The sequence below is a fragment of the Pseudoalteromonas sp. PAR1 genome (assembly GCF_947311895.1).
Taxonomy (GTDB): Bacteria; Pseudomonadota; Gammaproteobacteria; order Enterobacterales; family Alteromonadaceae; genus Pseudoalteromonas; species Pseudoalteromonas lipolytica_C.
The window spans coordinates 173,015-214,562 of the sequence record NZ_CAMZMY010000006.1 but is presented as its reverse complement, the minus strand read 5'-3'; the positions used below and the strand labels follow the sequence as shown (position 1 = coordinate 214,562).

Sequence of the window (41,548 nt, the reverse complement as noted above, 5' to 3'; positions counted from 1 at the left end):
GAGCGATAAAGCCTAAGCCATCAAAGTACCCACATAAAAAAAGAAATGCCAGTCAGCTTAACTGACTGGCATTGGCCAACAGGCTCCTTTTTGTTTAATTTTATCGCAGAGACTTGCACCCCCTTCCCAGTGTAAGCATAATCTTGAAAACATTTTTAAACTGGAACATACATGAATTGGTTAGCAGAATTAGCAACTAAAAGAACACCTTGGCTATTATTAGCCGTGATATCCTTAGCATTTGAAATCACCGCATTGTTTTTTCAATACAATATGGGTCTTGAGCCATGCATCATGTGTATTTATCAACGTACAGCAGTATTAGGCTTACTTGCTGCAGGTGTTATAGGTGCGATTAACCCGCAGGTGATGGTATGTAGAGTAGTAGCATTTGTCAGTTGGGGTATATCAGCAATTTGGGGTTATTTTATCGCCAAAGAACACATTGCAATGCAAAACAACACTGATCCTTTTGCATTCAGCTGTGCTTTTGAACCAAACTTTCCGAGCTTTATGCCTCTTCATGAGTGGATCCCAAGTTTCTTTGCTGCTACTGGTGATTGCGGCAATATAGATTGGCAGTTTGCATCACTGAGTATGCCAGCTTGGATGGAAGTGATCTTCGCTGCGTTCTCCGTCGTATTTTTAGTGGTTATAATTAGCCGCCTTGTATGCAAAAAGTCACTGTAATGATATATTTTTTTACCAGTCAAATACCTGAATTAAAGGCCTTTAAAGTGAGGCAGCGCCAGCAAATCATTGCCCTTGCACTTAGCCATTTGAGCCCCATGAACAAAATCACTTTATCTGTCTGTAAACTTGCTTTTTTGGCACCACTATTTTTAGGGCTCGCGTATTTTGAAGGATGGATGCTTCTGCCCTGGTTACTGTTAGCGGGGGTAAGCTATCCGCTTCTAACCACACCACTCGAAAATATATTTGCATTGCCACATCTGCAAACCGCTATTAAAGAATACAAACAGGGCTGTTAGGCCCTGTTTGACAGAGTGGCTTTCTAAAGCGTAATTTGTCCCTTTAATTTTTGGTAGAGTTTCTCACCAATCCCCTTAACCTCTTTTAGCTGTTCGACAGTTTTAAAGTTACCTTGGCTCTTACGATATTCAATAATTGCTTTGGCCTTTGCTTCACCAATACCTGGTAATTGAGTAAGCTGCTCTAACGTGGCTTTATTCAAACTTACTTTTTGTAGCTTAACATCTGCAACATCAACAGGTTTCGCTGCAAGTGCAGCTGTGGCGGGCAAAAGCGCAAGGCTTGAAGCTAACAATAGACTTGATAATAATTTCATATTTTCCTCCATGATGTCCTTACTTGGACAACTAATTTCCTTTGTTACCAAACACTCGCTCCATCGCTTGTGTTCTTAAAATTATAGGCCTAGCAGTTTTCCGATGCTTGGATAGATTTTAGGTAACAATTTAAATTAAGCTAATTTCGCTTTCTTTGTCAAATGATAGAAAGAAAAATGTAAGTTGCTACTTGCAAATAATGCCACAACACATTACTGTATATAAAAACAGTAATCAAGATGGCGATTTTACGCTACAAATGCCACGCTTAAATGCAGGAGAGATCATGGCTGTTGTTGTTAAATATGTTGTAGAAAGAAACGGAGTCGAGCGCATGACGTTTACTACTAAAAAAGAAGCTGATGCGTATGACAAAATGCTCGACATTGCTGAGTCATTGGAACTAATGCTTGAAAAAGTTGATGTACCATTAAGCGAGCAACAAATTGAGTCACTGGCGCTTGAAATGGCAAAAGAAAAAGACCAATTTATGGCTGTACTCAAAGGTGCAAAAGAAGCACCTGCGAAGCCTAAAAAGGCAAAGTCAGACGATAACGTTGCAGATATAAAAGAGAAAGCTGCAAGCTAACCATTCGCTATAAAATTAAAAAAGGGCAACATCTGTTGCCCTTTTTTGTGTTTAATCAAAAACTACAGTGATGATTCAACTTCATCAAATAAGTCTGTAATTTCCTTTTTCGGCTCGGCTGTCATAAGGCTTACAACAACAATCGCTATCGTTGATAAAATAAAGCCAGGGACAATCTCATAGATGATTGCACTTAGAGCTTGGCCGTCAATAGTGATTGGCGCGTAAATCCAAAACAACACTGTTGCTGCACCAACAACCATGCCACTGATTGCTCCTTGTAAGTTCATGCGCTTCCAGTACAAACTAATTAGCACAAGCGGACCAAATGCAGCACCAAAACCAGCCCATGCATTACTTACTAAATCAAGGATTGAGCTGTCACGGTCATACGCAAGATAAATAGCAAATAAAGCAACCAAAATAACACTGATACGACCCACTAACACTAGCTCTTTTTGTGAAGCGCTACGATTTAAGTAAATCTTATAGAAATCTTCTGTTAGTGAACTTGAACATACTAATAGTTGCGACGAGATAGTACTCATGATCGCCGCTAAAATAGCAGCCAATAAGAAACCCGCAATAAGTGGATGGAAAATAAGCTCAGATAACACCAAGAAAATCGTTTCTTTATCATCGATTGGCATTTGATTTTCGAGCATGTACGCTGCGCCAAATAAGCCTGTAAATACGGCACCAATAGCTGAAAGCGTCATCCACGACATACCTACACGACGCATCGTTGGCATATCTTTAACAGAGCGAACTGACATGAAACGAACAATAATATGTGGCTGACCAAAATAGCCTAAGCCCCATGCCATTGCAGAAATAATGGCAATTGTTGAACCACCAGCGAACCAGTCCATCATGTTAAGTGCATGTATTTCTGTTTCTTTAGGAGAACTTAATAATAAGTCATAGCGTGCATTTGCAAGCGTATCCATAAATGGTTGATCAAGCATAGTGTAGGTTGCAATAGGCACCGCTAACAGCGAGATAAACATGATACAGCCTTGCACGAAGTCAGTTAAGCTCACTGCTAAAAAGCCACCAAATAAGGTGTAAAGCACAACAACACCCGTAGTAATGTACAAGCCCATTTCATAACTCATATTAAATGAGTTTTCGAACAGCTTGCCGCCCGCTACAACTCCTGATGAGGTATATAGAGTAAAGAATACAATGATAACGACTGCAGAAATAACACGTAAGATATTTTTATTATCTTCGAAACGGTTTGCAAAGTAATCAGGGATAGTTATCGAATCATTGGCTTTTTCGGTGTAAACACGTAGCCGAGGTGCCACTAAAAAGTAGTTAGCCCATGCACCAAGCACTAAACCGATTGCAATCCAAACTTTGCTTAGGCCAAATAAGTACATTGCACCTGGTAAGCCCATTAATAACCAACCACTCATGTCTGATGCACCCGCTGAAAGCGCCGCAACACTTGGAGATAAGTTACGTCCACCTAGCATATAACCTGACACATCATCTGTTGATTGCTTATAGGCATATAGCCCTATTCCCAACATTACGATGAAGTATAATGCTAACGAAATTATCATTCCTGTTTCCAAATTAGCCTCCAAAAAATAGTTAATGTTGGCTTTTAATCCGAATAATGACTCGCAAGTTATTTAATTATAAGACATTATTGGGGTAAAAACCGATATCACTCATGACTATACCACGCTTCGACACTATAACTCCAATAGTGCCGATAACCAACTAAGTTTACATTTACAACGATACGCTAACAAAATTGTGATATTTAATCATAACTTATAGAATTTCATTACGATTTATCCTAGTCTTAACGTTAAGATAAAATCATAATTTATCCCCATATCTTGTCATTTTATTAATGCTATTTTAGATACAATGGCATATATTGCGAGGGGATAATGAAATAACTGATGTGGACAAGCTTGGACTATGTATTTTTACGCTGCGCGCCAACCGATTTTAGATAAGGAAAAGAAACTAGTCGGCTACGAACTCCTCTTTAGGGATGGAGTAGATAATGTGTTTCCAGATATTGGTGGCGATGAAGCAACGTCACGGCTCATTGAAGGCAGCCAATTTAACTTTGGTTTGGAAGACTTAACAGACAACAAACCTGCTTATATAAACTTTACGTTAGAAACATTACAAAAGGGTTACCCGCTATTATTAGGTAAAGACAATGTTGTAGTTGAAATTCTTGAAACTATTCAACCTGGTAAACGATTACTGGCTCTCGTCAAAGATTTGAAAGAAAGAGGCTATACGCTAGCACTTGATGATTATATTCACCAACCAGTTTGGCGTCATTTTTACCCGTATATTGATCTTATAAAAATCGATTTTCTAACCTGTACACCTGAATCTCTGCAGACGGTGATTGAAGCTATAAAGCCTCACCCACACATTAAGTTGTTGGCAGAAAAAGTTGAGACCCATGAGAAGTACCAACTGGCCATCGATATGGGTTTTAGCTACTTTCAAGGCTTCTTCTTTTCGAAACCTGAGATGGTGCAAAGCAAAACTTTACCACCGTCTGAGATGGCATTAGCTGAGCTTTTGTATGAAACATCGAGTATTGACTTAAATCTTAAAAAAATCACCGATGTATTTGAAAGAGATGTTAACTTATCTTACAAGTTACTACGTTATTCAAACTCTGCAGCATTTAAACGTCGTGCTGAAATCAGCACCATCAAACAGGCACTTATCGTTTTAGGTAGCGAAGAAATTAAACGTTTCTTATCGCTGTTATTCGCCGCACAAGTGGCTGCAGATAAGCCTGCTGAACTCATCCGCTTATCACTCACGCGAGCTCGCTTTGCTGAGCTGTTAGCTATCAGTCATGGGCAATTACGCGATACTGGAATGGCATTTTTGACCGGTATGATGTCGCTTATGGATGCAATCTTAGATGAAGATATGCCAAGCGTAATGGGCAAATTACCGCTAACAAATGAAATTAAAGGTGCCCTTCTTCATGACGAAGGTTTATTAGCAACGTATTTACGCCTTGTGAAGTTTTACGAGCAAGCTGACTGGGAAAGTGCCAAAGAGATCCAACAACAACTCGGCCTCAAACCCGAAGAGGTGCCCGATGCATATCACGATGCATTGAACTGGTCGAATGAACAAATGTCTGTATTCGGCGACTAATGTTCGAAATGTGAATACAAAAATGCCAGCAATATAGCTGGCATTTTTTCGTTGTGGTCAACGCTATTAAAGGTTTTCTAAGAAGTCTTCATCAAAATCGTCTGGCTCTTTTTCCATTGGTGGATTGCCATCATGAAGCTCATATAATTGACGCTGGAAATAGATATCTTTAACAAATATGTACGGGTCAAGTGACTCATTTAATAGACTTTCTTGAGGTATCAAAGAAGCACGCGCTTCAACCGCTTTCAGTGCAAACACTAAAATGGTTTGAGGTGTTGTTAACGCTATTTCAGGTAATACTATGTTATCAACTACATCACCCGTTAAATTTCGTACTGTACTTGGCCCCATGCCAGGTATCATCAAGTAGGCACCATCTCCTACTCCCCACACACCTAGCGTTTGGCCAAAATCTTCATCAACGATCTCTAGCCCTAATGAAGAGGCCACATCGAAAAAGCCAAATAAGCCAACCGTCGAGTTCACTAAGAAACGCGCAAGGCTGATCCCCATATTCCCTGGTTTGCCCTGCAAACCAGCGTTAACCATATCAGTTGGTGCAGTAATATTATCAGTAAAGTTAACAATACTGCGCCTAACAGGCATAGGTGTCACTGTAACATAGCCCACCGCAGCAGGGCGCAGAATATAAGCATCAAGCACATCCATATTAAAGTCATACATAGGACGATTGAATGACTGCAATGGATCTCGCTCATCCGCTTTTTCTTCGGGTACTTGTGCGCATCCTGCAAGTACAGCAAAAAAAATTAAAAATATACTATGCCTAAACATTGGCTATCCTTAAGGTATTAACTCATTAATTAGCAACGAATATTCTTTAACGTTAGTACGCTCCAAGACATCCGACTTGCCTTCCAACTCGCCGCTAGAAGTTACCACAGTTGCATCTTTCGATAAACGCGCGGTTAAAATAATTTGCTCAACACTCGATAAATTCAGGCCATCAACCATTGCGTTAGCATCACTTAACGTCACTGTTAGTGGAAAGCTATATTCTGTCATTTTTACCACAGCTAATGGCATTTGCGGACCACTGGCTGCTTTTGCAAAAACAAATAACGTGCCGTTTTGTGGCTGTGAGTCAGCAAGTGCTGGGTCCAAATCAACTGTGATGCTAATTTCACTGTTTGAAGCATCAACTACTTCTGTATTTGTGACTTGCTCATTATTTAAATGGGCATCAATTTCAGCAATACGCTCTGCAATCATGCTATAACGAGGGTCATTTTGCTCCATGCTCGCTAGCAGTACTTCAAACGCAGTTTTAGCTTGCAGCCAATCTTTACGCTCGTAGGCAATTAGGGCCAACAATGAGATTGCATCAATATTGGTTGGCTCTGCTTTTAACACTTTTGAAAGCATAGTCGCAGCCTGAGACATGTTCGCGTCATTGCCTTCCATCAGCAGAACTTGCGAGTAGCTGATCAGCACTTGCTTGTTATCCGGATTCATTTTCAATACTTTATCAAATGACTGCTTTGCCATATCAAATTCATTTAACGACATCGCAACACGTCCAAGTAGCATCCAAGCTACTTCGTCATCACCACTTTGATCAAGTTTAGTACGCAGCGCTAATGCAAATGCTTGAAGTTCATTTGCAGTCAACGGCTCACCATTTTGCATCACAGCTCGCTCACCGTATGACTTTAGATTTGCCATTGCATCATGCCAGCCTTTTATTTGCTGCTGACTGCCAGTGTAGGCATAGAAAATAGCTGTTAAAACGATTAAAAAGCCTGCTCCTGTTAAAGCAAATATACGATTGTTACCTTTGCTGTTTAAGGCTTTTTCTGGTGATAACTCATTAAGTAAACGACGCTTTTGCTCAACAACTGCCTCGTCATGCATTTGTGCATCGATACGTTGATTTTCAAGATCGTCTTTAAGCTCATCTAAACGTTGGTAATAAATTCGGATCAATTCCGAGTTTGCATTGTGATCAAGGCGTTGAATACGTTCGCGTTTAAAAAACGGCACGACAACAAACAGCAATGCAATCAGTGTGAGTAAAACAAAAGAAGCCCACATTAATGCCATTTAGCTTTGCTCCTGACGTTGATTTTGTTCAATTAGTTTTGCAAGTAATTTCTCGTCTTGCTCAGTCCATGTTTGCTTTACTGATGCTTTACGCTGACGCAATACAATAAAGCCAAAGCCAAGCACCACAATGAGCACTGGTAAAACCCAAAGCACAAGTGTTGCTGGAGTGACAGGCGGATCGTAATGAACGAAGTAACCGTAGCGGTCAATCATATAGTCAATCACTTCGTCTTTTGTTTTGCCTTCTTTTACTAAGGCTAATACTTTATCGCGCAAGTCTTTGGCAACAACGGCGTCTGAGTCGGCAATATTCTGATTTTGACATTTAGGGCAGCGTAACTCTTTAGTTAATTCACTAAAACGCGTAGCTTGCTCTTTATCATCGAACTGGTACTTGTCTTGCTCTGCAATTGCACTAAAGGCGATCAGCAAGCTTGCTAGAAGAATAACGAATCTCATTGCTGTAATTCCTGCATTAACGGTGCAAATTTAGCACGCCAAACACGTGGATTAATATCACCGGTGTGATGAAGCAAAATTGTGCCCTGCTTATCAACTAAAAATGTTTCAGGCGCACCAGATACCCCTAAATCAAGGGCTAATGTACGCTTTAAATCCAAAATATTGAACTGATAAGGGTCGCCAGCGCGATTTAGCATGCTGGTTACATCTTCACGTAACGCATTAATATCAAACTGGCCATCAAAGTCAGGGTCATAACCTTGCTCGTAATATAAGCCAATAATCTTAACGCCCTGCTCTCTAAGCTCTGTTAAATAACCTAACTCAGCTAAACAGGTCGGGCACCATGTGCCCCACACATTCAGCAGGTATACTTCGCCTTTCAGATCGGCATCTGTCCAACGCTTTGACTCATCCATCAAATCAGGTAGGTTAAATGTTGGCATAGTCTGACCAATACGTCCTGTTTGCAGCTCACGCGGGTTTGCAAACAAGCCTTGATATAAAAACACACACAACAAAACGAAAACCAATAATGGCGCTAGCGCTAACAATTTGCGGTTCATGCTGAAGCCTCCTGCTTAGTCGATTTCTGGCGATAGCGTTTATCACCAAGCACTAAAAAGCCTGCCAGTGAAATCAAGATGCCACCGAGCCACATCCAACGAACATACGGTTTATGGTAAATACGTAACGACCACGCACCTTGGCTTAATTGCTCACCTAGCGCTAGATACAAGTCACGGGTGAAGCCTGCATCAACAGCTGCTTCTGTCATAAATTGCATGCCAATGTCATAACGGCGTTTTTCAGCATGTAAAACCGTCACTTGTTTATCGTTTTTCATCACGGTGACAACCCCAGCATGGCCACTGTAGTTAGCCCCGCGAATAGACTTAACACCGTCAAAGCGATACTGGTATTCATTTAAAGCCACTGTGTCACCCGGTTTCATTGATACATCACGCTCAACCGAGTAAGCAGAGGTTAACGTGACACCTGCAATTACAAACGCTAAACCAATGTGACCTAAAACCATTGCCCAATAGCTTAGACCTAATCGCTTAAAGCCTTCACCTATGGTTTTATGAAGAGTTACTTTTGCAGCTAAATCTATCAGTGTAGTAACAAAAATCCATACTGCTAATGCGGTTGCAATAAAGGTAATTGGCGCAATTACGTCGTAGCTAGAATATAACCATGCACCGGTAACAACCACACTGACCACAGCCGATAATAACAGCTTGTTCTGTAGCATTGACCACTTGTTTTGCTTCCAGCGTAACAGCGGACCTATCCCCATTAAGATAGCAAATGGCACGAGTAAAATAGCAAACATCTTATTGAAGAATGGTTCACCTATCGAGATACTGCCTAAGCCAAGTTCTTTGTGGATCATTGGCAATAATGTACCCAACAATACAATCAGCGTTGCCACAACTAAGAAAATATTATTTAGCCAAAGCGCAACTTCACGCGAAGCAAACTTATAACGGCCTTCACTTTTCACCTGTGATACACGCAGTGCATATAGCGATAAACCACCGCCAACAACAATGGCCAAGAAAGCTAAAATAAACATGCCGCGATTAGGGTCTGACGCAAAAGCATGCACAGATACAATAATGCCCGAACGAACAATAAAGGTACCCAGTAAGCTTAACGAGAATGCTGCTATAGCTAGTAATACGGTCCAAGACTTAAATACACCACGTTTTTCTGTGGTTGATAATGAGTGCAACAACGCGGTTGCCACAAGCCAAGGCATTAGTGATGCGTTTTCAACGGGATCCCAGAACCACCAGCCACCCCAGCCGAGTTCTGAGTATGCCCACCAACTACCAATGGTAATACCGAGTGTTAAAAAGCCCCATGCAGTCATTGTCCAAGGACGAGACCACTTTGCCCAAGTATTATCAAGTTTGCCTGTAAGTAACGCCGCAATGGCGAATGAGAACGACACAGATAACCCAACATAGCCCATATAGAGCAATGGCGGGTGAATGATCATACCTGGGTCTTGCAGTAATGGGTTTAAATCGCGACCTTCAACAGGGAAATACGGTAATAAGCGCTCAAATGGGCTCGACATTAATAAGGTGTACAGCATAAAGCCAACACCTAAAAAGCCTAGCACGCCCAGTACACGAGCACGTAATACCCAAGGTAATGATTGTGAGCGCATAGCAACAACCGCTGTCCAACCTGCTTGCATCACTAACCAAAGTAAAATTGCTCCTTCATGGCCACCCCATGTTGAGGTTATTTTGTAGTACCAAGGTAAGGTGCTACTTGAGTGATAAGCAACATACGAAACGGTAAAGTCGTCGGTTAAACTGGCATAAATAAGTGCTGCAAAAGATAATAGTACGAATACGAACTGACCAATTGCCAGTGATGGGGCTGCACGCATTAACCTTAAATTGCCGGTATGCGCCCCCCACAAAGGAAAAATACACAGTAGAACACTGAGCACCATGGCCAGTGTTAAAGAAAAATAACCGAGTTCTGGGATCATATTAATTGCCGTTATCTAAGTTATAGGTCGGTTTTTCGTGTTTGATACCCTTCACAGCTTCTGCGACTTCTGCTGGCATGTATTCTTCATCATGCTTTGCAAGTACCTCAAAGGCATCAATTTCATTCGCTTTCACTAACACGCCCTGCGCCACAATCCCTTGGCCTTCACGGAATAAGTCCGGCAAAATTCCTTGATAATTAATTGTCACCATAGGGCCCGTATCGATTAACTTAAAGCTTACCTTTAAGCTTGATTCGTCACGGACAACTGAGCCAGGCACAACCATGCCGCCGATACGTAGTTTTTGTCCAATATGCGGTTTTTCTTTATTAGGCCCTTTTCCATCAACCAATTCACTTGGTGTATAGAATAAATTAATGTTTTCTTGCAGTGCATACAGCACTAAACCAATCGTTGCACCCACACCAAAAATAATGGCTACAACCGCTAATAAACGCTTTTTACGTCTTGGATTCATTGCCCTGCCTCTTGCTTCGCTTTCTTAATGCGCTCTTCACGTTGTGCTTGCTGCTTTACTGAAGAGAAAATACGTTTTGTGTCGTTTAACGAACTAAATAAAATACCAAGTAAAATTAATGCACAGCTGCCAAACGACAGCCAAACATAAAAGCCATAGCCACCCATGGCAATAAAATCTGCAAAAGAATCAAACTGCATGATTAACCTCGCTCAAGCATATCACGCACCCAAGGGCGGTGCTTTTCACGTTGTAAAATTTCGTTCTTAAGACGTATTAACGTCACCGTACCGACGAACGCTGCGAATGCCACAATATTCACCATCAGTGGCCAAAACATGCTTGGATCAATGGCTTTAGTATCAAACTTTGTAATGGTTGCACCTTGATGCAAGGTATTCCACCACTCAACCGAGAAGTGAATAATCGGTAAATTGATCACCCCGACAATCGCTAAAATACAGGCTGCCCGACCCGCCGCTTTTTTATCTTCAAAAGCATGATAAAGCGATAACACACCAAGGTATAAAAATAACAGAATGAGCTCAGAGGTTAGGCGTGCATCCCACACCCACCAAGCGCCCCACATAGGTTTACCCCATGCAGCACCGGTAATTAATGCTATCGCTGTCACACATGCCCCAACAGGTGCAATTGCAATCACTGCGAGTTCTGCATTACGTAATTGCCATACTAGTGCGATCACTGCAGCAATCGCCATAGAAGAGTAAGCGCCCATAGATAAAATAGCTGAAGGCACATGGATAAAAATAATTCGGTAGCTGTCTTTTTGTTGGTAATCGGCTGGGGCATAAGCAAGCCCCCAGACCCATCCAACAATCATACAGACCACCGTAACGACGGCGAAATAAGGCAGTAAGGTGTTACACAATTGGTAAGCACGATCTGCTTTTGCGTAGGGATGTAACCACTTCCACATATTAACTTACACTCACTTTCAATGCTGACGATATGGCAATTGGCGCCGCTATAATCGCTACGATTAGCATGGCACCAAGAATTGCAAGCTGTCCGCTATAGGCAAGCTCCATAGAGCTGGTATCGATAGCCGAGGTTGCAAAAATTAGTACAGGGATATACAAAGGCAAAACAAGTAAACTCATTAAAATGCCACCCTTTTGTAATCCCACAGTCAGTCCAGCACCAATTGCGCCAATGAAACTCAGCAATGGCGTCCCTAACAATAACGTCAGAACGGTTGCTAACAGCGCTGAACTTTCTAAATTCAATAATAAAGCAAATACCGGAGTCATAAGCACAAGAGGCAGCCCCGTAATCACCCAATGAGCCGCAACTTTAGCAAGAACGGTCAGTGGTAATGGGTATGCCGAAGCGATTAACTGCTCTAATGTTCCGTCGTGATAATCATCACGAAATAACTTATCTAAACCTAACATTGTCGACAGTAACGCTGCGACCCAAATAATGCCTGGTGCCATACGAGCAAGTAGACCGGGCTCAGGGCCAATTGCTAACGGAAAAAGTGTAATTACAATGAGAAAAAACAAGATAGGGTTAACGATTTCAGCACGCTGACGAAACGCTAATTTAAGATCTTTTGAAAAAACCGCAGAGAATAGTTGCCAATACGAGTGCTGCTTTACCATCAGTGGCGATACTCCAAAGTCACTGTTTTAAGGTCACTAAAATGTGCCGTTAAATCTTGGTGGGTGGTTAATAAAATAGCTCCACCCGCATTAAGATGCTCAACAAATCGCTCTTGCAAAAACGCCACCCCACTTTTATCAAGCGCAGTAAAAGGCTCATCTAATATCCACAGTTTGGCGTTATTTAACCAAAGACGAACCAATGCAACACGACGCTGTTGTCCTGCTGATAACATGCGCACAGGTACGTCTTCAAGACCCACTAGACCTATCTTAGCTAAGACCGGATATAAGTCTTGCTTGCTATCATAGCCGTTTATTTTCAGCCAAAAAGCAAGGTTCTCAAGTGCCGTAAGTTGACTATTTACACCTGTCTTATGACCGATAAATAATAGCTCATCAGCAAATTCATCATAGTATTTTGCGATAGAACGTTGTTGCCATAATACCTCACCTTCATCAGGCATAGCGAAACCTGCGATAATACGCAATAATGATGTTTTACCAGCCCCATTTGGACCAGCTAACTGCATAATTTGCCCAGATTTTAAGCTGAAATTAAGATCCGCAAACAAACAACGATCTTGCTTGATGCAGGTGACGGCCTTAATGTGTAACAAGATGACGATTCTCTATACCCAAAATTAGGCGTTAGTCTACCATAATGATAGGGTAATACGAATATTGCTTTAAAACGATTAACTTATATTTGATCTAAAATAATGAATAAACAAAGCCAGTTGACTCTCAGCACCCAGCTTAATATTGACCCTAAAAGTATTAGCAGTGCTTCACAACATTCATCAAGCGAGGCATTAAAAATGCTCGCTGATCAGAGTCTAACTGCCCGTAATATCGTGATTAGCAAACACAGTGTGCAGATGGATGTATTAATCAACAATGCATGGCAAACATTGCGTTTATCTACTGAGCAAGAAAATCCCAAAACTGAACGATTCTTATCGGCAAACATCCAATTAAGTAATGATGGCAAAGGGCTCACTATTACGCCTCTGCCTATCACAATTACACTGGGCAAAAGTCAGCAGTTGCAAGCACTTCTTAACTTGTTCACACAGGGGAATGCAAATACAAACATGCCCTACCCGGCAACTATTGCCAGCAATCAGCCAATATTGCAACTGCCATCACTAAAAACAGAGTTTGCCCTTAACAACACCTTGGCAACACTGTTAAAAACTGAAGCGCCACTAAAAGCAATCTTGTTGCCAGCTACAAATCAGCAAAATAGTTTTAACTTAAACATCATTAATCGCTTTGGGGATTCACTGCATCAACAAAGTGTTAGCCAACAAAAAGTCGCTGATTTAGTCGCTAAACTAGTCCCAGAAATAGACTTAAAACTCACCGGCCAACTGCTACAATTGAGTTTAGCAACCAAACAAAATAGCGAGTTAACGCTGCCACTTGCAGCAATCCCCCCAAAACAAGCAAAACAAATTCAAGCGCATTGGCAATTTAATCCTCATACGCTAAAACTACTATCACAGCGCGTAAAAGAGACCATTGAACTTGTCAACAAAGCGCCAATACAACATTTGTTATTAAAAAACTCACTCTCAGATACATTTACACATGCTCTTAAAAGCCAACCACTTGACAGTAAGACAACGCCTTTGGCTCCATCAAGTAGTAATGATTCACCAATACGCTCTTGGTTAAAAGACAGTTTTGCCGATTTGAAAACCCGTATTAGTGATGCAGTGCGTTACTTTGAGCGTTTACCAGCAACAACAAAATCAACAGCTAACTTATCTGTTAGTCAAACGCCGGACGCAAGCAACAGTGTAAGCCAGCTAGGGTATAATGCTAAACAAATCAATATAATTAAGCTCGCGTCTTTAGACCTAAACTGGTCGAGGTTAATGTCCCCTAACTCGCCTTTAAAACAACAGCCGGGCACACTTTTGCCTACCATCAATAACAATGTGCAGTTGGCGGCCACAAAGTCTGCTGGCGAACAACCTATGTTGCCTGTCAGCTTTAATAAGTCGGCGCCGCTAATTCAATTGTTTCAGCAACTTAAAGTAAGTCTTGAACCATTAATAAATACGCCCGCAATCAACGACAAAGCAGCACTCATTAGTAGCGCTCAAATAGCCGAAAAGCCTCCTACAACTTCAGCGGCAAATGCTATAAATAAGGTGAACTCTATACCCGCTCAAGCTTCAAACATCGCCACTAATATTGATAACGCAGTATCGAAAGACAATCCAGCGCTTGCAACTAAGGCGATTAAACAAACTGTGAGTGGTGATCAGTTGCAATCCTTAGCGAGAACAAAGGGTGCAATTACAGAGCAAACGGCAAATCATTTAAAAGTTAAAGCGGAACTGCCTGCATCAATAACAAGTCAGGTCTCTTCTCTCGCTCCTTTTTTAGCAGCAAAAGAGCCTAATTTACGCCAACCCCTACTCGCTATTAGGCCTATTGAAGCTGCACTAATAGCCAAGTTAGTGCCAATGCCACAGAGTCAAAAGCCCACAAGCACGCCACTACCTGTGCAGTTAAGTGAAAAGTTAGTCGCTCTTAGTGAGCAAAGTACGTCTTCTTCTGTTGATCTAAATAGGTTAGTTAATCAAGCATTTAGCCGCATTATTTCAAGTCAAAACATACACCCAGCAACGATCGAGCGTGAACTACTAAGTATACTTAGACCAGCATCTTTAACACCACAAAACCAACAAGCAAGTTTTAATCAAGGTCTAGAGCAACTAGCAGTAACCGCTTTGGCTGCACCTATTATTAATCAGGCTCCCACTAATTTAAACTTTAACAACCAAACAGGTCTGGATGCTTTATTGCAAGTGCTAGTACCCAATTTTAAAGCCGTTAATGGCAGTAAGTTACTTGAGCAATTACAACAACCCAATTTGCAAGCCTTAGCGGGTGAGTTAAGCCAAGTAAAGAATACTCTCACGCAAGTACAAACGACGCCGATAAACCAACAGCAAGATAGTAACCCGCTTGCACAATTTTTCTTACCGATGAAACTTCCAGCAGAGGCAGGGCAAACAGAAATCAGCTTAGGTCAATACAAAAAGCCGAGCAAAAACAAGCTTGAAAGTAAAAATGTATGGTTTGTTAGGCTAAACTTTGACTATGCGCAGCTTGGTAAATTACAAGTTACCGCAGAGGTTATGGACACAGCGGTAGATTGCCAATTATTAGCCTCTTCACAAGAGGTCACGGCTCTTGCACATCCGCATTTAGAAACGCTGCGTCATAAACTAGCAAGCCATGGTCTAAATGTTGGCGAGCTTAATTTGCAACAAGGTACGCCAAGTCATCAAGCCTTTTACAAGTCACATGCGATTATTAACATCAAGGTCTAAACTTTATGAGCGAACAATATCAACATAAATCTGCTATTGGCCTACTCTACGAAGCGGGCAGTTCGCCTCGAGTAACCAGTAAAGGCTTTGGTGAACTTGCTGACGAAATTGTTAAACTTGCCGAACAAAAAGGCATTTTAATACATCAAGACGCTGACTTAGCACAAACCTTATCGCACCTTGAGTTAGGTGAAGAAATACCAAAAGAGCTTTACTATGTCATTGCTGAATTAATTGCATTTTCGTATGTATTGCGTGGTAAATTTCCACCGGGTTGGCAAGATTTTCAAGGTAAGCTCAACATTCAAGCTTAGGGCTCAGAAGTGCTCCAATAAAAAAGCGCCTCATTGGGCGCCTTTTTGTTTATGAAGAGACATAAGAAGTTCAGCTTCGGCTCTGGGTAACTCGCATTCACGAATTATTTCTTCTAAATCAGCACCTAGCTCAACCATTTTAACCGCTCGCGAATAGATTTTCGCATTCGGATCATCATATTTTTGTGCGTCTTGTAGTTGCTCAAGTTCTCTACTTTTTTCTTCAACAGCTACAACACGTTTGCCAATACTGAGCATTCCTGCACGCATTTCTGCAACTTCACTGCGTAATATACTCAATTGTTGTTGAGCATCTTGCAGCTGTTTTTGCTTAGCCTGAATTGCGGCAGCTTGTTTATTGTTATTGACAAAAATAAGCCCCAAACACACTAAAACTAGTAAGATTGAGGCACCAAACAAAGAGTATAACAGCATATAGTTTCCAAGCGTTTATAGTGCGCTCAGCTCGTCCCACTCATCGTCATTTAAAAGCTTGTTAAGGTCTACCAAGATCAATAACTCACCATCACGGTTTGATACACCTTGAATAAACTTAGCACTTTCTTCTGTGCCAATATTTGGCGCACTGTCAATTTCTGAGCTACGTAAATAAACCACTTCAGCGACACTATCAACTAAAATACCAATAACTTGTTTTTCAGCTTCAATGATGACAATACGTGAGTTGTCGGTAACTGCTGCGCCCATCAAACCAAAACGTGCACGGGTGTCGATCACTGTTACAACATTACCGCGAAGGTTAATAATACCCAACACATACGAAGGTGCGCCTGGAACAGGAGCAATCTCGGTATAGCGAAGCACCTCTTGTACTTGCATTACGTTAATGCCGTACGTTTCTTCTTCAAGCTTAAAGGTTACCCACTGTAACACTTCATCGTTGCTATCAGCATTTTTATTAGCTGACAGTAGTCTTTCTTCACTCATGCTATTACTCCGTAAAAATAGTTACTGCTCACGGCTGTCTAAGCCCTGCTCTAGCAATTGATATAAATTTTCAACGTCAATCAAGGCGCACATTTTCTCTTTGATAACACCGGCTAACCATGGCCGCTTACCTGATTTTGCTCGCCATTTTACATCTTCTTTTTGAAGCGTAATATTATTTACGAGCTTTTCTGCCAATAATCCCCATTGACTATCACCTAAGGTGATTAAATACTGATAATTTAATGCTTGTTCTAATCTTTCATCATATTTTTCTGGCATAACCCAACGTGCAGTATCAACAACATTGAGCTTTTCATCTCGGTTAAGCATTACGCCTTTAAACCATTTTGGTTTACCAAACAATTGGTTAACCTCTGTCAGTTGATGAATTCCCCCTAATGCTTTTAGTGGTACTGCTAAGGTTAAACCTGCAACTTCAAAAAACAGTGCCTGAAACTCGCCATCAAAGTAATCTTCTTGGCGCTCAGACGATGTCTTAGCAATAATATCTGCATTAGATTCTGCAACTATATCTTTGATATTAGCTTGGTTCTCGGTTTTCTCAAGCTCTTTAGTTGACTCAACACTCGGTAAAGACGGTTCAGTAGCAATTACTGTGGGAGTAATCTTTTCTTCTTGCTTTTGTTCAGGCTCATTAACCTGCTCGAGTAATTTAGCTACGGGTTCAAGATTCTGCTCGCTAGGTTCATCTTCACACAGCAAAGCACCCAAATATTGGGTCATCACTTTTTCATTAGCAAATAAATGCTTACTCATCATTAACCTTGTGCAACTAAATAATCAAGCAAGGCGCGATAGGCAAATACACCTCGAGAACGAGGGCAAAATTGAATCGGCACTTGTTGTGCTAAACTAGCATCTCTAAATTTTGTATCGACAGGAACAACACCCGACCATACTTTGTCTTTGTAATTATCCTGCAGAGTTTTATACGCTTCAAGTGATGCTTTAGTCCGTTTGTCGTACATTGTAGGAATAATAGTATATTGATACTGCTTAGACTGCGATGTTTGCATTAATTCCATCGTCCGCATCATTCGGTCAAGACCTTTAAGAGCCAAAAACTCAGTCTGTACTGGCACCAAAATACGCTCGCTGGCTGCCAAGGCGTTAACCATCAACACCCCTAGTACTGGTGGGCAGTCAATAATTGCATAGTCATAATGGTCACTAATTTTTGCCAGCGCTTTCTTAAGAATTAAGCCCATACCATTTTTATTACCCATGCTTCTATCAAGTGTCGCAATTGCCATAGTGGCAGGTAAAATATCAAGGTTTTCTAATGTTGAAGGGCATAACGCTTGCAAAATTTCTTCACTTGCCATGCTGTTGCCGCGCGCAAAAATATCATACACGCTAACCTCAAGCTCTTCAGAATCAATACCAAAATAATAAGTTAAAGATGCATGTGGATCGGTATCAATAAGTAAAACACGCTTACCTTGTAATGCAAGAATACCCGCAAGGCTGACAGCTGTTGTTGTTTTCCCTACGCCACCTTTTTGATTTGCTACTGTCCAAACTTTCACATCACACCTTATTATTGTTCATTGCGCGTGGTTATTCGAATGCCACCATGAGGTAATTGAATCACTTTAATGGTGTTATCATTGCTTGGCAACTCAATTTCAGGAGCTTGTTGCTGCGGCTTTTCAGTGTCTTCATCACTAGGGGTTGTCGGCTCTGGTGGTAAACCATATTTAGAAAGCGCAACCACCACTTTACGGTTTTCAGCTCGGCCTTGTTCTGTATCGTTACTCGCAAACGGTGAATATTGTCCGTAGCCTTCAATCGCCATACGTGCTGGGTTGATACCTAAGTTTTCAAGTTCAACTAACACAGAAGTGGCACGTGCAACCGACAATTCCCAGTTAGAACGAAACATTTCATTGCGAATACCTTCGTTATCGGTATAACCACGCACACGAATATAGTTATCTACAGGGGCAATTATATCTTTGACTAAGCTTACAACTTGCTTGGCTCGTTGCTGAGCCACCGCACTTCCAGAAGAGAACAGCATACCCGAACTCAATTCTATAATTAGCCAATCTTGATGTAACTCAAGACTTGCCTCACCATCGCGAATTTCATCTATCAGTGCAGACTGTAACTTGGTAAGAAGGCTATCGAGTGGTTTACCTAGGTGCTTCTTATCAATATTACTGGTCTCACTTTGCCCATCAAGTAGCTCTGGGCCTTGTTCATCTTTACGGATGCTTTCTCCGTATAAAATATCATTTTCGGGACTGACTCGGTCAGTCAAAATACCCGTACCGTTGACACCTGTTCCAACTTGCTGCTGCTGACGGGCTGATTTTTCAAAAACTTGTTCAAGAGAATCGGAGAGGATTTGGAAATCTTCATTTTTACTAATTGCGATCGCGTACATCACCACAAAAAACGCAAACATAATAGTCATATAATCTGCGTATGAAACCAACCAACGTTCAGTATGCTGACTTTTTTGAGTGTTTTGACGCAAGCGACGGCGCAACATGATATTACTCGTCAACTAAACTTGGACGATCAACACGGTACGCCTCAAGTTTAAGTTCAATGTTTAGTGGGCTTTCGCCTTGAGAGATTGCAATAATACCTTCAGCAAGTAACTCATGATAAAGCATTTTTTGTTCAATTTGTTGCTTCAGCTTGTTCGCCATAGGTAAAAACAACAGGTTTGCTAAGCCAACACCATAAATGGTAGCGATAAAGGCGGTTGCTACACCCGCACCTAGTTTTTCAGGATCAGTAATAAATTGCATTGCTTGTATTAGGCCTAATACGGCACCTAAAATACCGATTGTCGGGCTGTAACCCCCCATCGCTTCATACACTCTGCTAACTTCAAGCAAGCGCTCACGTTCAAGCATTAAGTCGATCTCTAGCGTATCTCTAAGTCTATTCTCATCAATACCGTCGACTAATAAGTTCAACCCTTTTGCCGCGTAGGGGTCTGAATGAGCAAGTGCTTCAGACTCTAATGATAAATAGCCCTCTTGCCTCGCTTTATGTGACCAGCGTTTTACTTGTTCAATGGCGGCGTCGATATCATGATATGGAGGAAAAAAAACCCAATGACTAATTTTAAGTGTTTTTGCAAAAACACTGCCCGGGGTTTGGAGCATCACAGCACCTAAGGTACCGCCAAGTACGATAACTAGCGCAGGCCCGTTGAATAAGGCTGTTACCACTCCTCCTTCTAGCGCATAACCAAAGGCAATTGCGCTGACAGCAACGATTAAACCAAGAAAGGAAAGCTTATCCACAGCCAGTCTCTCGCGTTAAACGAGCCGCAACATCATTTAATGCAAGACTTTCACTGGCAAGGCCTGCATTAGCAACAGCTTGAGGCATACCATATACGACACTCGTTTTTTCGTCTTGAGCCCAAATTGTCGCACCTGCTTGCTTGAGCATGCGGGCACCATCTCGGCCATCAGCCCCCATTCCCGTTAACACGACAGCTAATACATCTGCCCCGTACGCTTTGGCTGCGCTGGCAAAAGTAACATCTACACTTGGTTTATAAGTAATACGAGGACTATCGTCTTCAAACACGCGTAGCGTACGTGAGCTACCACGTCCTTCTACCAGCATTTGCTGACCGCCCGGAGCTAAATAAGCTGTGCCAGCAACCAGTCTATCGCCTTGCTGTGCTTCTTTTACGTTAATTTTACACAAGCCGTTTAGCCGTGCTGCAAATGCCGGAGTAAACGCCGCAGGCATATGTTGGATAAGTAAAATAGGATGCGGAAAATTAGCAGGTAATTGCGTCAAAATAGTTTGCAATGCCACAGGGCCACCCGTTGACGTACCAATTGCGACCAACTGATATTGTTTACCAGAAGCCCGAATGTTACTTGCTGCAGATGGCGATGAAGAGCCCGGAGTCGGTGTTGAACGACTAAAACTGCGATCAGGCTGTACAATACCGCTGCTGCGTGAACTGGTAGAAGTTGACGGTCTTACAATAGGTGCTGGGCGGGTAAATCGAGAGATTCTACGACGGCCAATCTCTTTTACTTTATTTTGTAATAATGCAATTGCATCTTCATTATTACGTGCAATGTCTTCAAATTTCTTTGGTAAGAAATCAAGCGCACCGGCATCTAATGCATCAAGAGTGGCTGTTGCACCATCACGAGTAAGCGATGAAAACATTAAAATAGGCGTGGGTGTGGCTGCCATAATTTCTTTAACGGCACTTATGCCATCAAGTACAGGCATTTCCACATCCATGGTAATTACATCAGGCTTTAGTTCTCGGGCCTTATCAACCGCTTCGCGCCCATTTACTGCAAACCCTATTACCTGAATATTGCTGTCTTGCTCTAATATTTCGCTCACTCTACGGCGAAAGAAGCTTGAATCATCAACAACTAATACTTTGACTGCCATTGGCACTCTCTTGTTATTTATCGTATTTAATGCAGCCTATTGGCTGCAAATTACTATTTCTTATTAGCCAACGTAGTGCTTGAGCATACTCGGTACATCTAAAATTAACGCAATGCCACCATCTGATGTGATTGTTGCACCAGCCATACCAGGTGTACCTTGAAGTAATGCATCAAGAGGTTTAATTACGACCTCTTCTTGACCAATCAATGAGTCAACAACAAACCCTACTTGTTTGGTACCAATTTGCACAATCACCACGTGACCTTCTGCTTTTCGCTCTTGGCGGTTGGCTCCTTTCACTAACCAGTGTTGTAAATAGAAAAGCGGAATCGCTTTTTTACGCACAATAATTGTTAGCTGACCATCAACAACGTTAGTTTTAGTTAAATCAAGATGGAAAATTTCGCTAACACCTGCAAGTGGTAATGCGAAAGTTTGCTCACCTACCACAACCATAAGGGTCGGTAAGATAGCCAGTGTTAATGGCACCTTGATTTCAAGCGCAGTACCTACTCCCAATTCTGACTGGATATTAACCGAGCCATTAAGCTGGGTGATCTTCGTTTTTACTACATCCATGCCGACACCACGGCCTGAAATGTCAGAGATCTCTTCTTTCGTTGAGAAACCCGGTGCAAAAATTAGATTATAAGCCTCGGTGTCAGATAAACGACTTGCTTGATCATGGTCAATAACCCCTTTGCTAATCGCTATTTTCTTCAGCTTTTCAGCATCCATACCTGCACCATCATCACGAATGGTCAGTAAGATATGGTCACCTTCTTGAGATGCCGATAAAGTGACAGTACCTGTGCGAGGTTTACCCGCAGCTTCACGCACTTCTGGCATTTCAATACCATGGTCAACAGAGTTACGCACTAAGTGCACCAATGGATCTGCTAACGCTTCTACAAGGTTTTTATCTAAATCTGTTTCTTCACCAACCAGCTGCAGATTAATATCTTTTTTCAAGCTACGTGCTAAGTCTCGTACTACGCGAGGGAAGCGACCAAATACCTTTTTAATTGGTTGCATGCGGGTTTTCATTACCGCACCTTGCAAGTCTGCTGTAACTACATCAAGGTTTGAAATAGCTTTGCCCATTGACTCACTGTTTGTGTTATTAGCAAGGCTCACTAATCGATTGCGCACTAATACAAGCTCGCCCACCATGTTCATAATTTCATCTAGGCGTTTTGTATCAACACGTACAGTAGTTTCGGCCTGAGGTGGCGGCGCTTTTTTCGGTGCAGCAGCAGACTCAGGCGCTTTAGCTGGTGCAGGAGTCGCTTTACTTGGTGCTGCTGGTTTACTCGGTGCAGCTTGTTGTGGCGCAGCTTTAGCAACAGGTTTCTCTGCTTGCGTTGGTTTCTCTGGCTCTACGTTCGGTGCGGCTGTTGGGGTGCTTTCAAGTGATTTTGGTGCACTCCCTTTGCCATGTAATTCGTCAAGTAATGCTTCAAATTCATCATCACTGATCTCGTCATCACCATCACTACTTACACTGGTGCTAGGAGCAGCAGGTTTTGGAGCTTCAGGTTGAGGGGTATCGGGTTGTTTAACTTCACCAAAACTGCCCACACCATGAAGTTCGTCTAATAAGCTATCAAACTCATCGTCGGTAATGTCATCACTATCATTGCTGCTTGAATCGAGAGTTGCAGCTGCAGGTCCTTGACCTTTACCATGTAACTCATCAAGTAAACTTTCAAATTCGTCTTCAGTGATTTCATCAATATTCTGTGAAGCACTCTCTTGGGCTAAACCACCACCATCAAATAGCATATCAAAAGCAAACGGGTCGCTTTCATCAATATTATCAGTGTTTATGTCGGCTGTTACATCAGTGGTATCAACAACAGGTTCTTCTACTACTGGCTCTTCAGGTGCAGGGGTTGTGTCTTCAATAACACTTGTGTCTTCTCCTGCAAGCTCTTCTGCTGTTGGTGGCTGACTTAACTTATGAAGTACATCAAGTAGAGCAGGATCGGCAGGCTCTGGTTGCTCACGATTTTGAATAGTTGAGAACATTTCGTTGATGGTATCAAGAGCTTGAAGAATAACATCCATTAATTCAGGTGTTACACTACGCACACCTTGGCGAAGTAAATCGAAGACATTTTCTGCACCATGACAAGCGTCAACAAGCTCTGTCATACTCAAGAAACCTGCCCCACCTTTTACAGTGTGGAAACCTCTAAAAATTGCGTTAAGTAAGTCTTTGTCTTCTGGGTTGTTCTCAAGCTGAACCAATTGTTCTGACAAAAGCTCTAGAATTTCCCCTGCTTCAACAAGGAAATCCTGTAAAATATCTTCATCGACTTCAAAGCTCATGCAGTTACTCTCCTCTTAGAAGCCCAAACTTGATAATAGGTCATCAACTTCATCTTGTCCTGAGACAACATCATCACGTGACTCTGCATCAATAATTGGCCCTTCAGGACCTGCTAGCGTATCGCTTGTTGCAGGTGCTTGTTCTGTGGCCTGTTTTTCTTGTTTTTGCTGACCATCTTCTTGACTGCCGAATACAGTTAAGAGATTAATTAAACTGTCTTCAACTTCTCGTACTAGTTCAATAACACGGCGAATTACCTGACCAGTTAAATCTTGGTAGTCTTGCGCCATAAGCACATTGGTCATCAAGCCTTGTAATTCATCAGTTTTAGTATGAGAGTTGTTCATGAACTTATCTAAGCTATGGCATAAGGTTTTAAACTCACCAAGCTCAATTTCTCGGTTCATCAATCGATCCCACGTGGGCTTGATTGTTGCAATTTCATCAGCAAGTTGTTGTGCAATAGGTAAACTTGCCTCAACAGCATCCATGGTTTTATTTGCTGCATTTTCTGTCATTTCCATGACATAGTTTAATCGCTGTTTAGCGTCGGGTATCGCATCGGTAGTTAAATCGACGAGACGAGTATCAAGATCAAAGTTCTTTAACGCTTCATGCAGTTGACGCGTCAATTTACCGACTTCGGCAAACAACTCTGATTGTTCTTTTGAGGCGGCTTCAAGAATTAGCTTATCTGCCTTCTCTTGTTCACCTTTTTCAAGATACTCAACAAGTTGACGAGCTTGCTCTAAACTTATATGAGGCGCAGCAGGTGCTGACATAAGCCTCTCCCCTTAGATTAACCTAAACGTTCAAACACTTTTTCCAATTTGGTTTTAAGTGTCGCAGCAGTAAATGGTTTAACAATGTAGCCATTAACACCTGCTTGAGCAGCAGCAACAATTTGTTCTTTTTTCGCTTCAGCTGTTACCATTAAAACAGGAATGTGTTTAAGGCTATCATCGGCACGTATAGCACGTAACAAGTCAATACCTTGCATGCCAGGCATATTCCAATCTGTTACAACAAAATCAAATTCTTGATTTTGTAGCATTGGTAATGCTGTTGAACCATCATCAGCTTCCTGCACATTGGTAAAACCTAAATCCCTTAATAGATTTTTAATGATACGTCTCATTGTAGAAAAATCGTCAACAACAAGAATCTTCATGTTTTTATCCAAAACATCCTCCGGTGAGGTTTGAACCTATATTTACTTACTACTAATTAATCCAGTCATTGATTTTTGCTTTGAGCTTAATCATCGCCTGACCATGTATTTGACTCACACGCGACTCGCTAACATCGAGTATGTGTCCTATTTCTTTCAAGTTCATTTCATCGTTGTAATACAAAGACAAAACAAGGGCATCTCTTTCTGGTAACGATTGGATAGCCGTTAATAGAGACTGGTTAAACCGCTCATTTTTAACGTTATTAAACGGTTTGTCTAGTGCTAAATCATGACCCATTGGTGTTATTACGTCTTCATCAACACCTAAATCCTCGATACCTAATACTTTACTAGAATTAACGTCATGTAGAATATGATGGTACTCATCTAGTGTAATATCAAGTTTTTCAGCAACTTCTGTGTCTTTGGGCTCGCGGTTTAGGGTACTTTCTAATTCAGCAATTGTTTCTGCGACTAGACGTGCATTTCGATGCACAGAGCGTGGTGCCCAATCGCCTCGACGGATTTCATCAAGCATTGCACCGCGAATTCTGATACCTGCAAAGGTTTCAAAACTTGCACCTTTACTAGCGTCGAAGTTTTTTGACGCCTCAATAAGGCCGATCATGCCTGACTGAATTAAATCATCGAGCTGAACACTAGCAGGTAAACGAGCAATCAAATGACACGCCACTTTTTTGACTAAAGAGGCGTGCTTTTCAACAATCGCATTTAAATTCTGTGCTGATTGATATCCCATCGCTTTATTCACCGATGTTGTCATAGTTAGCCGTTTACTAGTTTCTCAATAAAAAATTCTAAGTGACCAGACGGTTGGTTAGGGATCGGCCACTTAACTGCTTTCGTTGCTAATGTTTTAAACGCCACCGCTGCTGGTGAGTTTGGAAATAACTCAACGATAACCTTTTGACGTCGCGTAGATTTACGCATGTTTTCGTCATAGGGAATCGTTGCGACTAATTCCATAGAAACATCTAAAAAACGATCCGTTACTTTTGAAAGTTTAGCAAATAATTCTTGCCCTTCACGCATGCTACGCACCATGTTGGCAACAATTTTAAATTTATATACACCATGCTCTCGGCTTAACACTTTAATAAGCGCGTAGGCATCTGTAATTGAGGTAGGTTCATCACATACAACCACAACGACATCTTGTGCTGCACGTGAAAAGCTTAATACCATGTCCGAAATACCTGCGGCGGTATCGACAATTAAAATATCAAACTCGGTGTTTAATTCGCTAAAAGCGCGAATAAGGCCAGCATGCTCAGAAGGAGTTAACTCAACCATGCTTTGCGAGCCAGACGTTGCTGGCACAATTTTAATACCAGCAGGGCCTTCTACAAGAATTTCATCAAGCTCACATTCGCCAGATAAAACATGAGATAAATTACGTTCAACACGTAAACCAAGCATCACGTCGCAGTTTGCCAACCCTAAATCGGCATCCAATACTAATACGCGGTTTCCTTGCTGACCTAATGCAATTGCAGTGTTGAGTGATACATTCGTTTTGCCCACACCACCTTTGCCGCCAGTAACAGCGATAACTTTAACGCCACTATTATTATTTTGATTCATTTTGCGCAGGCCGCTTGCTTGATCTAATACTGTGTTAATCATACATCCCTACTGTGTTCGACGCTACTGCTTGACGTCGTGAATGTTGTGCTTTTGCTCGTTTTAAATACAATTGTTCAGCTTTTTTCACTAGTTTTTCAGCATTCGCTACGCGAATATCTTCTGGAACACGCTGACCATTAGTAAGATACCCTATTGGCAGGCGATTTTGAATCGCTATGCTAATAATCTCACCTAAACTCAACGATTCATCCAATTTAGTGAAGATACAGCCACTTAGCTGAACCTTTTTAAAGTGTCTTACGGTTTCTTGTAGCACATTAATTTGTGCTGTAGCACTCAACACTAAATAACTACGAATATCAACTCGCTGATTACGCATTAAGGTATTAAGTTGCTCAGTTAAGCGTAAATCACGTTGGCTCATACCTGCAGTGTCTATTAATACTAGACGCTTATTTCGTAAATGGTATAGCACTTCAGCCAATTCATTGGCATCTTTTACTTGCTTCACACCACAACCAATAATACGGCCATAAGTTGCAAGTTGCTCGTAGGCACCAATACGGTAAGTATCAGTCGTGATAAGCGCCACTTTATCGGCACCATATTTTTGTGCACCAAGTGCTGCGAGTTTTGCAACAGTGGTTGTTTTACCAACACCTGTAGGGCCAACTAAAGCGAATACACCACCTTGACGCAGGATTTCGTTATTCGTTGTATGCATTTGGTTTTCAACCATTTGCAGAAGTGCTTGCCAAGCTTGTTGACGTGATACATCGTCAGGAATAAAACAGGCCATTTGCTCTGCAACGTCACGCTCAATACCCATACCAGCTAAACGGTCAATCATACACGCACGAGTCGGATCGCGACGCGCCATATCTTGTTGCATTAAGCCTGATACTTGATGTTCAAGTAATTGACGAATGGCATTCATTTCTTCGCGCATTGTCGCAATTTCAGATTGATTTGCCGGCGCTACTTGTTTGCGCTCTGTAGGTGTATCTAGATCATCAAACCCTGAGTCTAAGTCATCATCAAAACCTAAACTGTGCGCTTGTGTTTGCATACGTGGAGCAGCTTGTTCTTGATAGCGTGGTTTTGGAGCATATTCAGGACGAGGTTGGTCATAACTTTGCTCTTTAGGTTGATAGTGTTCACTCGTATCAATACCAGACTGACTGAACATTGACGCCAGCTCTGGCGAACGAGGGCGTGGGGCTTGACGCTCTAGTAACGCTTGTAAGCTATCGGCAACTTTTGCTTGCGGCTCAGGCTTGGCACGCATTGGCTCTGGTTTGACGAAGTTATGCTGTGGCGCAGGTGCTGATTGCACTGGCGCTGGGTTTGCTTCTGCTTTCGGGGCTGCTTTGTCATAATCAACAGCTGCAACGATTTCAACGCCGTTGGCTAGCTTTTTGTTTGACATAATTACCGCATCAACACCTAACTCGTCTTTCACTTCCTTGAGTGCTGTGCGCATGTCTTTGGCAAAAAAACGTTTAATTTTCATGGTTCAACCCCTTTACTATCCTATTGTTGGCCTACTGAGCTGACAATCTTAATCTGTCTTTCGTCTGGTACCTCTTGGTAAGACATCACCCTTAAACCTGGGATGGTGTACTTAACGAAGCGAGATAACACAGTACGTAACATTCCTGACGTTAACAGTATCGAAGGTTCACCGGCCATTTCTTGGTTTTGATGCGCTTCGTTCAATGATTGTTGAAGTCGCTCTGCAAGGCCTGGCTCAATTCCGGCACCTTCGTCACCTGCATTCTGAAGTGACTGATGCAACATCTGTTCCAACTCAGGCGCCAAGGTTATGACAGGGATTTCAGAAGACATACCAACGGCGTCTTGAACGATTAGTCTGCGCAGTGAAATTCGCACTGCAGCCGTTAGTACATCAGGGTCTTGGCTACGTGGGCCATATTCAACAAGGGTCTGTACAATTGAGCGCATATCGCGAATTGCCACCCCTTCGTTTAGTAAATTTTGTAGCACTTTTACGATTGTTGTGAGTGGTAATACGTCAGGAACCAGTCCTTCAACCAAACGAGGATGACTCTTCGCTAACATATCTAATAAGTTTTGCACTTCTTCATGGCCAAGTAGTAACGCTGCACTGTTAGTAAGTAACTGACTAATATGAGTCGCAACAACAGTTGCTGAGTCGACTACGGTGTAGCCTAATGATTGCGCTTCATCTTTTTGATCTGGTTTGATCCATACCGCATCTAAACCAAATGCAGGGTCTTTAGTAGCCACGCCTTTGATTGGGCCAAATACTTGACCAGGATTGATCGCGAGCTCATCGCCATGCTTAAGCTCGCCCTCGCCGCTTGAAACACCCATCATCGTGATTCTGTAAGCGTTAGGGTCAAGTTCTAAGTTATCGCGAATGTGCACAGGAGGCACCAAGAAGCCAAGCTCCTGAGACAGCTTTTTACGCACACCTTTGATACGATTTAACAGTTCACCACCTTGAGATTGGTCAACAAGTGGAATTAAGCGATAACCTACTTCTAAACCAATCACATCAACTTGCTGTACATCATCCCAGCCAAGTTCTTTTTGTTCTTGTTTGTTAGCAACACCCGTACCCGGTGCACCGCCATTAGCTTCTTGCTCTGCTTTCTCAGCTGCAGCTTTAAGTTTTTGCTGTTGCGTGTAATACGCTAAATAACCTAACAATGCACCTAAGCTTAAAAATGCAATATGTGGCATGCCCGGTACTAAGCCCATAATGATTAGGATACCAGAGGCAATGAATAACGATTTTTCATTACCCAATTGCGTTTTAAACTGATCGCCCATGTTGTGCGATTCATTTTGACGGGTTACAACAATCGCTGTGCCGATTGATAATAATAGCGAAGGTAATTGCGCAACAAGACCATCACCAATGGTTAGAAGAGTGTAAACTTCCATTGCTCGACCAAAAGTAAGATCATGCTGGATCATACCAACAAATAAACCACCAACAATGTTAATAACCAAGATGACAATACCAGCAATCGCATCACCTTTTACGAATTTACTCGCACCATCCATCGAGCCATAGAAATCGGCTTCGCGAGTTACTTCTTCACGACGTTCACGGGCTTGTTCAGCACTAATGAAACCAGCGTTTAAGTCAGCATCAATTGCCATTTGTTTACCTGGCATTGCGTCAAGGGTGAAACGAGCTGACACTTCAGAAATACGGCCAGCACCTTTAGTGATAACCACAAAGTTAATGATGATAAGAATAAGGAAGACGACTAAACCAACCGCATAGTTACCACCGATAACTACCGAGCCAAAGGCCTCGATTACTTTACCCGCAGCGTCCCCACCATTATGACCTTCAAGCAATACCACACGGGTACTGGCTACATTCAGTGCTAAGCGCATGATGGTTGCAATCAGAAGTACCGCTGGGAACATACCAAACTCAAGCGGTTTCATGGTGTACACAGTAACAAGTAACACCACTAGGGCTAACGCGATATTAAACGAAAAAAGAATATCTAAAAGAAATGGAGGCAGGGGTAAAATAACCATACCCAAGGCTGCAAGTACCAGCAGTGGCGTACCGACACCCTTAGCATATTCTTTTTTATCTCTGTTAAGTTGTTGTAATACCGCTTTAAATTCCATAATTCAACAATTTCAAAAAATTGACACTACACGGAATTTGCAATAACTATTCCAAGTTATAAGGCTAGGAATTAATATTTGTAACCATCTGGAATCGGTAACTTTTTGTCGAGTGGAACAGGCCGTTTACCACGTCCTTTTTGGAAGCGTTTTAACTGGAATACATAAGCGAGAACCTGAGCAACTGCAGTGAACAGCTGATCCGGAATTTGCTGGCCCACATCGGTGGTGTGATAAAGCGCACGAGTAAGCATTGGAGACTCAACAATAGGCACATCGTTTCCTTTACCAACCTTACGAATTTGCATAGCAAGTTCATCAACCCCTTTAGCAAGCACAATAGGCGCTCCGGCTTTGGCTGTATCATATTTTAGCGCCACAGAGTAATGAGTCGGGTTGGTAACAATAACATCGGCATCAGGGACATCTTGCATCATGCGCCTTTGCGACATTTCACGCTGCGTACGGCGAATACGCGCTTTAATTTGTGGGTCACCCTCTGAGTTTTTGTATTCGTCTTTTACTTCTTGTAGGGTCATCTTCAGCTCTTTATGATGCTTGTGGCTTTGATATGGAGCATCAATCGCTGCGATGATTATCAACGTGCAGGTCAATCCTAAAAACATCCAAGAGAGGATCTCAAGCGCATGAATAAAATTACTGGGTGCGCTTTCTTGGCTCAAATGAAGTATTTCATCAAAAAAGGTATTAATTAAAAACACCGCAAAGCCTGCAACCACTGCAAACTTCAAAATGGATTTAACAAGCTCTACGCCAGCTTGAGGGCCAAGCATACGTTTAATACCTTTCGCAGGCGACATTTTACTCGCTTTTGGTGCTGCGGCTTCCCAGCTAAAATTAAATCCGCCTAGCAAGGTATTTCCTATAAAACCAGCAATGACAATGATAAAAACGAACATCGCCATAGGGAAAATCAACGCATCAGCAACAATTCCCCACACAGAGAACATTTTAGTGGTGTCGTAGGTTTCATTGCGGTTCAGGCTCAATAATCGGCCCATAATGTTGTACAAACCTTTGCCGATTTCAGGACCATAAATTAGTAACGAAATTGCAGAGAAAATAAGTACAAACATAGTGCCGAGCTCTTTTGAGCGCGCTACTTGGCCTTTTTTCTTGGCATCTTCTATTTTTTTCCCGGTGGGTTCTTCGGTTTTTTCTTGACCTGAATCTTCAGCCATGGCTCGCTCCTAAGGTGTACAACCAACAAGGCTGCACATTAACTCAACCATTTTTAACCACTGAAACTCAAACTGAGTCATAAAGTTACCAAGCGTTGCCCAAATAATCACAAGACCAGCTACAAGAGTAAACGGGAAACCTATGGAAAAGATATTAAGTTGCGGCGCTGCACGGGTCATTACACCAAACGACATGTTAATAACCAGCATAGCTGTTAGTGGTGCCAAGGCAAGTACTAAGGCTGTGGTAAACATCCAACCGCCCCAAGTAACGATATCCCAGTAATGATCCACCGCCCACCAATTACCATCGATTGGCAATACCTCAAAGCTATGAATAACCATTTGAATCATCATCAAATGACCGTTAAACACAAAGAACAGCAAAGTAGCCAAAATGAGATAAAACTGGCCCACTGCTGGAACATTCATACCGTTTGACGGGTCAACGACCGACGCAAAACCAAGACCGGTTTGCATTGCTAGTATTTGTCCGGCAAGAACAAAGGTATTGAGCAGTAAGACTGAAGCAAAGCCAATCGCAACACCAATCAGCATTTGCTGTATCACGACTAATATCATTTCAAATGAGAAAAGATTATTAAAGCTTGCCTGCGGCAACATAGGTACAGCAACAAACGTTACTACAATAGCTAAACCTAGTTTAATTCGTGTGGGAACGTTTTTCGCGCCAAGACCAGCCATAATCATGATCATTGAGCTTATGCGGACCAACGGCAGTAGAAAATCACTGAGCCATTGAATTATGACTGCAAATGGAAACTCCATTTAGCCTGCAATCTCCGGTATCGACATCACTAAACGCGTAAAGTAATCCATAAGCTCTTGAGTAAACCAATGGCCCCCGATAATAAGTGCACTTATGGTAATTAACAAACGCGGTAAGAAGCTTAAGGTTTGCTCATTGATTGATGTTGCCGCTTGGAAAACTGCCACTACAAGACCAACTAATAAGCCTGGCACCACGATTGCTGACACTAACTTTATGACTAAAAACAGCGCGTCACTGAGTATATCGACAAAAATTTCTGGTTCCATTTTGTCTCTCCTACCTAATTATGTGCTTGTAATTGCATGGCTACACCCCAAGCCCAAAGCTCTTCGCCAATGTGCCCATCACAAGGCTCCAACCATCTACTAGCACAAACAGCATAATCTTAAAGGGTAAGGACACAATCATAGGTGAGAGCATCATCATACCCATGGCCATTAATACCGAGGCGACAACTAAATCAACTATCAAAAACGGGATGAAGAACATAAAACCAATGATAAAGGCCGTTTGCAATTCGCTGGTAACAAACGCAGGAATTAAAACAATTAGCGGGGTATCTTCTGGTGAATCTAATTTATCGTAGCCGGCAATTTTTGCGAAGGTTTCTAAATCTTTTATGCGAACTTGCGAGAGCATAAAAGCTTTCATTGGCTCTTTTGCAAGCTCCAATGCTTGTGTAGAAGTAACCTGTTCATTTAAATAAGGCTCAATTGCACGTTCGTTTACCTGCTGATAGATAGGAGCCATTATAAAAATACTTAAGAACAATGACATACCAAGCAATATTTGATTCGATGGTGTTTGTTGTAAACCAATAGCCTGACGCAAAATAGCAAGTACAACTATGATACGTGTAAATGAGGTCATCATGATGACTGCGGCAGGAATGAAGCTCAGCGCAGTCATGATCGCTAACACTTGCAGCGTTACCGAGTAATCTTGCGAGCCATCAGGGTTAGTGGTGATAGTGAGCGCTTCGACACCTTCTGCATTGACGGAAGGTAAAAACAACACACTTGCTAAAATAACGAGCCACTTGATCATAGCGTTAATTCTTTTTATTAGAAGGTGATTGTGGGTTTAATAGTTTGCCAAATCTTTTTGCTAGTTCTGGCAATTCTTTTTCTTTTAAGGGTGTTTCAAGCTTATGTAAGTAATTAATACTGTGAGGTGTCACACCAATTAAGTGTTGAGCGTTATCTATTTCAATCACCATTAATCGCTCACGTGAGCCTAACGGTAAACTTCGGACAACTTTAAACTCATCACTGTTAGCGAGATTCGGGTTAAGCTTTTTTACAAAAAAGGCCAATCCAATAATAACAACCAACACCAAAAGCAAAGACATCACCATAGACAGAAGATCTGCCGTCGGTGATGCCGTTGGAAACACAGTGCTCGACGCACTCGATAAAGCGATAAGTGCGTTCATCGTAACTTTTTAATACGCTCTACTTGGCTAATCACATCCGTTAAGCGAATACCAAACTTGTCGTTTACAACGACCACTTCACCATGCGCAATTAGCGTACCATTAACCAACACATCAAGCGGTTCACCTGCAACCCGATCAAGTTCAACCACAGAACCTTGGTTTAATTGCAATAAGTTACGAATATTGATTTTTGAACGACCGACCTCCATCGAAATAGTCACCGGAATGTCTAAGATGGTATCAAGCTTTCGTTTTTCGTCACTTGAGAGCTCATGCCTTTCATCTTTTAATTCATCAAGCTCTGCCACAGAAGCATCACTTGTGGCATTTTCGGCTTCCTCAGCTTCGGCTAAGGCCGCAGCCCATTCGTCCATTGTATCTTGATCATCACTCATTATATTTAACCTTATAAATCGACTACCAGTCTAAATCGACACCATCAGAAAGGTGTAGATCTTCTTCTAGTTCTGCTAATTCTGCATCTGAATCCAGTTTTTTGCCACCTTTTGTGAACACATGAAGCTCAGACTTAACTGATTCAGGGCGTTTAATTTTTTCGCTAATTTGTAGAGCAACATTATCTCTAGAGCGGCCCATTTTTGCTCTAAATGTCGGTAACTCTTCAACAAACACAGTGATATGCTCTGGCATTTCAACCGGAATAATATCACCCGCTTTAAGCTCCATAATCTGCTGTAGCGTTAAATCTATTTCGAGAAGCTGTGTTGATAAGTCAACCTCAACATCCATAATTTCGTCGCGCAGCGCTTTACTCCAGCGTAAATCAGTATCTTCTGTATCTGATTGCACACCGGCATCAAGTAACTCACGGATAGGTTCAAGCATTGAGTAAGGCAAGGCGACGTGAAAATCACCACCACCACCATCAAGTTCAATGTGAAATGAACTGATAACAACCACTTCTGTTGGGCTAACGATATTGGCCATGGCTGGGTTTACTTCTGAGTCTAAATACTCAAACGACACATCCATTACCGGCGCCCATGCTTCTTTATAATCTTCGAAGATAATTTTAAGCAGCATTTGCACGATACGGCGTTCTGTTGGGGTAAATTCGCGGCCTTCAATTTTGGCATGGTAACGACCATCACCCCCAAAGAAGTTATCCACCAAAATAAACACCAAGCGTGCTTCCATGGTGATAAGCCCTGTGCCTTTTAGCGGACGAAAACGCACCATATTCAAGCTTGTAGGAACAAATAAGGTATGAATATATTCACCGAATTTGATCATTTGTACGCCGTTAATCGAGACTTCAGCGGTACGGCGCATCATATTGAATAAGCTAATGCGCATGTGACGCGCAAAACGTTCATTCACGATTTCCAGCGTCGGCATTCGGCCACGTACGATACGATCTTGTGAAGAAAAATCATATTGCAGTGTATTACTGTCTAAGTCATCACCTTCGTGAATATCTTCCTCATCGACTTCATCAACACCATGTAAGAGCGCATCAATTTCGTCTTGAGATAATAAATCGCTCACGCTGACCCCTTATTGCATCACAAAGCCGGTAAACAGTACCCGCTCGATCACTTTGCTGCCTTCCACATCATTTAAAGCAGATTGCACTTTTTCAAGTGCAGCAACACGAACAGACTCTTTACCTTCACTGGTACCTAGCTCATCCGCTGTCGTTGTTGACAGTACGCTTAATAAGGTACTTTCAATGAGTGGAATATGCTTTTTAGCCGTTTCTTCATTTACTTCGCCACGTACTAAAAGCTGCACTTTAATTTGCACAATACGGTCACGACTAGCGCCCGGTACATTGAAAACAAAAGGACGAGGCATAGCAACATACAAAGCAGAGCCAATTTCAGCAGAACTTGAAGGTGCCGCGGCTTCTGCTGCCGTTGTTTCGTCGGCAAGACTTTCTACTGGTTCTTCACCACCCATAAATAAAAAGTAGCCTGCTGCAGCAGCCACTATCACAACGACCGCAGCAATGATAATTATGAGCTTCTTTTTACCTTTACCTGTATCTTCTATTTCTAAATTTGCTTCTTCGGCCATTGTCACTTCCTTAAGCGTTACAACAGTTAGGAAATATACTCATTGTAACTATTTTATTTCTTATAATAGCAGGACTTATGCATAGTAATCTATTGATGATGAAGATTGTTGTCGAGAAGTTTCTGCACTTTGTGCTGTTACCTCTTGTTGCTGCTCTTCACTGTGCTGATTACCAGCTAACTGGCCTTGACCAGGCTCTCCATCCTGCTGCTGCTCAGGGCTACCCTGCTGAATACTACTTTCACCTAGCTCTATTCCCTGCTGAGCAAGCATTTCGCGTAGTCGGGGCATAGATTGTTCAAGCGCTTCTTTAGCTTGCTGGTTTTGTACTACAAAGTTTATTTGTGCCTGCTCTGCGTCACTGCGGATACGTATTTGCATACTGCCCATTTCAGGCGGATCAAGACGGATTTCAGCTTCTTTATTATTAATATTTAACAAAGCACTAACTCGTTCCTGAAGCATTTTCGCGGCATCACTTTTAATGATATTAATCGCTTGCATAACCCCAGGATCTACACTCACCGACTTGCTCTGTGCTTGCTGAGTTGTTTGCGTCTGCATAATATGCGCATCTATTGCATTTTCATGATGATGCTGAGCAATATCATGTGCTGTTGGCTGAATCGACGTCGCCACAGGCGACGTTAACTGATTTAATAACTGAGTAATTCGCGGGGTACTAACCTCCTGCGAACGTTCAGCATTAAGCTTAATATCTCGCTCAGCTGATGACTCTTCAGAATTATTTACGTTACCTACCGCAGGGGCTAACTTTTCAGCTCGCGTAGGTGTTGTATTACTATTTTCTACCGCGCTTGCATTGGCTGTAGTAACCGGCGTAGTTAGATTTGTTTTCCCGTTAGTGTTAACAGCCTCTGAAAGCCAAGCCTTAGCTGCTGTTAGTTTTTCAAATTGGCTAGTACCAGCTGTGACTGTTTGTAGTTGTGCATTAACCTTGTTCAACAGCGCTTGTTGCTCATCTTTTGTCAATCCAGCCAGTTGCTTTTCAACACCTACAGGCAATTTAAAGTCACTTGTTTTTTGCTCAGATAACTTAACACCTTGCTGTATTTGCGACTCATCAGCCGTTAATTGTGAGGCTTGATTTTGCGTAACTTGCAACGGCGTAGTTTTGTTCATCAATTCTGTAAGCAAGTTTTTAATAGTTTCAGCGTCTTTTGAGTCTAACTTGTGATCTGTCTTTAACTGATTAATTTGTTGTTCAAGCTGTTGTTGCTGCTCGTGGGTAAGTGATAAACCTTTTGCAAATTCACTGACAGCTTTACCATCACCGCTTTGCACCTTAGCAAACAAACTGATAATTGATTTATCTGTTACAGAATTTTCTATCCCTTGGTTAACTTTAGGTGAATCAGGGTTTTGCTCTGTAGAGGAAACAGTTTTGGCATTAGTGACTTCTGCAACCACTGAGCTTGCGACACTAGCTTGGTTATTTTGAGCGGCGAGCTGTGCTGATGTTGGTTTTTGAGCATCAGCCTCTCCCGTAGCCTTTAACAGACTATTAAGGCTATTTTTTTCCGAGAGGTTTGCTTTTGTCTCTTTAGCTGATTCGGACTGTTGCGGCACTGTATTTGGCGTATCAGCTGCAGAAACAGTTAGTTTTTTATCGATTAATGGGCTATCACTATCAGACGTTTTTGCATCTTTCTGCGCTATTTCAGTACCAGCTTTTAACTGATTATCGACAGCTGTCGCAACTTTTGATTTATGTAATACGCTCGCAGCAGTATTGTTGATATCAGAATTGCCAGCAGACTTATCAGCATCAGACATAGAGTTCATTGGTGATGGAATTATTGGGGTAACAGAATCACCAGAGACTGGCTTTTTAGCAGTTACATCATCGCCTAACTCATTATCTTCAATAAGTTTATTAACCCGTGTACTCATCGCTTGGGCTGCATTAATTTGCGAAAGTAATGAGTTTTCTTCATTTAGGCTTGAGTCTGTTTGTGACTCATCTTGCTCTTTTGTTACAGTCTCACTCGTATTCTTTTTGCTATCGCTTACATCTGCTGTGGCTGATTCGTGGTCATAGTCTGTATCGACAGTCAGCTCTTCAGACTCTTGTTCACTTTTTTCAAGACGATAATACTCGTTGTCATTTTTAGATTGAGAGGTTGTTTGGGCATTTGCCGCTTCACTTGCTTCTGTTAATGACGTTAAAAAGCGCAACCCTGAAGCTGTATCGTAAGACTCCGTCTCTTTGCTAGAAAAACCAGTACCTTGCTCAGTTTTAACCTGCAAATTGATATCACTGATCGCCATAATTCACCTAAAAAGAAAGAGGCAATTTGCCGCCGCAAGTGCCAAAATTAATGCTTCTGATTAAGTAAATGCAATTAACATGCCTAAAAAGATTAGGATTTTAGAGAAGTGCGTTTTTAAGCTGACGTTGATAAAACTGATTTGAAGCAAATTCGTCCAACATTTTTTGCTCCGCTTTTGCCACTAGCATCGCTTGCTTTTCAGCTTGTTTCTCAATTAACTTTGCCACCGCTTTTGCTTTCACTTGCTGTTTTAACCACAAGGCTTTGCGCTGCGTAACAACTTGCTTTGCAGTGTTAACAGTGCTTGCTTGCTGGCGAATCGCTTCTTCTATTTTGGCAATAAAAGCATGGTATTGGCTAAACCCAGCACTAGACAAACCTGAGCGCCCTTTCAAATGTAACTGCTGAGAATACTCCATGCGAAAGTTATTTAGCCCTTGCAGTTTTTGTTGATTACTTTGTAAGTGCTGCTGCGCTTTTAAGTAATCCATGCGTAACGATTCTTCTTTATCGCTCTCAAGCTTTAACAATAAATCAAGTTTACTTTTAGCCATTAACCTTGTCCTAATAACTGCGCTAGACCTTGCAGACCATCATCATAACTAATAACGTCTTTCATGCCTTGCTGAAGGAATTGATTGACTCGCGGCATCATATTGATTGCTTGATCGAGCATAGGGTCGGTGCCTTTTTGATATGCACCTAACGTAATCATGTCTTTATTCTGTTGATACATTGAATACACTTGCTTGAGCACTCGCGCTTGCTGCATATGCGCTTCAGAGACCACTTGCGGCATAACACGGGAAATTGATTTTTCGATATCAATAGCCGGGTAATGACCACTGTCGGCTAAATCCCGAGATAAAACAATGTGACCATCTAAAATAGCACGGGCAGAGTCTGCAATTGGGTCTTGCATATCATCGCCCTCACTGAGCACGGTGAAAAATGCCGTAATCGCACCTTGCCCTTCACCACCATTACCAGCACGCTCCACCAGCGCAGGCAGTTTAGCAAATACTGAAGGCGGGTAACCTTTGGTTGCAGGCGGCTCGCCAACCGCTAAAGCGATTTCACGTTGTGCCATGGCATAACGGGTAACAGAGTCCAGTAACAACAATACGTTAAGACCTTGATCACGAAAATATTCAGCAATGGTTACTGCACTTTCGCAACCTTTTAAACGCATTAATGGTGAAGCATCGGCCGGAGCAGCTACTACAACTGAACGTTTACGACCTTCAACACCTAAAATCTCTTCAATAAATTCTTTTACCTCGCGGCCGCGTTCACCCACCAAACCGACCACAATCACATCAGCCTCAGAGCCACGTGTCATCATCCCAAGTAGCACTGACTTACCAACACCAGAGCCTGCAAATAGCCCCATACGCTGACCTTGACCTACGGTAATAACAGAGTTGATAGCCCGTACACCTACATCCATAGGCTGGCTAATTGGACGTCTTGCAAGGGGGTTTATGGAATTTTGGGCAAATTTAAGATGGTGCTCAGCATTAATCGCCCCTAAACCATCGAGTGGACGACCAAGACCATCAACGACACGCCCAAGCAAACTCATACCCACAGGTAAACCAGTTTCATTCATCTTTGGGATCACTCGTGCACCAGGCAGTACACCAGAAATATGGTCATTGGGCATTAAATACAAAGTTTGGTCGTTAAAGCCAACCACCTCTGCATCAACAAAGCCATTTATCATCTCAATTTTACATTGACTGCCAACCGGCGCTCTGAGCCCTTTCGCTTCGAGTGTTAAACCAACAACACGCGTCAAAATACCAGCAACAGCTGGTTTTGGGGCTTTGATATGTTTTTCGTAGCGTTTTAAGCGATCGCTAAGGGTCATTGCGTGAGTACTCATAAAGAGCCTAATAAATGTTATATACCACTGCTATGCAAAAAGTTTTCCAACGTTTCTTTGACGCGAGTTTTAACTGTCATATCCAAAGACGACTGCGGGGTTTTAATTTCACAACCACCACGTTCTAAGGTCGGCTCTGCAACTAACTGCCAGTGATTATCTGCAATAGTTTGTTCGCCATAACTTTGTGTAATTAATGCTATGTCATCGGGATGTAAGTGAATACGTACTTTCGCTTGTTCTTCGCCTAATGCGTCAATGGCCTGCTTTAATGCATGCAAGATGACTTCTGGTGAGGTTTTAATTTCTTGGTAAACTAATACCTCAGTTAGCATGACCGCTAACTGCACCAACTGCTTCTCTGCACTTTCATCAACTTTTGCTAATGGTTGAGATAAGCTATCAAGCAAACTTCTCAGTGTGGTTAACTGCTCTTCTAAAATTGGCTTTATTTCTTCTTGGCCTTGCTCTTTGCCTAGTTCAACGCCTTCTTTGAAGCCTGCTTCTTTGCCTTCATGAGCCCCTTTTTCAAAGCCATCAATATAGCCTTGCTCATGACCTTGCTTAAGCCCTTCTTCGTAAGCATCTTGGCGAATTTTTTCAAGCTCTGCCATGGTCAGAGCAGGAATTTCCGGCTCTTCGGGCTGTTCTTCTACCGCTTGTTTTTGACGCTCCTTGCGGTACATGTCAGCTAAAGGCGTACCATAGGCAGTTGAACGTCCAGCCAACTTTCTGGTGTCTTGTGCAACATCAGGAATTGGCCAGTTTTCAAGAAGTTCATCCACTGCTTCACTAGGGTGAATTGGCCGACCTTTATGTAAAGAAGGTTTAGACATGGTTTATAGGAACTCCTCACCACCGCCGCCGCCAAGCATTATTTCGCCTGAGTCAGCTAAACGACGTGCTGTCGACAAGATTTCTTTTTGTGCGGCTTCAACTTCACTGATACGCACAGGTCCCATCGCCTCAAGGTCATCTGCTAATAGCTCAGCAGCACGTTTCGACATGTTACTTAAAATCTTCTCTTTCAGTGCTTCATCTGTTCCTTTAATTGCTTTCATAAGTACATCTTGTTGTACTTCACGAAGAATTGCTTGAATGCCTCGGTCTTCAACATCCATTAAGTTTTCAAATACAAACATGAGATCTTGGATTTGCTGCGACATTTCTTCGTCATGCTCACGGATCGAATCCATCAACTGACCTTCAATATTGGTATCTAGGTAGTTCATGATATCTGCCGCTGCTTTCAAGCCGCCCATTTTCGCAGCTTGCGCACCTGCTTGACCTGCGAACTGTTTCTCCATGATTTCGTTTAGCTCTTGGAGTGCTGCTGGTTGAACTTCTTCAAGGTTAGCAATACGCATGGTTAAATCTAAGCGCACTTTTTCAGGAAATTGCGACAAGATTTCAGCTGATTGCTCAGGTTCTAAATACGATAAAACAATAGTTTGGATCTGCGGGTGCTCATTACGAATAATATTCGCTACTTGTTTTGAGTCCATCCACTTCAGTGAATCAAGGCCTTTGGCGCCAGAGCCCATAACAATTTGGTCAATAAGGCTGGCAGCCTTATCTTCACCAAGTGCCGCTGTAAGCGCTTTTTTGATAAAGTCTTCAGATTGGAAACCTATGGTGCTGAAGCTTTGAATTTGCTCAATAAACAAGTTGTGAACAGCGCTAATTTTCGCTTGTGATAAATCATCCAGCGCCGCCATCGCCATACCTACTTTTTGTACTTGCTTAGGCTCTAAATGTTTTAGAATTTGCGCAGCATCTTCTTCCGATAAACTCAGCAATAAAATAGCTGCTTTATCGACACCGTCTAATTTATCAACATCAAACGCCGGTGGTAGTTG

Annotated in this window: 45 protein-coding genes (1 of these 45 only partly in view); 6 read left to right on the top strand and 39 right to left on the bottom strand. The window is 42.1% G+C overall.

Translation table 11 applies throughout. The annotated features are described in order from the left end of the window. The first annotated feature begins 171 nt into the window (after window positions 1-171). Window positions 172-690, top strand: coding sequence for a disulfide bond formation protein DsbB (gene dsbB / locus QL229_RS07345; RefSeq protein ID WP_281546662.1), 519 nt, complete (start codon window positions 172-174; stop codon window positions 688-690). Then, a complete protein-coding gene (locus QL229_RS07340; protein ID WP_138557439.1) occupies window positions 690-992 on the top strand; it encodes a DUF6170 family protein in 303 nt (100 codons plus the stop codon). Before dsbB ends, QL229_RS07340 begins: the two co-directional genes overlap by 1 nt. 23 nt (window positions 993-1,015) lie before the next feature. On the opposite strand, the gene QL229_RS07335 is transcribed toward QL229_RS07340, so the two are convergent. Further along, a complete protein-coding gene (locus QL229_RS07335; protein WP_135923898.1) occupies window positions 1,016-1,309 on the bottom strand; it encodes a helix-hairpin-helix domain-containing protein in 294 nt (97 codons plus the stop codon). Window positions 1,310-1,596: 287 nt separating this feature from the next. On the opposite strand from QL229_RS07335, the gene QL229_RS07330 reads away from it, so the two are divergent. Then, a complete protein-coding gene (locus QL229_RS07330; RefSeq protein ID WP_135926253.1) occupies window positions 1,597-1,899 on the top strand; it encodes a YebG family protein in 303 nt (100 codons plus the stop codon). A gap of 62 nt (window positions 1,900-1,961) precedes the next feature. On the opposite strand, the gene putP is transcribed toward QL229_RS07330, so the two are convergent. Further along, the gene (gene putP, locus QL229_RS07325) at window positions 1,962-3,473 is read right to left on the bottom strand and encodes a sodium/proline symporter PutP (RefSeq protein WP_135923897.1); all 1,512 of its coding nucleotides are present in this window, start codon (window positions 3,471-3,473) and stop codon (window positions 1,962-1,964) included. 370 nt (window positions 3,474-3,843) lie between these two features. Between putP and QL229_RS07320 the strand changes: the two genes are divergently transcribed. Continuing rightward, complete coding sequence (locus QL229_RS07320) at window positions 3,844-5,067, top strand: HDOD domain-containing protein (protein ID WP_281546661.1); 1,224 nt, start codon at window positions 3,844-3,846, stop codon at window positions 5,065-5,067. A 66-nt stretch (window positions 5,068-5,133) separates the two neighbouring features. Here QL229_RS07320 and QL229_RS07315 read toward each other — a convergent pair whose 3' ends face one another. From QL229_RS07315 to ccmA, 10 genes are read right to left on the bottom strand one after another with little or no spacing between them, the layout of a single operon-like run. Next, a complete protein-coding gene (locus QL229_RS07315) occupies window positions 5,134-5,865 on the bottom strand; it encodes a VacJ family lipoprotein (RefSeq protein WP_135923895.1) in 732 nt (243 codons plus the stop codon). A gap of 9 nt (window positions 5,866-5,874) precedes the next feature. Beyond that, window positions 5,875-7,134, bottom strand: a complete 1,260-nt coding sequence (gene ccmI, locus QL229_RS07310) for a c-type cytochrome biogenesis protein CcmI (protein WP_235382066.1) — start codon at window positions 7,132-7,134, stop codon at window positions 5,875-5,877. After that, complete coding sequence (locus tag QL229_RS07305) at window positions 7,135-7,596, bottom strand: cytochrome c-type biogenesis protein (RefSeq protein ID WP_135923893.1); 462 nt, start codon at window positions 7,594-7,596, stop codon at window positions 7,135-7,137. Then, entirely contained in the window at window positions 7,593-8,165 is a 573-nt protein-coding gene (locus QL229_RS07300; protein ID WP_135923892.1) for a DsbE family thiol:disulfide interchange protein, read from the bottom strand. Before QL229_RS07300 ends, QL229_RS07305 begins: the two co-directional genes overlap by 4 nt. Continuing rightward, window positions 8,162-10,117 (bottom strand): heme lyase CcmF/NrfE family subunit, encoded by a 1,956-nt coding sequence (locus QL229_RS07295; protein ID WP_281546660.1) that lies wholly within the window; start codon window positions 10,115-10,117, stop codon window positions 8,162-8,164. Before QL229_RS07295 ends, QL229_RS07300 begins: the two co-directional genes overlap by 4 nt. A gap of 1 nt (window position 10,118) precedes the next feature. Continuing rightward, window positions 10,119-10,598, bottom strand: a complete 480-nt coding sequence (ccmE, locus tag QL229_RS07290) for a cytochrome c maturation protein CcmE (protein WP_135923890.1) — start codon at window positions 10,596-10,598, stop codon at window positions 10,119-10,121. Then, window positions 10,595-10,798, bottom strand: a complete 204-nt coding sequence (gene ccmD, locus QL229_RS07285) for a heme exporter protein CcmD (protein WP_054553244.1) — start codon at window positions 10,796-10,798, stop codon at window positions 10,595-10,597. The genes ccmE and ccmD overlap by 4 nt, the downstream gene beginning before the upstream one ends. A gap of 2 nt (window positions 10,799-10,800) precedes the next feature. Then, entirely contained in the window at window positions 10,801-11,538 is a 738-nt protein-coding gene (locus QL229_RS07280) for a heme ABC transporter permease (protein WP_135923889.1), read from the bottom strand. A gap of 1 nt (window position 11,539) precedes the next feature. After that, complete coding sequence (gene ccmB / locus QL229_RS07275; RefSeq protein WP_135923888.1) at window positions 11,540-12,226, bottom strand: heme exporter protein CcmB; 687 nt, start codon at window positions 12,224-12,226, stop codon at window positions 11,540-11,542. Then, window positions 12,226-12,846 carry a cytochrome c biogenesis heme-transporting ATPase CcmA gene (gene ccmA / locus QL229_RS07270; RefSeq protein ID WP_135923887.1) on the bottom strand — a complete coding sequence of 207 codons (621 nt, stop codon included), beginning with the start codon at window positions 12,844-12,846 and terminating at the stop codon, window positions 12,226-12,228. Before ccmA ends, ccmB begins: the two co-directional genes overlap by 1 nt. A 102-nt stretch (window positions 12,847-12,948) precedes the next feature. Between ccmA and QL229_RS07265 the strand changes: the two genes are divergently transcribed. Both QL229_RS07265 and QL229_RS07260 read left to right on the top strand, forming a co-directional pair. Beyond that, window positions 12,949-15,582: a flagellar hook-length control protein FliK gene (locus tag QL229_RS07265; protein WP_281546659.1), complete on the top strand. Its 2,634-nt coding sequence runs from the start codon at window positions 12,949-12,951 to the stop codon at window positions 15,580-15,582. 5 nt (window positions 15,583-15,587) lie between these two features. Then, complete coding sequence (locus tag QL229_RS07260) at window positions 15,588-15,896, top strand: EscU/YscU/HrcU family type III secretion system export apparatus switch protein (protein WP_135923886.1); 309 nt, start codon at window positions 15,588-15,590, stop codon at window positions 15,894-15,896. Window positions 15,897-15,926: 30 nt separating this feature from the next. Here QL229_RS07260 and QL229_RS07255 read toward each other — a convergent pair whose 3' ends face one another. The 27 genes from QL229_RS07255 to fliG all read right to left on the bottom strand — a co-directional run. Next, complete coding sequence (locus QL229_RS07255; RefSeq protein ID WP_135923880.1) at window positions 15,927-16,331, bottom strand: DUF2802 domain-containing protein; 405 nt, start codon at window positions 16,329-16,331, stop codon at window positions 15,927-15,929. A 15-nt stretch (window positions 16,332-16,346) separates the two neighbouring features. Next, entirely contained in the window at window positions 16,347-16,844 is a 498-nt protein-coding gene (locus tag QL229_RS07250) for a chemotaxis protein CheW (RefSeq protein WP_281546658.1), read from the bottom strand. A 21-nt stretch (window positions 16,845-16,865) separates the two neighbouring features. Beyond that, window positions 16,866-17,624: a chemotaxis protein CheW gene (locus QL229_RS07245; protein ID WP_281546657.1), complete on the bottom strand. Its 759-nt coding sequence runs from the start codon at window positions 17,622-17,624 to the stop codon at window positions 16,866-16,868. A gap of 2 nt (window positions 17,625-17,626) precedes the next feature. Next, the gene (locus QL229_RS07240) at window positions 17,627-18,397 is read right to left on the bottom strand and encodes a ParA family protein (protein ID WP_135923878.1); all 771 of its coding nucleotides are present in this window, start codon (window positions 18,395-18,397) and stop codon (window positions 17,627-17,629) included. A gap of 11 nt (window positions 18,398-18,408) precedes the next feature. Next, the gene (locus QL229_RS07235) at window positions 18,409-19,368 is read right to left on the bottom strand and encodes a flagellar motor protein MotB (RefSeq protein WP_135923877.1); all 960 of its coding nucleotides are present in this window, start codon (window positions 19,366-19,368) and stop codon (window positions 18,409-18,411) included. Between the two features lie 4 nt (window positions 19,369-19,372). Beyond that, entirely contained in the window at window positions 19,373-20,137 is a 765-nt protein-coding gene (locus QL229_RS07230) for a flagellar motor protein (protein WP_135923876.1), read from the bottom strand. After that, window positions 20,130-21,269 (bottom strand): chemotaxis response regulator protein-glutamate methylesterase, encoded by a 1,140-nt coding sequence (locus QL229_RS07225; protein ID WP_281546656.1) that lies wholly within the window; start codon window positions 21,267-21,269, stop codon window positions 20,130-20,132. The genes QL229_RS07230 and QL229_RS07225 overlap by 8 nt, the downstream gene beginning before the upstream one ends. 63 nt (window positions 21,270-21,332) lie before the next feature. Beyond that, window positions 21,333-23,606 carry a chemotaxis protein CheA gene (locus QL229_RS07220; RefSeq protein ID WP_281546655.1) on the bottom strand — a complete coding sequence of 758 codons (2,274 nt, stop codon included), beginning with the start codon at window positions 23,604-23,606 and terminating at the stop codon, window positions 21,333-21,335. A 15-nt stretch (window positions 23,607-23,621) separates the two neighbouring features. After that, window positions 23,622-24,389, bottom strand: coding sequence for a protein phosphatase CheZ (locus QL229_RS07215; protein ID WP_281546654.1), 768 nt, complete (start codon window positions 24,387-24,389; stop codon window positions 23,622-23,624). 17 nt (window positions 24,390-24,406) lie between these two features. Beyond that, window positions 24,407-24,790 (bottom strand): chemotaxis response regulator CheY, encoded by a 384-nt coding sequence (cheY, locus tag QL229_RS07210; protein ID WP_016708035.1) that lies wholly within the window; start codon window positions 24,788-24,790, stop codon window positions 24,407-24,409. A gap of 40 nt (window positions 24,791-24,830) precedes the next feature. Then, the gene (locus tag QL229_RS07205; protein WP_135926251.1) at window positions 24,831-25,541 is read right to left on the bottom strand and encodes an RNA polymerase sigma factor FliA; all 711 of its coding nucleotides are present in this window, start codon (window positions 25,539-25,541) and stop codon (window positions 24,831-24,833) included. 26 nt (window positions 25,542-25,567) lie between these two features. Next, entirely contained in the window at window positions 25,568-26,428 is an 861-nt protein-coding gene (locus QL229_RS07200; RefSeq protein ID WP_135923872.1) for a MinD/ParA family protein, read from the bottom strand. Beyond that, a complete protein-coding gene (gene flhF / locus QL229_RS07195) occupies window positions 26,421-27,902 on the bottom strand; it encodes a flagellar biosynthesis protein FlhF (protein ID WP_281546653.1) in 1,482 nt (493 codons plus the stop codon). The genes QL229_RS07200 and flhF overlap by 8 nt, the downstream gene beginning before the upstream one ends. Before the next feature lie 20 nt (window positions 27,903-27,922). Then, window positions 27,923-30,034: a flagellar biosynthesis protein FlhA gene (gene flhA, locus QL229_RS07190; protein WP_235382071.1), complete on the bottom strand. Its 2,112-nt coding sequence runs from the start codon at window positions 30,032-30,034 to the stop codon at window positions 27,923-27,925. 71 nt (window positions 30,035-30,105) lie between these two features. Next, window positions 30,106-31,236: a flagellar biosynthesis protein FlhB gene (gene flhB / locus QL229_RS07185; protein WP_135923869.1), complete on the bottom strand. Its 1,131-nt coding sequence runs from the start codon at window positions 31,234-31,236 to the stop codon at window positions 30,106-30,108. Between the two features lie 9 nt (window positions 31,237-31,245). Continuing rightward, complete coding sequence (fliR, locus tag QL229_RS07180) at window positions 31,246-32,025, bottom strand: flagellar biosynthetic protein FliR (protein WP_135923868.1); 780 nt, start codon at window positions 32,023-32,025, stop codon at window positions 31,246-31,248. Next, window positions 32,026-32,295 (bottom strand): flagellar biosynthesis protein FliQ, encoded by a 270-nt coding sequence (gene fliQ, locus QL229_RS07175; RefSeq protein ID WP_054553264.1) that lies wholly within the window; start codon window positions 32,293-32,295, stop codon window positions 32,026-32,028. Between the two features lie 40 nt (window positions 32,296-32,335). Next, window positions 32,336-33,076, bottom strand: coding sequence for a flagellar type III secretion system pore protein FliP (gene fliP, locus QL229_RS07170; RefSeq protein WP_135923867.1), 741 nt, complete (start codon window positions 33,074-33,076; stop codon window positions 32,336-32,338). Window positions 33,077-33,080: 4 nt separating this feature from the next. Next, window positions 33,081-33,464: a flagellar biosynthetic protein FliO gene (fliO, locus tag QL229_RS07165; RefSeq protein WP_135923866.1), complete on the bottom strand. Its 384-nt coding sequence runs from the start codon at window positions 33,462-33,464 to the stop codon at window positions 33,081-33,083. Then, window positions 33,461-33,862, bottom strand: a complete 402-nt coding sequence (fliN, locus tag QL229_RS07160; RefSeq protein WP_135923865.1) for a flagellar motor switch protein FliN — start codon at window positions 33,860-33,862, stop codon at window positions 33,461-33,463. Before fliN ends, fliO begins: the two co-directional genes overlap by 4 nt. Before the next feature lie 22 nt (window positions 33,863-33,884). Next, window positions 33,885-34,976, bottom strand: coding sequence for a flagellar motor switch protein FliM (gene fliM, locus QL229_RS07155; RefSeq protein WP_281546652.1), 1,092 nt, complete (start codon window positions 34,974-34,976; stop codon window positions 33,885-33,887). Window positions 34,977-34,985: 9 nt separating this feature from the next. Beyond that, window positions 34,986-35,507, bottom strand: coding sequence for a flagellar basal body-associated protein FliL (gene fliL, locus QL229_RS07150; protein WP_135923863.1), 522 nt, complete (start codon window positions 35,505-35,507; stop codon window positions 34,986-34,988). Between the two features lie 75 nt (window positions 35,508-35,582). After that, on the bottom strand, window positions 35,583-37,799 hold the full coding sequence (locus QL229_RS07145; RefSeq protein ID WP_281546651.1) for a flagellar hook-length control protein FliK: 2,217 nt from the start codon (window positions 37,797-37,799) through the stop codon (window positions 35,583-35,585). Between the two features lie 100 nt (window positions 37,800-37,899). Continuing rightward, the gene (fliJ, locus tag QL229_RS07140; protein ID WP_063706592.1) at window positions 37,900-38,355 is read right to left on the bottom strand and encodes a flagellar export protein FliJ; all 456 of its coding nucleotides are present in this window, start codon (window positions 38,353-38,355) and stop codon (window positions 37,900-37,902) included. Next, window positions 38,355-39,689: a flagellar protein export ATPase FliI gene (fliI, locus tag QL229_RS07135; RefSeq protein WP_281546650.1), complete on the bottom strand. Its 1,335-nt coding sequence runs from the start codon at window positions 39,687-39,689 to the stop codon at window positions 38,355-38,357. Before fliI ends, fliJ begins: the two co-directional genes overlap by 1 nt. A 17-nt stretch (window positions 39,690-39,706) precedes the next feature. Further along, window positions 39,707-40,525: a flagellar assembly protein FliH gene (gene fliH / locus QL229_RS07130; RefSeq protein WP_135923860.1), complete on the bottom strand. Its 819-nt coding sequence runs from the start codon at window positions 40,523-40,525 to the stop codon at window positions 39,707-39,709. Between the two features lie 3 nt (window positions 40,526-40,528). Further along, window positions 40,529-41,548 carry the 3' portion of a flagellar motor switch protein FliG gene (gene fliG, locus QL229_RS07125; RefSeq protein WP_036970138.1) on the bottom strand. It continues 21 nt past the right edge of the window, so only the last 1,020 of its 1,041 coding nucleotides appear in the window; its start codon lies beyond the right edge, outside the window; its stop codon occupies window positions 40,529-40,531.

Bases quoted from the DNA above. Each gene is read 5' to 3' on its own strand.
- dsbB (WP_281546662.1), top strand. From the start codon at position 172: ATGAATTGGTTAGCAGAATTAGCAACTAAAAGAACACCTTGGCTATTA.
- QL229_RS07340 (WP_138557439.1), top strand. From the start codon at position 690: ATGATATATTTTTTTACCAGTCAAATACCTGAATTAAAGGCCTTTAAA.
- QL229_RS07335 (WP_135923898.1), bottom strand. From the start codon at position 1,309: ATGAAATTATTATCAAGTCTATTGTTAGCTTCAAGCCTTGCGCTTTTG.
- QL229_RS07330 (WP_135926253.1), top strand. From the start codon at position 1,597: ATGGCTGTTGTTGTTAAATATGTTGTAGAAAGAAACGGAGTCGAGCGC.
- putP (WP_135923897.1), bottom strand. From the start codon at position 3,473: ATGATAATTTCGTTAGCATTATACTTCATCGTAATGTTGGGAATAGGG.
- QL229_RS07320 (WP_281546661.1), top strand. From the start codon at position 3,844: ATGTATTTTTACGCTGCGCGCCAACCGATTTTAGATAAGGAAAAGAAA.
- QL229_RS07315 (WP_135923895.1), bottom strand. From the start codon at position 5,865: ATGTTTAGGCATAGTATATTTTTAATTTTTTTTGCTGTACTTGCAGGA.
- ccmI (WP_235382066.1), bottom strand. From the start codon at position 7,134: ATGGCATTAATGTGGGCTTCTTTTGTTTTACTCACACTGATTGCATTG.
- QL229_RS07305 (WP_135923893.1), bottom strand. From the start codon at position 7,596: ATGAGATTCGTTATTCTTCTAGCAAGCTTGCTGATCGCCTTTAGTGCA.
- QL229_RS07300 (WP_135923892.1), bottom strand. From the start codon at position 8,165: ATGAACCGCAAATTGTTAGCGCTAGCGCCATTATTGGTTTTCGTTTTG.
- QL229_RS07295 (WP_281546660.1), bottom strand. From the start codon at position 10,117: ATGATCCCAGAACTCGGTTATTTTTCTTTAACACTGGCCATGGTGCTC.
- ccmE (WP_135923890.1), bottom strand. From the start codon at position 10,598: ATGAATCCAAGACGTAAAAAGCGTTTATTAGCGGTTGTAGCCATTATT.
- ccmD (WP_054553244.1), bottom strand. From the start codon at position 10,798: ATGCAGTTTGATTCTTTTGCAGATTTTATTGCCATGGGTGGCTATGGC.
- QL229_RS07280 (WP_135923889.1), bottom strand. From the start codon at position 11,538: ATGTGGAAGTGGTTACATCCCTACGCAAAAGCAGATCGTGCTTACCAA.
- ccmB (WP_135923888.1), bottom strand. From the start codon at position 12,226: ATGGTAAAGCAGCACTCGTATTGGCAACTATTCTCTGCGGTTTTTTCA.
- QL229_RS07265 (WP_281546659.1), top strand. From the start codon at position 12,949: ATGAATAAACAAAGCCAGTTGACTCTCAGCACCCAGCTTAATATTGAC.
- QL229_RS07260 (WP_135923886.1), top strand. From the start codon at position 15,588: ATGAGCGAACAATATCAACATAAATCTGCTATTGGCCTACTCTACGAA.
- QL229_RS07255 (WP_135923880.1), bottom strand. From the start codon at position 16,331: ATGCTGTTATACTCTTTGTTTGGTGCCTCAATCTTACTAGTTTTAGTG.
- QL229_RS07250 (WP_281546658.1), bottom strand. From the start codon at position 16,844: ATGAGTGAAGAAAGACTACTGTCAGCTAATAAAAATGCTGATAGCAAC.
- QL229_RS07245 (WP_281546657.1), bottom strand. From the start codon at position 17,624: ATGAGTAAGCATTTATTTGCTAATGAAAAAGTGATGACCCAATATTTG.
- QL229_RS07235 (WP_135923877.1), bottom strand. From the start codon at position 19,368: ATGTTGCGCCGTCGCTTGCGTCAAAACACTCAAAAAAGTCAGCATACT.
- QL229_RS07225 (WP_281546656.1), bottom strand. From the start codon at position 21,269: ATGGCAGTCAAAGTATTAGTTGTTGATGATTCAAGCTTCTTTCGCCGT.
- QL229_RS07220 (WP_281546655.1), bottom strand. From the start codon at position 23,606: ATGAGCTTTGAAGTCGATGAAGATATTTTACAGGATTTCCTTGTTGAA.
- QL229_RS07215 (WP_281546654.1), bottom strand. From the start codon at position 24,389: ATGTCAGCACCTGCTGCGCCTCATATAAGTTTAGAGCAAGCTCGTCAA.
- QL229_RS07205 (WP_135926251.1), bottom strand. From the start codon at position 25,541: ATGGGATATCAATCAGCACAGAATTTAAATGCGATTGTTGAAAAGCAC.
- QL229_RS07200 (WP_135923872.1), bottom strand. From the start codon at position 26,428: ATGATTAACACAGTATTAGATCAAGCAAGCGGCCTGCGCAAAATGAAT.
- flhF (WP_281546653.1), bottom strand. From the start codon at position 27,902: ATGAAAATTAAACGTTTTTTTGCCAAAGACATGCGCACAGCACTCAAG.
- flhA (WP_235382071.1), bottom strand. From the start codon at position 30,034: ATGGAATTTAAAGCGGTATTACAACAACTTAACAGAGATAAAAAAGAA.
- flhB (WP_135923869.1), bottom strand. From the start codon at position 31,236: ATGGCTGAAGATTCAGGTCAAGAAAAAACCGAAGAACCCACCGGGAAA.
- fliR (WP_135923868.1), bottom strand. From the start codon at position 32,025: ATGGAGTTTCCATTTGCAGTCATAATTCAATGGCTCAGTGATTTTCTA.
- fliQ (WP_054553264.1), bottom strand. From the start codon at position 32,295: ATGGAACCAGAAATTTTTGTCGATATACTCAGTGACGCGCTGTTTTTA.
- fliP (WP_135923867.1), bottom strand. From the start codon at position 33,076: ATGATCAAGTGGCTCGTTATTTTAGCAAGTGTGTTGTTTTTACCTTCC.
- fliO (WP_135923866.1), bottom strand. From the start codon at position 33,464: ATGAACGCACTTATCGCTTTATCGAGTGCGTCGAGCACTGTGTTTCCA.
- fliN (WP_135923865.1), bottom strand. From the start codon at position 33,862: ATGAGTGATGATCAAGATACAATGGACGAATGGGCTGCGGCCTTAGCC.
- fliL (WP_135923863.1), bottom strand. From the start codon at position 35,507: ATGGCCGAAGAAGCAAATTTAGAAATAGAAGATACAGGTAAAGGTAAA.
- QL229_RS07145 (WP_281546651.1), bottom strand. From the start codon at position 37,799: ATGGCGATCAGTGATATCAATTTGCAGGTTAAAACTGAGCAAGGTACT.
- fliJ (WP_063706592.1), bottom strand. From the start codon at position 38,355: ATGGCTAAAAGTAAACTTGATTTATTGTTAAAGCTTGAGAGCGATAAA.
- fliI (WP_281546650.1), bottom strand. From the start codon at position 39,689: ATGAGTACTCACGCAATGACCCTTAGCGATCGCTTAAAACGCTACGAA.
- fliH (WP_135923860.1), bottom strand. From the start codon at position 40,525: ATGTCTAAACCTTCTTTACATAAAGGTCGGCCAATTCACCCTAGTGAA.